General features: G+C 63.3%; 53 protein-coding genes and 3 pseudogenes (1 of these 56 cut by a window edge). 28 read left to right on the top strand and 28 right to left on the bottom strand.

Annotation, left to right across the window (positions count from 1 at the left end; translation table 11 throughout):
• The 3 genes in view from CKW40_RS15050 to CKW40_RS15040 are tightly spaced (at most 47 nt apart) and all read left to right on the top strand, a layout consistent with a single transcriptional unit that may run on beyond the window.
• On the top strand, positions 1-3,679 hold the 3' portion of the coding sequence (locus CKW40_RS15050) for a Pls/PosA family non-ribosomal peptide synthetase (protein ID WP_179297974.1). Its footprint begins 440 nt before the window's first position; only the last 3,679 of its 4,119 coding nucleotides appear in the window; its start codon lies beyond the left edge, outside the window; it ends in the stop codon at positions 3,677-3,679.
• A 38-nt stretch (positions 3,680-3,717) separates the two neighbouring features.
• Positions 3,718-4,197, top strand: a complete 480-nt coding sequence (locus CKW40_RS15045) for a GNAT family N-acetyltransferase (RefSeq protein WP_095200653.1) — start codon at positions 3,718-3,720, stop codon at positions 4,195-4,197.
• A gap of 47 nt (positions 4,198-4,244) precedes the next feature.
• Positions 4,245-4,853, top strand: a complete 609-nt coding sequence (locus CKW40_RS15040; RefSeq protein ID WP_439330981.1) for a 4'-phosphopantetheinyl transferase family protein — start codon at positions 4,245-4,247, stop codon at positions 4,851-4,853.
• A 9-nt stretch (positions 4,854-4,862) separates the two neighbouring features.
• Here the strand turns inward: CKW40_RS15040 and CKW40_RS15035 are convergent, their stop codons facing one another.
• The 4 genes and pseudogenes from CKW40_RS15035 to CKW40_RS15015 form a co-directional block, all read right to left on the bottom strand.
• On the bottom strand, positions 4,863-5,957 hold the full coding sequence (locus CKW40_RS15035) for a KamA family radical SAM protein (protein ID WP_095200652.1): 1,095 nt from the start codon (positions 5,955-5,957) through the stop codon (positions 4,863-4,865).
• Positions 5,958-6,249: 292 nt separating this feature from the next.
• On the bottom strand, positions 6,250-6,462 hold the full coding sequence (locus CKW40_RS15025; protein WP_095200651.1) for a tautomerase family protein: 213 nt from the start codon (positions 6,460-6,462) through the stop codon (positions 6,250-6,252).
• Positions 6,463-6,492: 30 nt separating this feature from the next.
• Positions 6,493-7,382, bottom strand: a pseudogene (locus tag CKW40_RS15020) (SDR family oxidoreductase).
• Between the two features lie 11 nt (positions 7,383-7,393).
• Positions 7,394-8,152, bottom strand: coding sequence for an SDR family oxidoreductase (locus tag CKW40_RS15015; protein WP_095200650.1), 759 nt, complete (start codon positions 8,150-8,152; stop codon positions 7,394-7,396).
• Positions 8,153-8,255: 103 nt separating this feature from the next.
• Between CKW40_RS15015 and CKW40_RS15010 the strand changes: the two genes are divergently transcribed.
• A complete protein-coding gene (locus CKW40_RS15010; protein ID WP_095200649.1) occupies positions 8,256-9,149 on the top strand; it encodes a LysR family transcriptional regulator in 894 nt (297 codons plus the stop codon).
• 326 nt (positions 9,150-9,475) lie between these two features.
• Entirely contained in the window at positions 9,476-10,435 is a 960-nt protein-coding gene (locus CKW40_RS15005; protein ID WP_095200648.1) for a DMT family transporter, read from the top strand.
• A 70-nt stretch (positions 10,436-10,505) separates the two neighbouring features.
• Here CKW40_RS15005 and CKW40_RS15000 read toward each other — a convergent pair.
• Positions 10,506-12,060: pseudogene (locus tag CKW40_RS15000) on the bottom strand (serine hydrolase).
• Positions 12,061-12,230: 170 nt separating this feature from the next.
• Between CKW40_RS15000 and CKW40_RS14995 the strand changes: the two are divergent.
• Positions 12,231-13,892, top strand: coding sequence for an acyl-CoA synthetase (locus CKW40_RS14995; RefSeq protein WP_095200647.1), 1,662 nt, complete (start codon positions 12,231-12,233; stop codon positions 13,890-13,892).
• Positions 13,893-13,941: 49 nt separating this feature from the next.
• On the opposite strand, the gene CKW40_RS14990 is transcribed toward CKW40_RS14995, so the two are convergent.
• From CKW40_RS14990 to CKW40_RS14980, 3 genes are all read right to left on the bottom strand, one after another.
• Entirely contained in the window at positions 13,942-14,925 is a 984-nt protein-coding gene (locus CKW40_RS14990) for a methyltransferase (protein ID WP_095200646.1), read from the bottom strand.
• A gap of 157 nt (positions 14,926-15,082) precedes the next feature.
• On the bottom strand, positions 15,083-15,844 hold the full coding sequence (locus CKW40_RS14985; protein ID WP_179297972.1) for a hypothetical protein: 762 nt from the start codon (positions 15,842-15,844) through the stop codon (positions 15,083-15,085).
• 40 nt (positions 15,845-15,884) lie between these two features.
• Complete coding sequence (locus CKW40_RS14980; RefSeq protein ID WP_143748298.1) at positions 15,885-16,928, bottom strand: hypothetical protein; 1,044 nt, start codon at positions 16,926-16,928, stop codon at positions 15,885-15,887.
• A gap of 309 nt (positions 16,929-17,237) precedes the next feature.
• Between CKW40_RS14980 and CKW40_RS14975 the strand changes: the two genes are divergently transcribed.
• On the top strand, positions 17,238-18,212 hold the full coding sequence (locus tag CKW40_RS14975; RefSeq protein ID WP_095200643.1) for a nucleoside hydrolase: 975 nt from the start codon (positions 17,238-17,240) through the stop codon (positions 18,210-18,212).
• Positions 18,213-18,235: 23 nt separating this feature from the next.
• Here the strand turns inward: CKW40_RS14975 and CKW40_RS14970 are convergent, their stop codons facing one another.
• Positions 18,236-18,877, bottom strand: a complete 642-nt coding sequence (locus tag CKW40_RS14970) for a TetR/AcrR family transcriptional regulator (RefSeq protein WP_095200642.1) — start codon at positions 18,875-18,877, stop codon at positions 18,236-18,238.
• Between the two features lie 72 nt (positions 18,878-18,949).
• On the opposite strand from CKW40_RS14970, the gene CKW40_RS14965 reads away from it, so the two are divergent.
• The 3 genes from CKW40_RS14965 to CKW40_RS14955 all read left to right on the top strand — a co-directional run bounded on the left by CKW40_RS14965 (position 18,950) and on the right by CKW40_RS14955 (position 21,391).
• Complete coding sequence (locus CKW40_RS14965; protein WP_095200641.1) at positions 18,950-19,411, top strand: ester cyclase; 462 nt, start codon at positions 18,950-18,952, stop codon at positions 19,409-19,411.
• Positions 19,408-19,746, top strand: a complete 339-nt coding sequence (locus CKW40_RS14960; RefSeq protein WP_095200640.1) for a DoxX family protein — start codon at positions 19,408-19,410, stop codon at positions 19,744-19,746. Before CKW40_RS14965 ends, CKW40_RS14960 begins: the two co-directional genes overlap by 4 nt.
• A gap of 199 nt (positions 19,747-19,945) precedes the next feature.
• Positions 19,946-21,391 (top strand): adenylate/guanylate cyclase domain-containing protein, encoded by a 1,446-nt coding sequence (locus tag CKW40_RS14955; protein WP_095200639.1) that lies wholly within the window; start codon positions 19,946-19,948, stop codon positions 21,389-21,391.
• A gap of 118 nt (positions 21,392-21,509) precedes the next feature.
• Here CKW40_RS14955 and CKW40_RS14950 read toward each other — a convergent pair whose 3' ends face one another.
• Positions 21,510-21,791 carry a hypothetical protein gene (locus tag CKW40_RS14950; protein WP_095200724.1) on the bottom strand — a complete coding sequence of 94 codons (282 nt, stop codon included), beginning with the start codon at positions 21,789-21,791 and terminating at the stop codon, positions 21,510-21,512.
• 339 nt (positions 21,792-22,130) lie between these two features.
• On the opposite strand from CKW40_RS14950, the gene CKW40_RS14945 reads away from it, so the two are divergent.
• Together CKW40_RS14945 and htpG are read left to right on the top strand one after the other, a co-directional pair.
• Positions 22,131-23,015 carry a hypothetical protein gene (locus CKW40_RS14945; protein ID WP_095200723.1) on the top strand — a complete coding sequence of 295 codons (885 nt, stop codon included), beginning with the start codon at positions 22,131-22,133 and terminating at the stop codon, positions 23,013-23,015.
• A gap of 375 nt (positions 23,016-23,390) precedes the next feature.
• Positions 23,391-25,277 carry a molecular chaperone HtpG gene (gene htpG / locus CKW40_RS14940; protein ID WP_095200638.1) on the top strand — a complete coding sequence of 629 codons (1,887 nt, stop codon included), beginning with the start codon at positions 23,391-23,393 and terminating at the stop codon, positions 25,275-25,277.
• A 21-nt stretch (positions 25,278-25,298) separates the two neighbouring features.
• Here htpG and CKW40_RS14935 read toward each other — a convergent pair whose 3' ends face one another.
• The 3 genes from CKW40_RS14935 to CKW40_RS14925 form a co-directional block, all read right to left on the bottom strand.
• Positions 25,299-26,279, bottom strand: a complete 981-nt coding sequence (locus CKW40_RS14935) for a GlxA family transcriptional regulator (RefSeq protein WP_095200637.1) — start codon at positions 26,277-26,279, stop codon at positions 25,299-25,301.
• A gap of 151 nt (positions 26,280-26,430) precedes the next feature.
• The gene (locus CKW40_RS14930) at positions 26,431-26,880 is read right to left on the bottom strand and encodes a hypothetical protein (RefSeq protein ID WP_143748297.1); all 450 of its coding nucleotides are present in this window, start codon (positions 26,878-26,880) and stop codon (positions 26,431-26,433) included.
• Positions 26,881-27,377: 497 nt separating this feature from the next.
• Positions 27,378-28,079 carry an alpha/beta hydrolase gene (locus CKW40_RS14925; RefSeq protein WP_095200635.1) on the bottom strand — a complete coding sequence of 234 codons (702 nt, stop codon included), beginning with the start codon at positions 28,077-28,079 and terminating at the stop codon, positions 27,378-27,380.
• 186 nt (positions 28,080-28,265) lie between these two features.
• Between CKW40_RS14925 and CKW40_RS14920 the strand changes: the two genes are divergently transcribed.
• The 5 genes from CKW40_RS14920 to CKW40_RS14895 all read left to right on the top strand — a co-directional run bounded on the left by CKW40_RS14920 (position 28,266) and on the right by CKW40_RS14895 (position 35,964).
• Entirely contained in the window at positions 28,266-29,816 is a 1,551-nt protein-coding gene (locus CKW40_RS14920; protein WP_095200634.1) for a winged helix-turn-helix domain-containing protein, read from the top strand.
• 41 nt (positions 29,817-29,857) lie between these two features.
• The gene (locus tag CKW40_RS14915; RefSeq protein ID WP_095200633.1) at positions 29,858-30,277 is read left to right on the top strand and encodes a hypothetical protein; all 420 of its coding nucleotides are present in this window, start codon (positions 29,858-29,860) and stop codon (positions 30,275-30,277) included.
• A gap of 279 nt (positions 30,278-30,556) precedes the next feature.
• Positions 30,557-33,190, top strand: a complete 2,634-nt coding sequence (locus tag CKW40_RS14910) for a bifunctional diguanylate cyclase/phosphodiesterase (protein ID WP_095200722.1) — start codon at positions 30,557-30,559, stop codon at positions 33,188-33,190.
• 265 nt (positions 33,191-33,455) lie between these two features.
• Positions 33,456-34,997, top strand: a complete 1,542-nt coding sequence (locus CKW40_RS14905; RefSeq protein WP_095200632.1) for an FAD-dependent monooxygenase — start codon at positions 33,456-33,458, stop codon at positions 34,995-34,997.
• A 319-nt stretch (positions 34,998-35,316) separates the two neighbouring features.
• A complete protein-coding gene (locus CKW40_RS14895) occupies positions 35,317-35,964 on the top strand; it encodes a glutathione S-transferase family protein (protein ID WP_095200631.1) in 648 nt (215 codons plus the stop codon).
• 50 nt (positions 35,965-36,014) lie between these two features.
• Here the strand turns inward: CKW40_RS14895 and CKW40_RS14890 are convergent, their stop codons facing one another.
• Positions 36,015-36,365 carry a hypothetical protein gene (locus CKW40_RS14890; protein WP_095200630.1) on the bottom strand — a complete coding sequence of 117 codons (351 nt, stop codon included), beginning with the start codon at positions 36,363-36,365 and terminating at the stop codon, positions 36,015-36,017.
• Positions 36,366-36,617: 252 nt separating this feature from the next.
• Between CKW40_RS14890 and CKW40_RS14885 the strand changes: the two genes are divergently transcribed.
• A complete protein-coding gene (locus tag CKW40_RS14885) occupies positions 36,618-37,058 on the top strand; it encodes a lipid-binding SYLF domain-containing protein (RefSeq protein WP_095200629.1) in 441 nt (146 codons plus the stop codon).
• Between the two features lie 73 nt (positions 37,059-37,131).
• On the opposite strand, the pseudogene CKW40_RS14880 reads toward CKW40_RS14885, so the two are convergent.
• From CKW40_RS14880 to CKW40_RS14875, 4 genes and pseudogenes are all read right to left on the bottom strand, one after another.
• Positions 37,132-37,395, bottom strand: a pseudogene (locus CKW40_RS14880) (ABC transporter ATP-binding protein); the annotation flags it as partial.
• Between the two features lie 24 nt (positions 37,396-37,419).
• Positions 37,420-38,040, bottom strand: a complete 621-nt coding sequence (locus CKW40_RS42925; protein ID WP_143748296.1) for a hypothetical protein — start codon at positions 38,038-38,040, stop codon at positions 37,420-37,422.
• A 23-nt stretch (positions 38,041-38,063) separates the two neighbouring features.
• The gene (locus CKW40_RS42920; RefSeq protein ID WP_143748295.1) at positions 38,064-39,089 is read right to left on the bottom strand and encodes a hypothetical protein; all 1,026 of its coding nucleotides are present in this window, start codon (positions 39,087-39,089) and stop codon (positions 38,064-38,066) included.
• A 546-nt stretch (positions 39,090-39,635) separates the two neighbouring features.
• A complete protein-coding gene (locus tag CKW40_RS14875) occupies positions 39,636-41,258 on the bottom strand; it encodes an ABC-F family ATP-binding cassette domain-containing protein (protein WP_027052319.1) in 1,623 nt (540 codons plus the stop codon).
• Positions 41,259-41,665: 407 nt separating this feature from the next.
• Between CKW40_RS14875 and CKW40_RS14870 the strand changes: the two genes are divergently transcribed.
• Positions 41,666-41,977 carry a hypothetical protein gene (locus CKW40_RS14870; protein WP_244571187.1) on the top strand — a complete coding sequence of 104 codons (312 nt, stop codon included), beginning with the start codon at positions 41,666-41,668 and terminating at the stop codon, positions 41,975-41,977.
• Positions 41,978-42,003: 26 nt separating this feature from the next.
• The gene (locus tag CKW40_RS14865; RefSeq protein WP_095200721.1) at positions 42,004-42,357 is read left to right on the top strand and encodes a hypothetical protein; all 354 of its coding nucleotides are present in this window, start codon (positions 42,004-42,006) and stop codon (positions 42,355-42,357) included.
• Between the two features lie 159 nt (positions 42,358-42,516).
• Here CKW40_RS14865 and CKW40_RS14860 read toward each other — a convergent pair whose 3' ends face one another.
• Entirely contained in the window at positions 42,517-43,146 is a 630-nt protein-coding gene (locus CKW40_RS14860; protein WP_095200720.1) for an NADPH-dependent F420 reductase, read from the bottom strand.
• 26 nt (positions 43,147-43,172) lie between these two features.
• Positions 43,173-43,871, bottom strand: coding sequence for an SDR family NAD(P)-dependent oxidoreductase (locus tag CKW40_RS14855; protein WP_095200627.1), 699 nt, complete (start codon positions 43,869-43,871; stop codon positions 43,173-43,175).
• 172 nt (positions 43,872-44,043) lie between these two features.
• On the opposite strand from CKW40_RS14855, the gene CKW40_RS14850 reads away from it, so the two are divergent.
• Positions 44,044-44,673: a glutathione S-transferase family protein gene (locus CKW40_RS14850; RefSeq protein ID WP_095200626.1), complete on the top strand. Its 630-nt coding sequence runs from the start codon at positions 44,044-44,046 to the stop codon at positions 44,671-44,673.
• Between the two features lie 89 nt (positions 44,674-44,762).
• Positions 44,763-45,251 (top strand): RrF2 family transcriptional regulator, encoded by a 489-nt coding sequence (locus tag CKW40_RS14845; RefSeq protein WP_095200625.1) that lies wholly within the window; start codon positions 44,763-44,765, stop codon positions 45,249-45,251.
• A 107-nt stretch (positions 45,252-45,358) separates the two neighbouring features.
• Here CKW40_RS14845 and CKW40_RS14840 read toward each other — a convergent pair whose 3' ends face one another.
• From CKW40_RS14840 to CKW40_RS14830, 3 genes are read right to left on the bottom strand one after another with little or no spacing between them, the layout of a single operon-like run.
• Entirely contained in the window at positions 45,359-45,787 is a 429-nt protein-coding gene (locus CKW40_RS14840) for a cupin domain-containing protein (protein WP_095200624.1), read from the bottom strand.
• A gap of 25 nt (positions 45,788-45,812) precedes the next feature.
• A complete protein-coding gene (locus CKW40_RS14835) occupies positions 45,813-46,568 on the bottom strand; it encodes an SDR family oxidoreductase (protein WP_095200623.1) in 756 nt (251 codons plus the stop codon).
• A gap of 55 nt (positions 46,569-46,623) precedes the next feature.
• Complete coding sequence (locus tag CKW40_RS14830; protein ID WP_095200622.1) at positions 46,624-47,103, bottom strand: carboxymuconolactone decarboxylase family protein; 480 nt, start codon at positions 47,101-47,103, stop codon at positions 46,624-46,626.
• A 127-nt stretch (positions 47,104-47,230) separates the two neighbouring features.
• Here CKW40_RS14830 and CKW40_RS14825 point away from each other — a divergent pair, with 127 nt between their 5' ends.
• On the top strand, positions 47,231-48,202 hold the full coding sequence (locus tag CKW40_RS14825) for a LysR family transcriptional regulator (protein WP_095200621.1): 972 nt from the start codon (positions 47,231-47,233) through the stop codon (positions 48,200-48,202).
• On the opposite strand, the gene CKW40_RS14820 is transcribed toward CKW40_RS14825, so the two are convergent.
• Entirely contained in the window at positions 48,181-48,780 is a 600-nt protein-coding gene (locus tag CKW40_RS14820; protein WP_095200620.1) for a YdeI/OmpD-associated family protein, read from the bottom strand. The two genes, CKW40_RS14825 and CKW40_RS14820, sit on opposite strands and share 22 nt — an antisense overlap.
• Positions 48,781-49,078: 298 nt before the next feature.
• On the opposite strand from CKW40_RS14820, the gene CKW40_RS14815 reads away from it, so the two are divergent.
• Complete coding sequence (locus CKW40_RS14815; protein ID WP_095200619.1) at positions 49,079-49,321, top strand: VOC family protein; 243 nt, start codon at positions 49,079-49,081, stop codon at positions 49,319-49,321.
• A gap of 94 nt (positions 49,322-49,415) precedes the next feature.
• Entirely contained in the window at positions 49,416-50,027 is a 612-nt protein-coding gene (locus tag CKW40_RS14810; RefSeq protein WP_095200618.1) for a hypothetical protein, read from the top strand.
• Positions 50,028-50,055: 28 nt separating this feature from the next.
• Here CKW40_RS14810 and CKW40_RS14805 read toward each other — a convergent pair whose 3' ends face one another.
• Positions 50,056-50,529 carry a cupin domain-containing protein gene (locus tag CKW40_RS14805; RefSeq protein WP_095200617.1) on the bottom strand — a complete coding sequence of 158 codons (474 nt, stop codon included), beginning with the start codon at positions 50,527-50,529 and terminating at the stop codon, positions 50,056-50,058.
• Positions 50,530-50,594: 65 nt separating this feature from the next.
• Between CKW40_RS14805 and CKW40_RS14800 the strand changes: the two genes are divergently transcribed.
• On the top strand, positions 50,595-51,050 hold the full coding sequence (locus tag CKW40_RS14800) for a MarR family winged helix-turn-helix transcriptional regulator (RefSeq protein ID WP_095200616.1): 456 nt from the start codon (positions 50,595-50,597) through the stop codon (positions 51,048-51,050).
• A gap of 127 nt (positions 51,051-51,177) precedes the next feature.
• Entirely contained in the window at positions 51,178-51,906 is a 729-nt protein-coding gene (locus tag CKW40_RS14795; protein ID WP_095200615.1) for an SDR family oxidoreductase, read from the top strand.
• Here the strand turns inward: CKW40_RS14795 and CKW40_RS14790 are convergent.
• Together CKW40_RS14790 and CKW40_RS14785 are read right to left on the bottom strand one after the other, a co-directional pair.
• Complete coding sequence (locus CKW40_RS14790) at positions 51,903-52,892, bottom strand: LysR family transcriptional regulator (protein WP_095200614.1); 990 nt, start codon at positions 52,890-52,892, stop codon at positions 51,903-51,905. The genes CKW40_RS14795 and CKW40_RS14790 overlap by 4 nt on opposite strands.
• Positions 52,893-52,912: 20 nt before the next feature.
• Positions 52,913-53,818: a S1C family serine protease gene (locus tag CKW40_RS14785; RefSeq protein ID WP_095200613.1), complete on the bottom strand. Its 906-nt coding sequence runs from the start codon at positions 53,816-53,818 to the stop codon at positions 52,913-52,915.
• Between the two features lie 321 nt (positions 53,819-54,139).
• Here CKW40_RS14785 and yghU point away from each other — a divergent pair, with 321 nt between their 5' ends.
• Positions 54,140-55,006 (top strand): glutathione-dependent disulfide-bond oxidoreductase, encoded by an 867-nt coding sequence (yghU, locus tag CKW40_RS14775; protein WP_095200611.1) that lies wholly within the window; start codon positions 54,140-54,142, stop codon positions 55,004-55,006.
• 97 nt (positions 55,007-55,103) lie between these two features.
• Here the strand turns inward: yghU and CKW40_RS14770 are convergent, their stop codons facing one another.
• Complete coding sequence (locus CKW40_RS14770) at positions 55,104-55,403, bottom strand: DUF1236 domain-containing protein (RefSeq protein ID WP_095200610.1); 300 nt, start codon at positions 55,401-55,403, stop codon at positions 55,104-55,106.
• Positions 55,404-55,822: the final 419 nt, after the last annotated feature.

Raw genomic sequence — 55,822 nt, 5'->3', positions numbered from 1 at the left:
GATCATCGAAGACGCCAGCGTCAGCCTGATCGTCACCATCGCCACCTATGCGTCGCGGGCCGACCAGTTGCCGGTTCCGCATGTGCTGATCGACAGCGCCGCCGCCGAGATCTCCAAACAGTCCGACGCGCCACTGAAGCCGCCCAAGGCACCGGCCCCCACTGCGGTCGAAGACATCTGCTACATCCTCTACACGTCGGGCACGACCGGCAGGCCGAAGGGCGTGGCCATCCGCCACCAGAGTTTCGTCAACTTCATCCGCGTCGCCGCCGCATCCTACGGCTACCGGCCGGGCGATCGTGTCTACCAGGGCATGACCATCGCCTTCGACTTTTCCTCCGAAGAGATCTGGGTGCCGTTCGTTGCCGGCGCGACCGTGGTGCCCGCACCCGGCCAGATGCCGCTCGTCGGCGAGGAACTGGCGGATTTCCTGCGTCTTCATGACATCACCTGCATGGCCTGCAGCCCGACGCTGCTGTCGTCGATGACATCTGATGTGCCCAGCCTGCGCACGCTGTTGGTCGGCGGTGAGGCCTGCCCGCACAATCTGGTGGTGCGCTGGTCGAAGCCGGGGCGGCAGATCCTCAACACCTATGGCCCGACAGAGGCGACCGTCACGGCAACGATGGGCGCGCTGACGCCGGACAAGCCCGTCACCATCGGTGCGCCGCTGCCCACCTATTCCATCGTCATTCTCGACGCTTCGCTGCCGGAGCTTGCCGAGCCTGGCGAACTGGGCGAGATCGGCATCGCCGGCATCGGGCTCGCGGTCGGTTATCTCAACAGGCAAGACCTGACCGAACAGAAATTCATTCCCGATTTCCTCGGCCTGCCGAACAACCCGTCGAAGCGCATCTACCGCACGGGCGACCTTGGCCGGATCAACGGCGATGGCGAAATCGAATATGCCGGACGCATCGACACCCAGGTGAAGATCCGCGGCTACCGCATCGAACTCGGCGAGATCGAGGCGGTGCTGCTCGACCAGCCTGACATCGCGCAGGCCGCAGTCACCACCTGGGAGATCGAGCCCGGCCGCGTCGAGCTCGTCGCCTACTACGCGCCCAAGGCCGGAGCGCCGGCGCTCTCGCGCGCCGACCTCGCCCAGACGATGAAGCGGCGCCTGCCGGATTACATGGTGCCCTCCTATCTGGAGGAACTGCCGGCGATCCCGATGACGGTGTCGAACAAGGTCGACCTTCGCCAGTTGCCGAAGCCGACAAGCACCAGGCTTTCGGCCGACCGCGCCATGGTGGCGCCCGGCAATGACGACGAGCGTTTCCTGGCCGACGCTCTGGCCGCGGTGCTGAAATTCGACGCGGTGTCGGTCGAGGACAATTTCTTCGACGACCTCGGCGCCAACTCGCTGCTGATGGCGCATTTCTGCGCCCGTGTGCGCACGCGCAAGGAATGGGCGACGACGTCCATGCGCGACATCTATCTCTATCCGACGGTTGCGCGCCTGGCCAAGCATCTGAGCGTGGCGGAAGAGATGACGACGGCCACCAATGAGCCTGTCCTCACCCGCCAGGCCTCGAATCTTGCCTATTGGAGCTGCGGCGCGGGCCAGCTTTCGTTCTATCTGCTCTACAGCTATGCCGCGCTCTGGGTCCTCGACCACGGTCTCGACTGGGTCTATGACGCGCTCGATGAACCGCTGCAGCTTTATCTCAGGTGCGTGGCGCTGTCGGCCGGCGTGTTCTTCGGCATGTCCGGCTTTGCCGTTGCCGCGAAATGGCTGCTCATCGGCCGCTGGAAGGCCGAGGCGTTCCCCATCTGGGGATGGCGCTACTATCGCTTCTGGGTCGTCAAGACGCTGATCCGCTCGGCGCCCGTCGTGCTGTTCCGCGGCAGCCCGCTCTACAGCATCTATCTGCAGCTGCTGGGCACCAAGCTCGGGCACAACGCCGTCATCGAATCCAAATCCGTACCCGTCTGCACGGATCTGATTTCGATCGGCGCCAACACCATCCTGCGCAAGGAATCGATGATCCTCGGCTATCGGGCCCAGGCCGGCTATATCCACACCGGACCGCTGAGCATCGGTCGCGATGCCTTCGTCGGCGTCGGCTCGACGCTCGACATCGACACCTCGATTGGCGACGGCGGCCAGCTTGGCCATTCGTCCTCGCTGCAACGCGGGCAAAGCATTCCCGATGGCGAGCATTGGCATGGATCGCCGGCCGTGCCGACCACGGCGGATTATTGCAAGGTGCGCACCGCGAACCCCTACGAGGTCCGGCGTTTCCTCTACGAGGCCGTTCAGCTGGTGCTGCTGTTTGCGGTCGTCACCCCGCTGCCGCTCCTGTTCCACAGCTATTGGGAATATGTCGGCGACGACTATCAGGAGACGATCGGTCTTGTCGCCATCGGCACCACGGTCACGCTTTTCGGCTATATCGCCGTGGCCTTTTTCGCCGCCACCGTCCTGCCGCGCGTTTTCAGCCTGATCCTGAAGCCTGGCCGCACCTACACACTCTACGGCTTCCGCTACTGGCTGCAGACCGTGTCCGAGTTCTCCAGCAATTCGCGTGTGCTGGGGCTGCTGTTCGGCGACAGCTCGGCGATCGTGCACTACATGCGCGCCATCGGCTGGAACCTCAACAAGGTGGTGCAGACCGGCTCCAATTTCGGCTCCAACCAGCAGCACGACAACCCGCTTCTGTGCGAGATCGGCACCGAAACCATGGTGTCGGACGGCCTGTACATGATCAATGTGCACAAATCCGCCTCGGCGTTCCGGCTGGAGCCCACCCGCATTGGCGAGCGCAACTATCTCGGCAACAACATCTACTATCCGCCGGATGGCCGCACGGGCGACAACGTCCTGCTCGGCACCAAGGTGATGATCCCCATCGACGGGCCGCTGCGCGAGAATGTCGGGCTGCTCGGTTCGCCTGCCTTTGAAATCCCGCGCATGGTCAACCGCGACAAGGAGCTTATCGCCGGCGTCGACGAGGCCGACCGGCGCCAGCGTATCCCATTCAAGAACCGCCACAATCTGGTGACGATCCTTCTGTTCATGGCGACCCAATGGGTCATGCTGTTCGCCACGCTGGCGATCTGGGACCGGGCGCTGAACTACTACACCGAATGGGCGGAGGTCGCTCTCTTCGTCGCCGTGCTCCTGACCTCGGCGATCACCATTCCGTTCTACATCTTCGTCGAGCGGGCAAGCCTTGGTTTCGGCCGGTTGAAGCCGCAAATGACGACGATCTACGACGTCGCCTTCTGGCGCCACGAACGCCACTGGAAGCTGGCGGATTCGCCGATCGTGCGCCTGTTTGCCGGCACGCCGTTCCGGCCGATGATCCTGCGCCTGCTGGGCGTCAAGGTCGGCAAGCGCGTCTATGACGGTGGAGCCAACCTCACCGAACGCTCGCTGGTGGAGATCGGCGATGACGCCACGCTCAACGAGGGCTGCGTCATCCAGGCCCATTCGCTGGAAGAAGGTGCGTTCAAGTCGGACTTCATCCGTATCGGTGACGGTTGTACGCTCGGGCCTTCCGCCTTTGTCCATTACGGCGTCGTCATGGGCAAAGGATCGGTGGTCGATACGGACTCCTTCGTGATGAAGGGCGAAGAGCTGGAGCCCAACTCGATCTGGCGCGGCAACCCGGCCAAGCTGCATCGGTTCGTCGAGCCGATCATGGAGGACAGCTCCAGCGCATCGGCTTGAGCTGACTGGCCATCCGGGCCGATATCATTGGAGGTCCCGTGACAGAGCGATCCGGAAGCAGCATTGAAATCCGGATCGCCCCGGTAACCCCGGCCAATCGAACCCTGGTCACCGCACTGCAACTGGCGCCTCAGCAGATGGATTTCGTCGCAAGCAATGCGGACTCGCTGCGCGAAGCCAGATCCGACAAGGACGCGCGACCGCGCGTCATCATGGCTGGGGATCAGCTCGTCGGGTTCCTGATGTACGAGGCGCCACGGGACGACGACGAGGCGCGCATCTACCGTTTCATGATCGACCGCGCCTGGCAGGGCAGAGGCTACGGCAAGGCCGCGTTGCGCGAGGTGCTGCGCGAAATCGGCGGGCTCGGTCACATCAGGCACGTTTCCATCTGCTACGAACCCGAAAATGAAGCGGCGCGCCAGCTCTATCGCCGTGCCGGCTTCGTCGAAGAAGGGCTCGATGAGGATGGCGAAATGATCGCCGACCTCGCCCTGCCGGCATCGACCAGCCGATGATGTCCCCCTCAAATCCTTCGCCTCCAGATTTGCCTGAGGAAACCTCCGTGGCGCGGGCGCTGGCCGCCATCGCCCCGAAGGGAATCCGCACCGGATGCCGGCTGATACGCGACGCGGACGAGGCCCATCTGCTGCCCGAAGAAGCGCGTTCGATCCCCGCGCGCCAGCCGGCCATGCGGCGCGCCAGTGGTGCCGCCCGCTGGATCGCGCACCGGCTGCTGGCCGATATCGGCATCAGCAACGTCGCCATCCCGCGCGCGCCGTCCGCTGCTCCGGTCTGGCCGGACGGGATAATTGGTTCGCTCGCCCATGACGACGACATGGCCGTGGCGGCGGTCGCGCAAATTGGCCACATCGTCTCCCTCGGTATCGACGTCGAGCCGGCACTGCCCCTGCCGGACGATATTTTCGCGCTCGTTGCGACCGCTGCGGACCGGATGGACACAGCCGACCAGCTTCTTGCCGGTCGCATCCTGTTTGCCGCCAAGGAAGCGGTCTACAAGGCCGTCTATCCGCTGGACCACCAGGTGCTGGGCTATGAGGATATCGCCGTCGACCTCGAGGCGGGCCGCGCGACGACAACGACAGGCCGCAGCGCCAGTCTCGTCTATTGCATTGCCCCGCGTGTGGTCGTGTTGGCATTTGTCGGGGAATAGCGCGCCGCCCTACTCGCTCACGATCTCCCGGTACGTCCTCACCGCGCCATCCAGCCCGCGTATCTGCCAGCTGTCCCCGTCGCGGCCCTCGATAGGACACGGCCCGAGCGGCACCTTGCCGCCGCCTTCCGGCAGGTCGAGCACATAGACGGGATTGCAGATGCCTGACAGGCGCGCCCTCAGCGCCTCCACCAGCGCCTGGCCCTGCGCAATCGTGGTGCGCCGGTGCGCCATGCCGCGCGCGAGGTCGCCATGATGCAGGTAGTAGGGTTTTACCCCCAGCCGGTACATCAGCTCGCGGCAGAGCTCTTCCAGCACCTCGACGCTGTCGTTGACGCCTTTCAGCAGGACGCTCTGGTTGAGCAGCACGAAGCCCGCTTGCCGCATGGTCCGGCAGGCTGTCTCGGTGGCATCGGTGATCTCCCGCGCGTGGTTGAAATGCGTGACCACGGTGACCATCAGCCGGCCCTGCAAGGCCTCGACCAGCCCGGATGTGATGCGCGACGGCAGCACGACGGGCACGCGCGTGTGGATGCGCAGGAGCCGGACATGCGGAATGGCCTCGATGCGCGCGCGGATTTCGGCAAGGGCCTTGTCGGGGAGCGACAGCGGGTCGCCGCCCGTCAGGATCACCTCGCGGATCTCGGGATGATCCGCAATATAGGCCAGCGCCGGCTCCAGCGCCTCGCGCGTATAGCCACGGCCGATCGAGGTCAGCGATTCCTTGCGGAAGCAGAACCGGCAATAGACCGCGCATTGATAGGTCGGGAACAACAGCACCCGGTCGGCATGGCGATGCGTCAGCCTGGGCACCGGGCTGAACTCATGGTCGGCGATCGGATCGCCAAGCTCGCCCTCGGTTTCCACCAATTCATCCGGTGACGGAATGACCTGCGCGCGGATCGGATCGGTCGGGTCGTTCCAGTCGATCAGGTCGAGATAGGCTTTTGGCGCGCGCACCTTGTGGAGCGCGGCGGCTTCCTGCGCGGCTTGGCGCTCGGCGGGAGACAGCGGCAGGGAAGCAAGGTCGCGCACATGGCGCACGCCATGGCGGACATCGTCCTGCCAGTCGGGGGCGCGGGTTGCATCTTTGAGGTCGGTCATATCAGGTCTCGGAGTGGTCGCGCGGACCTATCTGCCGGATGGGCGGCGCGGTCAACCACTGTCGCGATGCCAACCATGCCCGCCGAGCCCTACGGCGCCCCCCTCTGTCCTGCCGGACATCTCCCCCACGAGGGGGGAGATCGGATGCCGCGACGGCCTTCGCCAATCTCCAATGTTGCAAGAGAGAGTGCCGGCGCCAAAGCTGCCAATCTCCCGCCTCGTGGGGGAGATGTCCGGCAGGACAGAGGGGGGCGTCGTAGAACGCCGGCCTTTGCCGCCTCAGAGCGCGGCCCTACTCCTTGGCGCGATAGGCTTCCGGGACGACGAACACCTCGTCGGCGCGGCCATAGCCGCCGTCGGCGACTTCCTCGACCAGCACCATCGTGGTGGGGCGCGCGACCTCGCCGAAAAAGTCGACGAACATGGCTGTGGTCCGGTGGATGAGGTCTTCCTTCTGCGCCTTGGAGAGTGCGGCCTGCGGTACTTTTATGTTGGCGAACGGCATGATCGTTTCCTTTTCTGTTGAGTTTGGGTTTCAGGCTTTGGGATGGAGCAGGTCGGCAAGGCCGATCCGCTCCAGGAGTTGCGCGCGCACGCGGTCGGCAACGCCGTTGACGATTGCCGCACCGTCGTCGGAGGGATCGATGTGGACGCGAAGCGGGCGGCTTCCGTGCGGCATCGCCACGAGGTCGACGATTGCTGCCGCAACCTCGGCCGGATCGGCATCCGCCGGCTCCAGGGCCGCCAGCCCCTTCAGCGCCTGCTGGTCGGCACCGGCATAGGGTCCGGACCAGTAGGCACCGGCGCGCTCGGCATCGGCGGGTGCCGCCGCATGGTGGAAATGCTCCGTGCCCTTGGTGAAGGCGCCTGGCACGACGATCGTCGTCTCGATGCCGAAGCGGGCGAGTTCCAGCGCATAGCTCTGCGCCAGTGCGTCCATGCCGGCCTTGGCGGCGAAATAGGGCGCCAGGAAGGGCGGTGTGCCGCCACGTGTGCTGCTCGAACCGACCCAGATCATCTGGGCCCGGCCGATAGACCGCATATGCGGCAGGGCGGCGCGGTTGACGCGCTGCGTGCCGACGACGTTGACATCATAGAGCTGCGCCAGCTGTTCGGGCGAAAAGGCTTCCGCCGGCCCGAACCCCGTATGCCCGGCATTGTGGATCAGCACGTCGAGCTGGCCGGCCTCGGTACGATCTGCCGGATCGCCGCTTGCGCCGAGGCGTCGGAGGTGACGTCGAGCGCGATGGTCTTCAGCGCCACACCCTCGTCACGAGCGAACTTTTCCATCGCGGCTACCGCCGCGCCACGCGCCGAGGGGTCGCGCATCGAGGCATAGACCGTGTGGCCGGCTCTCGCGAGCGCCCGCGCCGTCATCGCGCCAAAACCGCTGGAGGCGCCGGTAATCAGGATTGTCTGTTGCATGGTCGTCTCCTTCAGATCACGCCGCCATTGGCGCGGATGATTTGTCCGTTGACCCAGCCGCTGTCCGGCCCGGCCAGGAACGAGACCACGCCGGCAATGTCATCGGGCTGGCCGAGCCGGCCGAGCGGGATCATCTTGGCCGTAGCCTCGATCTGCGCATCGCTCTTGCCGTCCGTGAACAGCGCCGTTTCGACCGGTCCGGGCGCCACCGCATTGACGGTGACGCGGCGCGCGCCAAGCTCCTTGGCGAGGATATGCGTCATCGCCTCGACACCCGCCTTGGTGGCGGCATAGACGCCGTAACCCGGCTGGTAGAGGCCGACGACGCTCGAGGAGAAATTGACGATGCGGCCGCCATCCCTTAGGCGTTTTGCACCTTCGCGCATGCCACGGAACACACCGCCGAGGTTGATAGCGATCTGATTGTCGAACGAAGCGTTGTCGGTCGCGGCGATCGGCGACAGCTTCATGATGCCGGCATTGCTGACGAGGATGTCGACGCCGCCGAAGGCCTTCTCGCCGGCATCGAACAGGGTGGCAATGCCTGTGGGATCGGCGATGTCGGCCTGCACGGCGATCGCCTTGCCGCCTTCGGCTTCGATCGCGCCGACGACCGCTTCGGCCTCGGCGCGGCCGCGTGCATAGTTGACGACGACGGCGATGCCGTCGCGGGCGAGCCGCTGTGCGATCGCCGCACCGATGCCCTTGGAGGCGCCGGTCACGATCGCGGTTCTGGTTGGATTACCCGTACTTGTCTGCTGGTTTGTCATGGAAGTCTCTCCGTGTTGTCAGTGACACGGATATAGGCCAAGCCAACTTCCGGATAATCAGCCTCCTCTTGACATCACTATTCGGAAACTGCGAACAAAGGCCATGGATCGCCTGGACACGATGCGGCTTTTCGTTCGCGTTCTCGAGCGGCGCAGCTTCACCGCTGCCGCCGCCGATCTCGGCCTGCCGCGCTCAACCGCGACGGAAGCCGTCCGCCGGCTCGAAGAACATCTCGGCGCGCGCCTGCTGGAGCGGACGACGCGGCAGGTGAATGCCACGCAGGACGGCGAGGCCTATTACCGGCGCTGCCTGTCGATCCTGGCCGAGATCGAGGATGCCGAGGCCGCCTTCCGCAACGCCGAGCCCTTCGGCCTGCTGCGCATCGACGCCAGCACGCTGCTCACCCGCACCTTCCTGTTGCCGCGCCTGCCCGAGTTTCTTGGCCGTTACCCCCGGATCGACCTGCAGATCGGCCAGAGCGACCGGCTGGTCGATCTCGTGCGCGAGGGCGTCGACTGCGTCATCCGCGTCGGCGAACCGCCCGACAGCGGCATGATCATGCGCCGGCTCGCTGTCATCCGCGAGATGACCTGCGCCAGCCCCGCCTATCTCTCTCGCCACGGTATACCCGCCTCCCCCGATGCGCTCGACGGCCATCAGGCGGTGGGCTTCGTCTCGTCGCGCACCGGCGAGGTGCTGCCCTTCGAATTCACCGTCAACGGCAAGACGCGCGAAGTCCGGCTGCCCGGCCGTGTCGCCGCCAACAATTCCGACACTGCCGCCGATCTGGCGCGGCTCGGCCTCGGCCTCATCCAGGCGCCACGCTACCGCTTCGAGAAGGACCTTGCTCAGGGCATGCTGGTCGAAGTGCTGGCCGACTACCCGCCCTCGCCGACACCGCTGTCGGCGCTCTATCCGCAGAACCGTCAGCTCTCGCCGCGCCTGCGCGTCTTCCTCGACTGGGCGGCGCGCATCTTTGCCGAGGCGAACCTGTAGGGATGCAGCCATCGGTGCCGCTGCCTATCATAGGCACCTCGCCGCCGTCGCCGACGAAACCGCAGGTATTGAAGCAAAATGGCAGTATTCTGCGCAGTCTAAGGTCTTGGGACAAGCGGATGGATGTCAGCACGGGCCATGGCTACCGTGAGTTGACCCGTTCCGGCCGTCGCATCCCCCACCTCACGGAAAGAACCTCCTCGCTCCATCGAAAGACACATGGCGGCTGAGCGCAGATTCCCCACCCTTTCAAAACGGATGCACGACCCAACGACGCAGGCTATGCTGCCCCATCGGGCCGACGTCATCCAAGGGGAGGACATGACATGCAGGCAGTGCCGATAGCGCATCAAGCCGCGCAACCCGTGGCCGGCCCCGTATCCTCCCTGGCCGGCTATCCGGCTGCCGTCCTGTGCTGGCTGCTTTCGGCCGGTGTCTATATCGCGGCCAAATGGGTGGCGCCTGAAATGCCTCCCTGGGGCCTCTGCTTCTGGCGGCTGACGCTTGCCTGCGCCATCCTGCTGCCGATTGTGCACCGTCATCATGACGCGATGATCGGGCTTTTGCGAACCCGCGCCGTGGAGGTCGTCGCCGTGGGAGCGATCGGCCTCACCCTATGCCAGGGTATGATCTACCATGGCCTCAACGACACCGACGCCACCACGGCCGGTATCATCATGGCGCTGTCGCCTGTCATGACGATGGTGCTCGCCCGTCTCGTGCTTGGCGAACCGCTCGGACTGTGGAAGTCGCTTGGCGCGCTGGTCGCGCTCGCCGGGATGATTTTCATCGTCGCCCACGGGAACCTGACGGCGCTGCTCCAACTCAAATTCAACGCCGGCGAGCTCTGGATCGTCGGCAGCGCGTTCTGCTGGGGCCTGTACACCGTGCTTTTGCGCCGTGCCAAATTCGGCATCGAACTCCTGCCGATGGTCGTCCTGCTGCTCGGCGCCGGTGCGCTGGTCGCTTTGCCTTTCCATTTGTGGGAATTGTTCAACGACGAACGCTCCGCCATGAACGTCCACAGCATTCTCGCGCTCGCCTATCTGGCAGGTCCGGGCGGCGCCTTGATGTACTATCTCTACAACAAAAGCGTGGAAACGCTCGGTGCGAGCCGGGCGAGCATGCTGCTCTACCTGCAGACGGTGTTCGTCGCCATACTCGCCTATCTGCTGCTCGGCGAGGGCTTGCACGATTACGATCTGGTCGGTGCGGCCTTCATTGTCGTCGGCATCGTACTCGCCACCGTGATCAAACCCAGGCCAGCTCAACCACGCGTAGCGTAGAAATCTTGCGAGTGACGGCGGAGCCGTTAGCGATTGCGTGCCGACCTCGTTTGTTGCCCCTATCAGCCCCCTAGTCGTCCACGCGCCGCAGCGTGCCGAGATGATTGTCGTCGAGGAAGCCTATGGTCATCGCCGACGCCTTGCCGTCGGGGCCGACGACGAAGCTCACGCCGGTTGGCCTGTCCGGCGTCTCGGCATCGGGGAAGGTCAGGAACAGATCGCCGTCGTAATGCGTCAGGGAATAGGACCGGGCACCGGCCGGCCCGACCTTGAGCACAAGGCTGTTTCCCGCACTCGCCACGACCGCGTCGCCGATGAAGTCGTTGGCGTAGCGGCCGGCATAGGCACTGGTCGGCCGGGCCGGCCTTGCCGGAGACGGCGGCGCGGCATAGGTGGCCTTGCCCGCCTCGACCACCGGACCGAACATGCCGTTGTAGATGCCGTCCCACGCCTTGATCCAGTCCTTCTCGACTGACCCTTCGAAAACGAGATCGGCAAAACTGTCGGACAGCCCCTCCGGCACGCCTGTCGGAAAGGCGTTGGCGAGGATGACGATGCCAAGCTTCTCCTGCGGGAAGATCGTCACCAGCGTACGCGCGCCGACGCTGAAGGCACCTGCATGGCCCCAGCTCAGGCCATGGCGGCCGAATTCGACATTCCAGCCGAGGCCGTAGAACGATGCGCCGCCCGAGACAGGGTTCTTGCCCCGCGTCATCAGCGGCACATGCGTCTGGTCCAGCGCATCGGCGGCAATCACCGTCTTGCCGGCATAGACGCCATTGCCGATGATGAGGCGCACCCATTGCGAGAGATCGCGTGCGGTGGAACTGACGCCGCCCGCGGGCGCCTGCGCATCCGGATCACGCTTGATCTTCGCGGCCCAGGCGCCATCGACCATAACATGCAGGGCTGCGCGGTCGGCGTGCTTGACGAAATCGGCGAGACGCGAACTGGTCGAGGCCATGCCGAGCGGACGATAGAGCTTTTCCTCGGCGACCTCCTCCCAAGGCTTGCCTGTCGGCATGGCGGCCGCGATGGCGCCCTCGGTCAGTCCGAAGTTGCTGTAGGAGTAGCCGGCGCGAAAGCTCGACGATGGCAGCACGAACCGCAGGCGATGCAGGATCTCGGCGCGGTCGTAACCTATGTCCTCGAGGTCGTCTCCGGCGGTGCCGGGCAGTCCGCTGCGGTGCGAAAACAGGTCGCGGACGGTGAGTTGGCTGGTCGGATAGGGATCGGCCAGCCGGAAAGCCGGATCGAGGTCGGCGATCTTCGAATCCCAGGACACGATCCCGTCGCTGACCAGCGCCGCCACGACGGTCGCGGAGACCGGCTTGGAAAGCGATGCGATCTGGAACACCGTGTCGGCGTCGACGGCCTCAGGCTTGCCGGCTTCGCGATGGCCGAAACCTTCAGGAAGATCACCTCATCGTCGTGCACCACCGCGATGGCGAGACCGGGCACGCCACCGTCGGAGACGGCGGCTTGCGCCAGCGCTTCCAGCTTCGGCAGGGCAACAGCGATGCGCTCCGGCGTGACGGGGCGGCCGATGCGGCATGAGGCCAAAGCACCATCACGGCGATGACGGCCCAAATTCTCAAATGACAGAGATTCCGATCAAGCCGCATGCTCGCGCCTCCCCTCCCCGCATTCACCCGGCAATAGTACAGCCTGGCGCCGGCCAGGCCAATGCTGGCTCACCTCTCGACTTTCGCCGCAATCGACCCGCGTTGCGTTTTCGGGCAATCTCCCGTCGGCGCATCATGGGGAGATGATGCGCCGCTGAGGGAGGATAGCCATGACCAGGACGCCAGCAGCCAGCCTGCCGCGCTATGAGGACGCCGTTGCGGCCTTTCGTATCGAAGATGAGATCGCCAGGCTCGACGGCGACCCGGCGACCGGCATCAACGCCTATGTCGAATGCTGCGGCCGCCACACCGGTGCGAACCGGCTGGCGCTGCGGGCGATCTCAGCCGGCGGCGAACTCCGGCTGTTCAGCTTCGACGACCTCGCGGACATGTCCGGCCGCGTCGCCAACCTGCTCAAGAATCTGGGCGTCGGCCCAGGCGATGTCGTGGCCGGCATGCTGCCGCGCATTCCCGAACTGGTGGCGCTGATCCTCGGCACTTGGCGCATCGGCGCCGTCTACCAGCCGCTGTTCACCGCCTTTGGCCCGAAGGCGATCGAACACCGCCTGGGCTACAGCGGCGCCAAACTGGTGGTGACCAATCCGGCCAATTGCGGCAAGCTGGACGAGATCGAGAAATGCCCGCCGGTCGCCACCATTCTTGGCGCCGGCGATGCCTTGCCCCAGGGCGCCATCGACTTCCGTGCCGCCCTCGCCGCCGCCTCCCCCGATTGCGAACCGGTAATGCGCAGGGGTGACGACCTGTTCATGATGATGTCGACATCAGGAACATCGGGGCTGCCCAAGGGCGTACCGGTACCACTCAGCGCGCTTCTGGCCTTCGGCGCCTATATGCGCGACGCCATCGGGCTGCGCCCCGACGACGTCTTCTGGAACATCGCCGATCCCGGCTGGGCCTACGGCCTCTATTACGCCATATCAGGCCCGTTGCTGCTCGGCATCGCCACCACCTTCAACGAGGGCGCCTTCACCGCTGGGAGTACCTATGAAATCATCGAGCGGCTGGGCGTCACCAGCCTTGCCGGTTCGCCCACCGCCTTCCGCCTGCTGCTCGCCGAAGGACCCGAGGCCGCCGCCCGCGTGAAAGGCCGGCTGCGCGTGGTGAGCAGCGCCGGCGAGCCGCTCAACCCGGAAGTGATCCGCTGGTTCGACGCGCATCTTAGCGCGCCGATCCACGATCATTACGGCCAGACCGAGAACGGTATGATGGTCAACAACCACCATGGCCTCGCGCATTCCGTCCGCGCGGGCTCCGCCGGCTTCGCCATGCCGGGCTACCGTATGGTGGTGCTGGACGATGAAGGCCGGGAACTCGGCCCCAACCAGCCCGGCATCCTCGCCGTCGACATCGCCAACTCGCCGCTGCGTTGGTTCGATGGCTACCATCAGGCGGATACCCCGGCGATCGCGGGCGGCTACTACCGCACCGGCGACACGGTGGAATACGAGCCTGATGGATCGGTCTCCTTCATCGGCCGCGCCGACGACGTCATCACCTCGTCGGGTTACCGCATCGGCCCCTTCGACGTCGAAAGCGCGCTCATCGAACATCCCGCCGTCAACGAGGCGGCCGTGGTCGGCGTGCCCGACCCGCAGCGCACCGAAATCGTCAAGGCCTTCGTCATCCTGTCGCCCGCCTTCAAGGGCAGCCCGGAGCTTGCCGAGGAGCTGGCGCAACACGTCCGCAAGCGGCTCTCGGCGCACGCCTATCCGCGCGAGCTCGACTTCGTGACGGAATTGCCGAAAACGCCGAGCGGCAAGATCCAGCGGTTTCTGCTGCGGAAGGCGGAGGGGGAGAAGCGGAAGGGCTGAGAAGGCCCCGCCCGCAATCAGACCGCGAACTCCATACCCATCTGATCTTTTAGCCAAGGCGCCCACGAAACAAGGTGCAGCCGTCCGTGAGGCGCGACCTGGAGATATCGCGCAATCCAGCCTCGGTCATCCACGCCCGATACTGGCCTTCCGTGTAGGATTCGCCGTGGCGATAAAGGTTCAAGAAGGTGAGGTTGAGAAAGACCCCCTCGGGCGGGCCGAGGCGATCGTCATCGACGACACCCCACCCCGCAATTGCGATCTCGCCGCCTGGTGTGAGGCAGCGCGCCGCGTTCAGGATCGAACGGCGGGCCTGGTCCGGCGGAAGGACCTGGACGACGGCCTTCAGGATCGCCAGATCGTGCCGACCGATCGATGGCGCGACCGTTATGTCGCCTTCTTCGACAGTCACGTCGTCGGCACCATATTCGGCCAGGATAGCTGGCGCGACCGCTGCGACCGTCGGGAGTTCCATCAGCGTCGCCACAATCTGTGGCCGTTGCTCGCGAAGTCCGACGAGAATGGTCCCCGCCCCGCCGCCTATGTCGATCACCGAACCGATCGCCGTGAGGTCGATCTCGCGGGCCAGATGCCGGCCGAAAATCACCCCGCCCGGTGCGAGCATGCGGCTGAAAGCTGCCGCGGACTCAGGCCCCGCCTCGGAAAAGTCGTGCAGCGCAGCCGGCCGGTTCTGCCGCAGCGACTCCGCGGTCAAAAGGTCGGCTCCCCAGAGCTCGCGCAGCAGCGCATGATCGCCGCCGCAATAGGTCGGCTTGGACGCATCGAGGAAGGCCGACGCTTCGGCTCCGTTGCGAAATTGACCATCCGTGACTTCGAGGAGACCGATACTGGCGAGCGCGTAGAGCAGCCGCGACAGACGATCGGGCTCGACTTTGAGCGCGGCCCCAAGGCTGTCGGCAGTCGCGGCATCGTCACCGAGCCGGGTGAAGACGCCAAGGTCCAACCCGGCTCGAAGCGCCAAAGCGGAGGGTACCGCTGCGATCAGTCTGTCGATCCGGTCAGAATCCACCATGTCACGTCCCCTGCGCGGTCCAGATCGACTTCGAAGCAGCTCACATGAGATTAGAACCTCCGTTCTCCGGAAAGTGAAGACAGAACCATTATCTATCGCCGCCTCGACCAACTCGAGCGAGTTGACGCAGCACCGCCTGCCCTCTTGCAGGTTGGTTCTAGATTACCGCAGTGACCCTGCCTGCCTTATCGAGGCGACAGCCGACTTGCGCTTGCCGGACTTCGATGCCGCCTCGTCTCGCATAGTCTATTCGCACCTTGATCGGCGCTGTCAGTGCACCTCCACGTCGATGCAAGACACCTGCGCTGACCGCGCGGACACGGACGGCGCCGAGCGGCTTGGCGGCGGACGTGATCGCCGCGCGGCAGGCTTGTACGACCGCGGCCGGCGTACCGGGTTTCGCTGTCAGCGCTTCCAGGGCTCCAAAGGGATATCCCCTGGTGAGGTCGCCCTGGCCGTCTTTGGAAGGCCTGAGGACAGGTGGCAGGACGATCGATTGCCTAGTGGTCTTGGTAAAGGCTGTGGCTGTCGTGGCAGAGGTGGTGGTTGTCGTGGTAGAGCCAGTGCCTGTCGCGGCAGCGGCCTGACCACCGGGAGCGGTTGCCGATCCGTTTTCGGCGGACGAAGCGGCGCCCAGGCCGACACCGGTCGAAAGGCCTCCGCCTGAGGTGCCAACGTTGCCGCTGGCACTGACGCCTGCGCTGACCGACCCGTTGCCTGCGCCGACCGAGGCACCGACGTTTGCCCCGCCAACGCCGCCGACGCTTGCGCCCACCCCTACGGATGCGCCTTGCGAACCGGCGCTCAAGCCAGCACTGACCCCGAGACCGCCGACCTTACCGCCTGAACCTGCATCGAGCGCCGAGGCAGGCCCGGTTGCGATACCGATCGTCAGCGCGGCTGCGAAGTATTTTTTCACCGTCATCCTCCCTGCGCCATGCATTTCGCTCACCTGTATTTCACGGCGAAAGTGGTCGGCTTGGCAGCAATGCGGGAGGAAGAGCGATGGTTGCCAGCATGACAGGTTGCGGTGACTTTGAGCCCTTCACCTTGCGTTTTTTCGGCAGGCCCGGTTTATGGGCCGCGACCGAACGCGACGGTGAACTTGCGAGCGCACTCTTGGAGGTACCTGCCTTGGGCGCGCGCAGCACCGCCGCGGTCCGACGCTTGTCCTTGACGCTGTCGATTTCCTCGCGCGCGGCACTGAGGCTGCGGGCCAGGCCGTTGGCCCTTTCACGCTCCTGGTCCAGCGCCGCACTCAAGTTTGTCGAGCTCTGCTTCAAGGCGTCGCGTTCCTTGCGGGCGCTGTCGAGGTCACGCATGGCTGAATCCGCTCGCTGACGTTCCAGCTCGAGTGCTTCTCTGGCCTGGTTTGAAGCGGCCTCGGCCACTTGCCGATCCTTCGCGGCCAGATTTGCGGCTGTCTTGAGGGCGTCGATCGTTTGGCGAGCCGTGGCGAGTTCCTGTTCCAGGAGTTCAACCTTGTGGCGCTCCGGATCAGGCGCCTGCGCCGCGGTAGCCTGAGGGGCATCCGTGGAGAGTGGCGCTTCAGGCATTGCGCCTTTCTTGCTGTCCCAGAGACTGGCTTCCGCCCGGAAATTTTCGATGGCACGCTGTGCTGTCTCCAGATTGAGTGTGAGGGCTTCGTCCGTTTGCTGCTGCTCTCTCAGGACCTGAGCTTGCCTCGCCAGCTCGGCTCGTGCCGCGGCCAATTCGCGGCGCAAGGCCGCCTCATTCTCGCCAGTCGGCGTTTGCGCCATATCAGTGTTGTCCAAAACCTTGGCCGACGAACGGCCGTTGACTGCGGCAGTCGTGGACGCATCGGGCGCCTGCTGGCTATTTGCCGGAGACGCCAACAGCAGAACGAGGATTGGAAAAACGAGGGACAGCATGGCGTTGCAGCCCATGCCACGTATCCCGTCAAGTACAATCGAAGGCCGTCGTTTGATAAAGGTGAAGTCACGGCATGGATATTTTGTCGTAGTACCCTGCAAATGATCCATCACTTAACCTCATCTGGCGCGACCCTCACCGCGATCGTATTCTCCACTTAGTTCGAGCCACGGCGCTGGATGCCGCGTCACCCGGACGCTATCTTCTATTTCCTCGGCTGTTGTCATTCGAACGAACGAAAACTTTTCCCCTGCGCAATGCCGGGAGACGGCTCTGTTCGGATCAGCGGCGCCGAGCATGCTCCGGCGGCGCGCGACCAGACTTACGCAGGCTGGATCGGTCGAGCACCAGAGCCTTGACGACGCGGACGCGCCAGCCTCTTGTGCCAACAGGTTCGGCCGACAAGGGAGGTGCCCACCATGGAAAAGATCATCCTGGACTGCGACCCTGGGCACGACGACGCCATCGCCATATTGCTCGCGGCCGGAAACCCGAACATCGACCTCCTCGGTATCACCACGGTTTCGGGCAACCACAATGTCGAGAACACCACACGCAATGCACTGTCCGTATGCACCGCCTATGGCATCAAGGTGCCGGTGGCAAAGGGCTCCCCCGGCCCGCTCATCATCGACCAGGTGCTGGCCGTCGAGATCCACGGCGATACCGGGCTCGACGGCCCGGTGCTGCCGCCCGCCTCGTTCGAGCTCGACAAGCGGCACGCCGTCGACTTCATCATCGACACCGTCATGGCGCATGAGCCGAAGACGGTCACGCTGGTGCCGGTCGGTCCCTACACCAACATCGCGCTCGCCGTGCGCAAGGACCCGCGCATCGTCGAGCGGGTGAAGAAGGTCGTCGCGATGGGAGGCGCCTATACGCGCGGCAACATCACGCCGGCGGCAGAGTTCAACATCTATGGTGACCCGGAGGCCGCCGACGTGGTGTTCCGCGCCAATTGGGACGTTACCATGGTGGGGCTCGACCTCACCCACCAGGCGCTGGCCACCCCCGACCTGCAGGACCGGGTGCGCGCCATCGGCGGCCCGATGGCCAAATTCATCCTCGATATCTGGGCGTTCATCGCGACCACGCATGGCGGCCTGCTGCAGATCGAATATCCGGCCATCCATGACGCATGCTGCGTCGCAGCCATGATCGACCCGACTGTCTTCACCACCGAGAAGGCCGACATCCGCGTCGAGATCGCCGGCCGCTGGACCAAGGGCATGACGGTCTGCAATTTCGCAGAGATGGGCGGCATGCACCATTTCGGCGGCACGGCGAGCGAGCAGACCGACTTCCGCCACACCGTGGCGATGAAGCTCGACCATGCGAAGTTCTGTGGCCTGATCGTGGACGCGCTCGAACGGCTGACCACCCAGAAGGCGTGACAATCAAATGGTGGTGGCGGCGTTCAAGAAGGGCTGAGGCGGCTGAGCCCGTAAGCAATGGCATCTTCGATTTGGTGTTCAAACGCCTCGGCGTCTCCCTCTTCGACTATGCCCATGATCGCGCGCTGATAGGCATCCCCTAGTGCCAGCGCCACGATCCCGCCGGCGATTGTCAGTGACCCGCTGGAAGGGACCGCGCCAGGCTCGAGCAACCCCGCTATGCGCTGCCGAATAACGCGCATGCCGGACAGGTCAAACGCCGTCGACAGAGCGGGAAAGCGCCATCCGTCGGCGACGATCAAGCGATAGAGCGCCAGCGCGTCCGGCTCAAGAAGGGCCGTAATGAAGGCGTGCAGCTCTTCAGCAAGCCGGTCCGCCCTGGGCTTGTTGATATCGGGAGGCGCGGCGTTCTCGATCTCCTCGCGCATGTACTCACACATCGCGGTGACCAATCCCTCAAACAGCGCCTCCTTGCTTGGGAAGTGACGATAGAGGGTCATTTTCGCGATCCCCCCTTCCGCCGCGACCCGGTCCAGCGTCGTTCCGCCGAGGCCATCCCGCAGCAAAATGGGACGCGCCGCACGCAGGATCGAGGCCCTCGTCTCGGCCATCCGCAGCCTGCGCGGATCGTCGTCCCGCCACTTTCTGGAGCTTCCTTCTTGCATACGATACGATTCCGTCTTATATGATTTTATACGATACGATTGTGTATCGCCTTATAATCCATAGAGGTCAACATGCGCAACCCCGTCGATCTAGCTCACTTGTTCGCCGACATCATGAACAGCCACAACGCTGAACGCTTCGCCGAACTGGTTTCTGAAGACTACGTCAACCACAACCCCGGCGTCCGACCCGGCCTGGCCGGCGTCGTTGAGTTCATGGGCCACTGGTTCGAAACCCTCTCCGACACCCACGTCGTCGTCGAGGACGCCTTTGCCGTCGGCGACCGCGTCGTCGGCCGTTACACCTACACGGCCCGCCACACCGGACCGTTCATTGGTGTTCCGGCATCGGGCGCCGAAATTGCCATGCGCTCGATCGATATCTGGCGCGTCGAAGGCGATCGGTTCGTCGAGCATTGGGACGAGCTCAATCTGCAGGAGGTTCTACACCAGATGGGCGCCTACCCCACGGGTGCCAACCCCACGGGTGCCAACCCCACGGGTGCCAACCCGACGCAAGGAGCTCCGCGATGAGCATCGCCCTGGTTTTGAACGGGATCGTTGCGCTGGCGTTCGCCGGCGCAGGTCTGGCCAACCTCATCAATGCCGGCAACGCCGAAGCGGACTTCCAACGCTGGGGCTACCCCAAAGGGTGGCGTTTGTTGACGGCGGGTCTGGAGGTCGCGGGGGCGGCGGCCTTGCTGTTTCCATCCACGCGAATGATCGCGCTGGTCGGTCTCACGCTTTTTATCCTCGCCGCGCTGGGCACGCTGATCAAGGCACGCGAGGGCTTCAAGCACCTCGCCCCGGCGATCGGCTTTACTTTCATGATCGTGGCGGACGCAGCCGTGCTGCAGGTCTGGGCCTAGGATGCAATCCTCAATGTCGCGGCCATTGAGCTCATGCAACGGTGGCAGCGAGAACTGCCACCGTTTCGGCGCGTCTGCTCCAGTGCGCGGCGTGCTGTTCTGAGCCTCCTGGACAGACCGCGTACAACAGGGAATTCAGTCCATTCGCATCGCGCCGGTTTTTTAGTAGGCTGTCGTGAGGCAAGGTCGAGGATCCGGCGTGACGGAAGTCAACGATCGTCTTCTTGAAAGCAAGATGACCAAGGTGGAGCAGGCGCGAGCCTGGAGCCCACGCGTCATCTCGAAATTCGAGACGCTGATCAAGAGCGCTGACGACCACCAGCTCTATCGCGTTAATCCGCGGTCCTTTGCTCGCGATCGCGCAATCGCCGAGGCTGAAGCAATCGACCTCTTCCTTCATGCCGCCCGCTGTGGCTTGTTCGACATGAGCTGGGATGTGCTGTGTCCCCAGTCCGGGATGGTGCTCGATAGTTTCGGCGCCTTGCGCACGTTGAAGACCCACTACGTCTGTGGCCTGTGCGACGTATCGGGCGACACCGACCTCGACGACTTCATCGAGGTCACCTTCTCGGTATCGCCGAAGTTACGGCGCTTGCCGTACCACGACCCCGAGACGCTCCCTGTCGAGGATTTTCACTGGAAGCTCCACTTCGGACATGATGGGCGGCTGCCGGGCCAAGACGTTCGCTTTCTTGACATTCTGCGTGGCTTCGTTCGGGGCATGACGTTTCTGCCGCCCGGCACCACCACAGTGCTCCGTGCCGACCTGGGACCAGGTGCCCTTTCGGGCGTCAACGTGCAGACGCAGGCCGCATTCGCCGTGCCAATATCAGGCGATCCGGTGTTGGCGCCGACACTTCTGAAGATCGATTATGACGGCAAACGCTTCTTGCCGGCGTTGCCCACGGTGCCACCTGGTCCTATTGTCATCGAGGTCGCGAATAGGGGGACGGTGCGAGGTTCGTTGCTTGTCATCAACTGGCCGCCCGAACTTGTCGCGCTGACCACCAAGCCGGCGCTCGATTTCGACCCTTATGTCTCCGGTGGAGCGTTGCTTGCGCGGCAAACCTTCCGCCAGCTGTTCCGGTCCGAACGCGTCGACGAGAAGGAGGGGCTCGGCATCCGGCAGATCACCTTCCTGTTCACGGACCTCAAGGGTTCGACCGCCCTGTATGAGCGCCTGGGTGACCTCAACGCCTATGCTTTGGTCCGCGAGCATTTCGCTTTGGTCAACGTGGCGGTTCAGCAGCACTCCGGAGCGGTGGTCAAGACGATTGGGGACGCGGTGATGGCTGTATTCTCGCAGCCGTCGGATGCGATTTCGGCTGCACTCCACATCTTTGAAGAAATCGATCGCTTCAACGGCGACCATGACGGGCCGGGGATCATCCTCAAGATCGGCGCCCACTGTGGACCGTCGATCGCCGTGACGCTCAACGACAACCTCGATTATTTCGGCCAGACCGTGAATGTCGCCGCGCGCGTGCAGTCCTTGGCAGAAGCCGGACAGGTCTGCATTTCCGAGGCGCTCTATTCCGCGCCCGGGGTTCGCGAAATGCTTGCCGGCCATCGTGTCGTGGCTTTTGACGCGCCTCTTCGAGGTGTGGAGGGTGACGCTACTGTCTATCGAATTGTGCGGGGATAGACACGATTGTGTGCCCACACCCTTTCGCACGGCTCTGTGGACGACGACCGCCTTGCGGCGAACCGCAGCCATTGGCAAAACGGTCAATTAGAACTCGCGTGAGGCCAGTTGGCCGAGATCAGTGCGCCACGCCATCGGATGCGTGCAGCTGCATCCATGCCAAGCCGAGACGCCCGTCGAACTGCGAGGCAAAATGCTCCGCGACCACATCCTCCAGGCCGTCATCGACCAGCGCCTCGATGCTTCGCCGCATCAGGGCGAGTTGCATCTGCCTGGCGTGTTCCCGGTCGGCCTCCCGCATGATGGCCGTAACGTGGTAGGCGACCACGGGCTGGCCGAGGCACGACATGAGCGCGTTGGCCTCGGCTGTTACAGCAGTAACCGCATCTTCGATCTTCATTCGGCGATCCTCATCAAGAATGATGCTGACGCCTCCCCGCAAGGCGACGGTGGTCCATCGCTCTTTTTAAAATTCAAGCTGCCGCGCGCTCCCGAAAGCCGCGCGCTAGTCTAAAAATTACTGTCTTCTCCGGGTCCCTCGATCAGCCTCGTTTGGCCAAAAACAGTATCCGTCAAATTTGAGTCAAAGGCGACCGGATAGTTAACTGATGGTTAATGGCGGCGCTTGCTATCCCTCGCCGATCAGGATGTTTCGCCTCGACGTTTCCTGCCGCGCAATAGCCGCAAAGCTGCCCGATGGCTGCCTTGCCTGTTGATCGCCACGAAGAAAGGTTCTGTCATGCGGTTGGTCTGGACGGTCATGTTTGCACTTGCGAGCAGTGCGGCTTTCGCCGCCGCACCCGAGGACGATTATATCGCCGCGCGCGACAAAGCGATTGCGGCAATCGCGGCGATGGACAGCGCCAACACCCCAGTGGAAACGCTCGATGCGGCCAATGAAAAGGCCCGCGCCGACCTCGAAAAGCGCCTCAGCGCCCTGCTTGGCCCCTTCACGGTCAAGGATTTTCCGGCGGCCGGCACGATCAATCTCGAAAGCCTCAGTTCCTCAGATGTCGGCTTCGGCATGCTGGACGGCCTGCGCCACGGCACCGAGGATGGCCCCAGCATCGTGGCCTCGACACGCGGACTGGTCGAGCGCTGGCTCAAGTCGCGCGCCGCCGAGACCGACGCCGATCTCAAACTGCCGACCAGCTTCGACGCGGCGCTGAAGCTCGATGCCTTCTACACCCAGGCCATCGGCAGCGACGCCGCCTTCACCGGCACGCTCGATTTTGCGCTGAAGAAGCCTGACGGCGCCGACATGGTGATCGCACGGCTCGGCGGCTGGGCGCAGGATGTCGGGCCGAACTACGACCAGGAGGTCGTCGTCACGGTCGTCAAGGACAACAGCGTCCTGATCGCAGAAGCGCCCGCGGCACCGCCCATCCCCAAGATCGCGGCCTGCGACGCCGTGTGGACCGCCGCCGACGCCGCCGCCCAGAAACTGGCCAAGCAAGCCACCGACGACAGCGACGAGAACACATCCGACGCCGCCAACGCCGCTTGGACCAAAGGCGACAACGACTTCCGCGCCTGCCTGGGCAAGAGCCTGCCGGCGGATGCGGCTTTCCCGGCGCTGCTTGCGCAGGCACAGGCGCTGGCCGATCACATGGCGGGGAAGTAGGCGCGGCGCCAACGCTGCCAATCTCCCCCCTCGTGGGGGAGATGGCCGGCAGGCCAGAGGGGGGCGCTGGCCCGCCGACATCTCATGGCGTTGGATTACTTTCGCCTTTGGAAGGAACGCTCATCGCTGAGCCCTGCGAATAGGTGAAGTCGGCGGGACAGCGCCCCCCTCTGCCCTGCCGGGCATCTCCCCCACGAGGGGGGGAGATCGATAGTTTCGCCGCCGGCGCCCTCTTGTTGCCCTCGCATCTCACCACCATATCGTCGGCGCGCTCGCCCGACCGACAGGGTTGCCAGAGCCGCCAACAATGGTTGAAAGGAAGTCCCGAACGCGCAACGGCGCGGCGGGCGGATGAACAGCGTGGGAAAAATCGGAATGACGACAGACACCAAAGCGACGGAAACCAGGCCATTCGAGGCCGATGTCTCGCGGCTGCTGCACATGATGGTGCATTCGGTCTATTCCGATAAGGACGTCTTCCTGCGCGAGCTGATCTCCAACGCCGCGGACGCTTGCGAGAAGCTGCGCTTCGAGGCCGTCAGCCGTCCGGAACTGCTGGGTGACGACCCCAAGCCGCGCATCTCGATTTCAGCCGATCCTGACAACAAGCAGATCACCGTCGAGGACAACGGCATCGGCATGAGCCGCGACGACATGGCCGAGGCGCTGGGCACGATCGCACGCTCGGGCACGCGCGCCTTCATCGAGCGCGTCGGCTCAGGCACGGAGGACACGCAGCTGATCGGCCAGTTCGGCGTCGGCTTCTACTCCGCCTTCATGGTGGCGGACCGCGTCGACGTCATCAGCCGCCTGGCCGGCAGCGATGAGGCCTGGCGCTGGTCGTCCGACGGCAAGGGTTCCTACGAGGTCGCCCCCGCCCCGCTCGAAGCCGCACCGAAGCGCGGCACCCGCGTCGTGCTGCATCTGATGGACGACGCCGTCTCCTACACTGGCTCCTACCGGCTCGAGCAGTTGGCCAAGTCGCAGTCGGGCCATGTACCGGTGCCGATTACGCTGGTGGAAAAACCCGGCGCCGAGGCACGCGACATCGCCGATGGCACGGCACTCTGGGTCCGGCCGAAGAGCGAGATCAAGCCCGAGGAATACACCGATTTCTACCGCAGCGTCGCCGGCCAGTATGACGAGCCGGCCGCCACCATCCATTTCCGTGCCGAGGGCCGGCAGGAATACTCGGTGCTCGCCTTCGTGCCCGGCTCGCGTCCGTTCGATCTCTTCGATCAGGACCGCAAGGGCCGCATGAAGCTCTATGTGCGCCGTGTCTTCATCACCGACGATGCCGACCTTGTGCCGCGCTATCTGCGTTTCGTGCGCGGCCTGGTCGATTCCGCCGACCTGCCGCTCAACGTCTCGCGCGAAATGATCCAGGAAAGCCCGTTGCTGGCCTCCATCCGCAAGGGCCTGACCAACCGCGTGCTCGGCGACCTCGCCAAGCTGGCCGAGAACGAGGCCGAGGCCTATGCCAAGATCTGGGAGAATTTCGGCGTCGTCCTCAAGGAAGGGCTCTACGAGGATTACGAACGGCGCGAGCAATTGCTGAAGCTCGCCCGCTTCCACTCGACCACATCAGGAGAAGGCTGGCGCGGCCTCGCCGACTATGTCGGCGCGATGAAGGAAGGCCAGAAGGCGATCTTCTTCATGGCTGGCGACGACCGCGCCCGGCTCGAAGCCTCGCCGCAGCTCGAAGGTTTTAAAGCGCGCGGCATCGAAGTGCTGCTGCTCACCGATCCAGTCGACAGTTTTTGGGTGACGATGGCGCCGGACTTCGACGGCAAGCCGTTCAAGTCGGTGACGCAGGGCGTGGCCGAGCTTTCCGACATCCCGCTGCGTGACGACGCCAACAAGCCGGACGCGGCGGCAACGCCGGAGGTCGACGGCTTCCTCGCCTTCGTCAAGTCAGCGCTTGGCGACGCCGTCTCGGATGTGAAGGCGTCCGACCGCCTGACCGAAAGCGCGGTCTGCCTGGTCGCACCCGAACATGGCCCCGACCGGCAGTTCGAGCGGCTGATGAACGCCGCCGGCCGTCTCGACAAGGCGGCAAAGCCGATCCTCGAAATCAACCCAAGGCATGAGCGCGTGCTGGCGCTGGCCAGCCTCGGCGACGACGAGCAGGCCTTCAAGGACGACGCGGCCCATCTGCTCTATGATGAGGCTCGTGTCCTCGACGGCGACAAGCCGGCGGACGCCAGGGCATTTTCGGCGCGTCTGGCCCGGCTGATAGAGCGTGGCATTTCGAAGGGCTGAGGCAGCGCTTCGTTCTCGCCTTCAGTGTCCCGCCGCGCCGTTAGGCATGCGGTTGGGATGCCTGAGATGGGTTGGCGTGATGCCGGTCTGCTGGCGGAACACGCGGCTGAAATGGCCGGCATTGGTGAAGCCGCAGCGATAGGCGATATCGCCGATCTGCAGGTCGCTGCCTTCGAGCAGTGACTTGGCATGATGGACCCTGAGCGCCAGATAGGCCGCCATCGGGCCGATGCCGAGCTCGGTGCCGAAAAGCCGCTCGAGCTGGCGCCGCGAGCAGTTCAGCCGGCTGGCGATCTCGCTAACCGGCAGCGTCTCCTGGAGGTTGCTCTCCATCAAAAGCAAGGCGCGCTTCACGGCGCGGCTCGACGCCGCTGGAAACAGGTCGCCGACGGGTTGCACGTCGCGGCTGCTTCTTATGCGGTCGAGCACCAGGATCTTGGCCGCCTTTTCCGCAGCTTTCTGGCCGATGAACTGTGACACGAAATAGCCGGCGAGGTCGGCCGCCCCCGTGCCGCCAGCGCAGGTCGAGCGGCCCCGGTCGACGGAAAACAGGCTGTCGGCATGGGCGTTGACATCGGGGAACTGGTTGCGGAAATCCTTGATGTGGAACCAGCTGACGGCGGCGCTATAGCCGTCGAGCAGGCCGTAGCGCGCCAGCACGAAGCTTCCGGTGCAGAGCGCCGTCAGTGGCACCCCCTTCTCGGCGGCGCGCAACAGGAAGGCTTCCTTGTCGGAACTCAGGCTGCGGTTGGTGTCGAGCAGGCCGCCGACCACCACGACATTGTCGAAATCCTCCGGATTGCCGATCCCCTTGGTCGGCAGCAATTCGACGCCGCAGCTTGCCCGGATCGGCAGGCCGCGTTCGCCGACAATCTCCCAGTCGAACTCGATCCTGCGGCTGCGGTCGCCCTCATCGCCCGCCAGCCGCAGCGTGTCGATGAACAGCGACAGCGGCGACAGCGTGAAGTCGCGCACCAGGAGAAACGCAAACCGTCTGGCCATCGTGTCCGGAACCGCCTGTCTCAAGCTTATTCAGCCAGCACATTATCCCGGAACACCGGACGATGTGTTTGCCAAAAGCGGCATCGGACTTCTTGCTTGTTGCCGGCCACGCAGTCCATAGCGCCTTCCCTCGACACGTGCCGTAACGGCTTTAAGGGTCATAGGATCGCCCTCCGGCTCGGACCACGTGCAATTCCAGCGGTCGAGGCGCCGATGGGACAAAGAGAGGTTTGGTCAGCGCCTCGGGAATTTCAATTTCGCAACGATCTGACCCGTCGTTGTAGACCAGCGCTCCTTGCGAAATCCGTAGCGCAATATTCGAACCACGCTGGGGTTCATTGGACCACCTATCCAGGGCCGCTATGCTGTCCGGCACGGCAAACCTTTGAAACAGTTGGATCTCGGGAATGAGGAATTTTGGTCGCAGCATTGCTGACCAAATTCTATAAGGGAGGAACGTGATCGAAAAATCACTCTTGCTTTCCAGGTCGTCGATATCGGCCATCACTCGCTGAAGTCCGCCCATGCAACTCAGGAGCATGCGATGGAAATTTGGTGGCCAAGGTGAGAACAGAAGATGGCCGGGCAGTTTGTAGCTCATATTGCCACTTTTTGTTCGCCTCCACGGCCAAGGGCAATCTTGGTCCGAGTCAGTCGGTCGAACGAGAAGCACACCCTTGGTCTCGCGGATTACCGGCCAGAAATTTCTCGCGGGTGAACGGCGAATTGCTTCGTGAAGCTGTGCAATAGCCTGAGCGACGGGGACAGCTTTGGCCAACGCATCGATGGCTGTGGATACATTCGGCCTTTGCTGGCGTATGTATTCCTCCGCCAAGGGCCGATTTAGACTCCTCAAATATCCGCGATAAGTCCGCATATGCTCATTGTGGCCATCATCCTCGCGCTTAGTCACTGATCAAATCCATTTGCCCAACCCGCAACCTATTACTCTATCTATTATCCACTCAACTTCGTAGCCAAATATGGATACCAGTTTCATTTCCTAAAGCTAAACTGAAGAGTGTCTCCGGGTCAAAACAGCAAATGCCCGGACGCACCAACGTCCGGGCTGTCCTTCAAAGCAGAGGCAGGCTCGCTTCACTTCTTGCCGACGCTCGTCGCCGCCTGTTCGATGATCTTGGCGACAGCCGAGGGATCGGAGACATAGACCGCGTGGCTGCCGGGCACTTCGACCGTTGTCGCGCCGGCCCGGGTCGCCATCTGGCGCTGTGCCGGCGGCGGGATCATATGATCGTCGGTGGCGACGAGATACCAGCTCGGCTTCACTCTCCAGGCCGGATTGGTGACCTTACCTTCGAGCGCCGGAATGCCCCACGGAACCTGCGAGTCCGCCATGAAGGCAGCGAGCGAGGGACGCACATCGGCGGCGAAGGCAGCGGCGAACTTGGCCTTGTCGAGCATCAGGAAGCCGTCGACGGGCGGCAGGATCGGCGGCACGGAAGCGCCGGGAGGCGGGTTGGCGATCAGGGTCGAGACCGACTCGCCGGCATCCGCCGCGAAGGCCGCGATATAGACGACGGCAGCCACCTTGGGATCGGTGCCGGCTTCCGACACCACGACACCGCCATAGGAGTGGCCGACCAGGATGACATCGCCCTTCGCCTCTGCGATGGCGCGCTTGGTCACCGCGACATCGTCGGCGAGCGAGGTGGTCGGGTTCTGGACGATGGTGACGTCGTAGCCGTCCTTCTTGAGCTGGTGGTAGACGCCTTCCCAGCCGGAGCCATCGACGAAGCCGCCATGCACGAGGACGACGGAATTTGCTGCATTGTTCGACATTTGAGTTCTCCTTTTCAAAGTGTTGTTTGCGTTGGTTGCAGGAGGACTATGCCGCAGGGCCGCCGCGCTCGCTTTGAGGCGCCCTTCAGGACCGCTTGATTTTCCCTTGAGATGGCTTTGATTTTGCGGCCTCGACACGGCTAAGGTGCTGGAGTCGCAATCTTCCACGGGCCTGGAGCCAGCAATTTGCCGTATCTTTTCGAGGATTTCGCCCTGGACGGCGACCGGCGCGAACTGCGTCGCGGCAATGACCTGATTTCCGTCGAGCCGCAGGTGTTCGACCTCCTGCAATATCTGATCCGCAACCGCGAACGGGTGGTCAGCAAGGACGATCTGGTCGATGCGGTCTGGCAGGGACGCATCGTCTCGGACGCCACGCTCGCCAGCCGCGTCAACGCCGCACGCAGCGCCCTGCAGGACAATGGCGAGCAGCAGCGCCTCGTCCGCACCTTCCCGCGCGGGGGCTTTCGCTTCGTCGGCACGGTGCGCGAGGAGGCCGGCGCCGAGGCGATCGCAACGGTCGAGCAGGCGAAGCCCGGCCTCGGTATTCCCGCCCGCCCCTCCATCGCCGTGCTGCCCTTCGTGAACCTGAGCGGCGATGCGGATCAGGACTATTTCGCCGACGGCATGGTCGAGGACATCATCACCGGCTTGTCGCGCATCAGCTGGCTGTTCGTGATCGCGCGCAATTCCTCCTTCACCTACAAGGGCCGCGCGGTGGATGTGAAGCAGGTCGGGCGCGAACTCGGGGTGCGCTATGTGCTGGAAGGCAGCGTGCGCAAGGTTGGCAGCCGTGTGCGCATCACCGGCCAGTTGATCGACGCCGAGGACGGCAGCCACCTTTGGGCCGAACGCTACGACCGCGAGCTGACCGACGTGTTCGCGCTGCAGGACGAGATCACCATCAGTGTCGTCGCGGCCATAGAGCCCAATCTGCGCCGGGCCGAGATCGAGCGCGTCAAGCGCAAGCGGCCCGACAGTCTCGACGCCTACGATCTTTTCCTGCGCGCGCTGCCCGACGTCTACACCTTCATGCCGCAGGGCGCCGCCAAGGGCCTGCCGCTGCTCGACCAGGCGCTGGCCATCGAACCGAGCTATGCACTCGTCCACGGCTTTGCCGCCTGGGCGCATCAAACCCTTTTCATCCGCGGCGGCATGCTGGCGGAGCACCGCGAGAAGGCGTCCCGCCATGCCCATGCGGCGATCGAGCACGGCTCGGGCGACGCCATGGCGCTGGCGCTGGCCGGCTTCACCATCGGCCTGGTCGAGCATGACCGCAGGCTGGCCGACGAAGCGTTTTCGCAAGCGCTGGCGCTCAGCGCCTCCTGCGCCTTCGTCTATACGTTCGGCTGCGTGCCGGTGGCCTATGGCGGCGACGCGACCCGCGCCATCGACTGGGGCGAGCAGGCGTTGCGGCTGAACCCGCTGGACGCCATGAACTGCGTGCCGCAAGGCATGATCGGCTTCGGCAATTTTCTCGCCGGCCGGCACGAGCAGGCCATAGCTGCCGGCCGGCGGGCGGTGGAGATGAACCCCGGCTTCAGCATCCTGCACGGATGGCTGGCCGCTCCGCTGGCCAGGCTCGGCCGGCTCGACGAGGCCAAGGCTTCGGCCGCTCGGATGTTGGCGCTCGACCCGCATTTCAGCATTGGCCGGTGGTCTGCGGCGGTGGGGCTGGCGCCTGAGATTATTGGCGACGTCACCGACGCGATGCGGATGGCGGGATTGCCGGCGTAACGCTGCACGCTCATGTGGCTTGGGGTATCCGGAGGATCGGCATGGGTCTCGATGTGGCAGTTTTCAAAAGTGCTTCGACCCTGGAGCGGGAATTCCCCGGCTATCGCTTTCAGCGCGAACCGACAACGGGCGAATGCGAGGTGATCCATCCCGAGGGCGTGAATCTCACCTGGGACGATGTCATGGCGCGCGACTGGCGTGTCGGAAACATCGCCCACATCGCCGCGCTTCGGGAGCTGATTGCCGGCCATCTCGGCGAAGGGTCGGCCTTGGAACGGATTGTCCTCTATTCCGGCAGCCATACCGGAGACGCCATCGAGGAACCGAGCTTCGGCGAACTCGAACGCGACTTGAAGCTCATCGAACCCAGCACCGACGCATGGGTTCGGGAATTTGCGGATGGACTAGCGGAATTGATCGGCATCGCACGGCGCGAGAAAAACCCGATCGTGTTTGTGTGAACCGACGATCTGGATCTGCGGTACCGCTTTCTATTCCGGGCTGCTTTGCCCCAGGCGCGGCTCCGTCCCGGCCAGCAGCCGCCGGATGTTGGCACGATGGCGCGCGGTCACCTAAAGCGCCGGCGACGCCGGTCGTTTAAGCACTACTCCGCTCGGCAAGTTGAAATGCCCCGCATAAGCTAATGCTGAAACTTCCTGCCAGCCTGGAAGGGTAAATTTAAGCGTTTGCTACTAGGCTGGATCGATGAGCTATTGTTCAGGAATGGTATCCGGGTCGAATTGACCACAACAAGATTCAGTCTTGGCCGCGCGAGCCGGGCCATTTTTTCTTCCGCCAACTTGCCGGCGGCGATTGCTTTCGTCGTGCTGCTCGTCTGCTCCGTCGTTGCCGACCAGCAGAACAGAAGGGTCTCTGATCAACTGGCGCGCGCCGACGTACTGGCCAAGGTCAACATCATTCGCGCCAAACTCGAAGGCAACGTAGCCGGCAATCTTCAGCTTGTTCAGGGGTTGGTTTCGGCCATCGATACCGAACCCTATATGGGCCAGCAAAGATTTGCCTCGCTTGCCCGCAATCTGTTCGAACAGAAATCGCAATTGCGCAACATTGCCGGCGCGCCCGACCTCGTCATCTCGTTGATGTATCCGATGCAGGGCAACGAGAAGGCGATCGGGCTCGATTACCGCAAGAACGAAGCGCAGCGAACGGCAGCGCTCCGGGCGCGCGACCAGCGGGTGCTGGTGTTTGCCGGCCCGGTCGACCTTGCCCAGGGCGGGCGCGGCTTCATCGGCCGCATTCCGGTTTATGTTCCCACCGCGGGCGGCGGCGACCGCTTCTGGGGCATCGTCTCGGCGGTTGTCGATGTCGACCGGCTCTACGCGGCGAGCGGGCTGACCGACCCGGATCTCGACATCGATGTCGCGCTCACAGGCAAGGATGCGCTGGGCGGCGGCGGCGAACGCTTTTTCGGCGGCGACCAGGTCATCGCCGGAAATCCCGTATCGGCCGATGTGCTGCTACCATCGGGCTCCTGGCAGATTTCGGCCATTCCCAAGGGCGGCTGGCCGGCGGCTCCGAAGAACGAGTGGACCTTGCGGTCGCTCATGTTGCTCGCCGGAGCGCTGGTGGTGCTGCCGATCATGGTGGCCGGTCGGCTATTCGGAGAAAGGCAGAAAAACTACGCCGAGCTGAGGCGCCTGTCCGGGCGCCTGGAGCTGGCGCTTGAAGCCTCCGGTATCGGCGTCTGGGAACACGACCTCACCACCAACGAAATGGTGTGGGATGACCGCGTCAACGAGATCTACGGCAAGTCAGCCGACGGCAAGCCGCGCGGCTATGATGACTGGGCGCAGGCGATTCATCCTGAAGATCTCGGGCGGGCAAGGCAGGACTTTGATTCGGCCTCGGCCAGAAAAGGCCCCTACTCCTCACAATACCGGCTCCTTCGCCCTGACGGCACCGTCCGCCATGTGCGCACGCGCGCAACCTACTTCCAGGACATCGGCGGCACACCCAAGTTGATCGGCGCCGAATGGGACGTGAGCAGCGACGTGCTGCTCAACGAAAACCTCATTCGCGAGCGCCAGTTGACGGAATCGAAGAACGCCGAACTCAATCTCGCCAAGGCACATATCGAGTATGCGGCGCTGCACGATTCGCTGACCGGCCTTCCCAACCGCCGCTATCTCGACGAGCTGCTGGCCGAAAACGGCGAACCGGACCGGCGCACGGCACTGCTGCACCTGGATCTCGACCGCTTCAAGCAGATCAACGACACGCTCGGCCACGCCGCGGGCGATGCCATGCTGATGCATGCCTCCAAGGTTATCAAGGCCAATGCGGGCCGTGACGATTTCGTTGCGCGCATCGGCGGCGACGAGTTCGTCGTGGTGAGCCGTGGGCTTGACGACGACCAGCTCTCGGCGCTTGCCGGCCGCATCATCGAGGAGATGCGCCAGCCGGTCGATTATCGCGGCCATCCATGCCGTTTCGGGGTCAGCATCGGCATTGCCGCCAACACCGGCGTTGACGCGAAGCAGTTGCTGGTCAACGCCGATCTCGCGCTTTACCGGGCGAAGAGCCGTGGCCGCAACCGCCACGAATTCTTCAACGAGGAATTGCAGGACGAGATCGTGCGGACCAAGCAGATCGCCGACGAGATTCTCGGCGGGCTGGAGCGGCACGAATTCGTCGCCTACTATCAGCCGCAGTTCGACGCGAGCACGCTTGAAATCGTCGGCGTCGAGGCGTTGTCGCGCTGGAGGCATCCGCGAAGGGGCATCCTGGCCCCCGACGCCTACCTCAAGGTGGCCGAAGAACTCAACGTCGTGGCGCTGATCGACCGCATCGTCCTCAAACACGCGCTGGAGAATTTCGAGCGCTGGTCGCGCAGTCATCTCAACATCCCGCGCGTGTCGGTCAACGTCTCTGCCAGGCGGCTGGAGGACAAGGACCTGATCGAGGGCCTGCGCAAGCTCGCCATCAAGGCGGGAACCGTGTCGTTCGAGCTGGTGGAGTCCATCTTCCTCGATGAAAACGACGATCTGGTCACCTGGAATATCGACCACATCAAGGAGCTCGGCATAGACATCGAGATCGATGATTTCGGCACCGGCCACGCCTCGATCGTCTCGCTGCTCAAGCTGCGGCCGCGTCGCCTCAAGATCGACCGCCAACTGATCACACCCATTACCGGTTCAATGGCGCAACGGCACCTTGTGGCGTCGATCATCGAGATCGGCAAATCGCTCGGCATCGAAGTGGTCGCCGAGGGCGTCGAGACGATGGAGCACGCGCGTATCCTCAAGGAACTTGGCTGCGATATCTTGCAAGGTTACCTTTTTGGCCGGCCCATGGAGGCCAAGGCCTTCAAGGCCTTCGCCCAGTCGCGCAAATGGCTGGCCGCGGGGTAGTTGGCCCCTAGTCGATAGCGTTGCCCTTTGCCACTGCCATGCCTGTTGCAGACCAATCGCCGCATCGCTATATAGCCGCTGTCGGAAAAGGCAGAGTTGGTTTGGTAAGCCCAACTCCTCTCGGTAACGAGAGCTCTGGTCTTTGGCTTCGTGCACGAGATCCCCACGACGAACATCGGACGCTGTTTGAGCGCCCAATCGTTCGTCCGTGTGGCTCTCAACTCGAGGAACGCTCCGGTCGAACACATCGACCAAGGAGTAGTTCATGCACAACCCGATCCCCTATGATGTCGTAATTGCCGGTGCCGGTCCTGTCGGCCTGTTTCTCGCCTGCGAGCTGCGTCTGGCACGCCTCTCCGTGCTGGTGCTGGAGCAGGCCCAGAGCCCCAACTCGCCGCTGAAGCGGCTGCCCTTCGGCATGCGCGGCCTCTCGGCACCCACCATCGAAGCCTTCCACCGGCGCGGCCTGCTGGACGCCATTGCACCGCCGCCCGCGAAGGATGGCTCGGGCGCCAATACATTGGCCGCCGCGCACTGGATGCAGCAGCCGCGCCGCCCGGGCGGCCATTTCGCCGGCATCCAGTTCTACCTGGACGCCGTCGACAGCTCGCAATGGCCCTATCGCCTGCCGGGCCCGGCGGGCACCAGCATGGCGGTCGAGATGGAGCAGTTGGAAACCATGCTCGCCACCCGCGCGACCGCGATGGGTGTCGAGATCAGGCGTGGCCTCGCCGTCGACGGCTTCGACCAGTCGGACGAAGGCGTGACCATCCGCGCCGGTGGCGAGACTTTTCACGCACGCTGGCTCGTCGGTTGCGATGGCGGCCGCAGCACGGTTCGCAAGCTTGGCGGCTTTGCCTTCACCGGCACCGATGCCGAGTTCACCGGCTATTCCGTCGAAGTCGAGTTGGCCGATCCCGACACGCTGAGCCCCGGCCGCCACTACACGCCGACGGGCATGTATACCTACTCCCGGCCCGGCACCATCGCGATGGTCGAGTTCGACGGCGCCGCTTTCCACCGGACAGAGCCGATCACGCTGGAGCATGTGCAGGCGGTGTTCCGCCGCGTGTCCGGCACCGACGTCACCCTGACGGCGCTGCGCCTCGCCACGACCTGGACCGATCGCGCCTACCAGGCGAGCACCTACCGCAACAAGCGGGTGCTGCTTGCCGGCGATGCCGCGCACATCCATTCGCCACTGGGCGGCCAGGGGCTCAACCTCGGGATTGGCGATGCGATGAACCTCGGCTGGAAGCTTGCCGCCACTATCCGAGGCGACGCGCCAGCCGGCCTGCTAGACAGCTATTTCGATGAACGGCATCCGGTGGGCGCGCAAATCCTCGACTGGTCGCGCGCCCAGGTCGCGCTGATGCGGCCAAGCCGCAGTTCGCGCGCGCTCGAAGCCATCATCCGCGATCTCATCACCACAGGCGACGGCGCGACCTATTTCGCCGAGCGCGTCTGGGGCGTTTCGCTGCGCCACGATCTCGGCGGCAGCCACCCACTGGTCGGCCGCAGCGCCCCCGATTTCGAATTGGCCGACGGGGTGAGGCTCGGCGAACGCCTGAGGAACGGGCAAGGCCTGCTCCTGGACTTCGATGCCCACCCTGCCCTGCAAGCGCTGGCAAGCCGCTGGAACGAGCGGATCAGCTATGTCGCCGGCGACGCCAGGGAGCGGCTGGGCCTCAGCGCCGTGCTCGTGCGCCCGGATGGCTTCGTCACCTGGGCTGCTGATGGCGAGCCTGATCTTGAGGAAGCTGCCCGGGCTGCGTCGCGGTGGTTTGGCGAGGCGGCGACGCTGTGATCTCCCCCCTCGCGGGGGAGATGGCCGGCAGGCCAGAGGGGGGCGCCAAGGAATGCCAACCTTTCTTTGCCGAGCATTCCGTCCGCACTTGGCCACCCGACGAATAGGCGTGAGGGCACTGCAAATTGATTGGAGACAGGCTGGCGGGACAGCGCCCCCCTCTGCCCTGCCGGACATCTCCCCCACGAGGGGGGAGATCGGCAGCTTCGGCGCGCCGCTCCCTACCCCCATGGCCAAAACGAGATAGCTTGTCGGAAGTCACGCCTGCCGTTCGTCCTCTGGATGCAAAGCACACCCCACCAACCACCCGGAGCCTCCCATGATCCCCACCATCACAGCCTTTGAACGCTCGCCCGATGGCGGCAAGGGACTGGCGCGCGATACGCGCGTTCGCTGGGCGCTCGAAGAAGTCGGGCAGCCCTATGAGGTTCGGCTTGTTTCCTTTGCCGGGATGAAGGCGCCTGGCCATCTGGCCATCCATCCCTTCGGCCAGATCCCCACCTATGAGGAAGGATCTCTGTGCCTGTTCGAGACCGGCTCGATCGTCTTTCATCTTGCCGAGCAGCATGCGGGCCTGCTGCCCAGGGATCGCGACGCACGCGCGCGTGCGATCACCTGGATGTTTGCCGCATTGAACACCGTCGAGCCGCCGATCCTCGACTTGACGACGGCAAGAATATTCGAAGCCGACAAGTCCTGGAGCGAGGAGCGGCTGCCGCTGGTGAAAGACCGTGTTCGGGCAGTGCTGGACAAGCTCTCGGCCTATCTGGGCGCCGCAGAATGGCTCGATGGTGCATTCAGCGCGGGCGATCTGTTGATGGTATCGGTGCTGCTGCGACTACGCATGTCAGGCATTCTGGACGAATATCAGAACCTGGCTGCCTATGTAGCTCGGGGCGAAGCCCGGCCCGCTTATGCCAGGGCTTTTGCCGCCCAATTTGCGATCAACGCCCCATCGGCCAGCTGACACGCCAAAGTTCGGCACGTCCAGCTTGACCGCTTACCCAGGCGAGACGGCTACGGATATTTCGCCTTTGCGCTTGCAGGGTTCAGATCGCCCTGCAGCTCCTTCGGCAAAGGCAGGCTCGAGCATTGCAGGTGCACGTCGCGGGCGTAAAGTTTTCGCTGCTTCTGCTCGTGCTCCTTGGTTGCCGCGATGATCCCTAACCCATACGGACCAAGTGCCGCGAATTCCCAGCCCGGGTGCTGTTTTTCGCGAACCGCATAGTCGGCAGCCGCCGCCCGGGCCTGCTGGCATTGCGGCGACGCCCATTTCGGGTCCTGCGGCGAAAGCGACGCGCCGTAGTCGACCGGCGAGGTCGCGCATCCCGCCACCGTCGCGGCCAATGCGGACATTGCAATGCGCATCGCAATTCTCATCTCTGAAGCCCTTCCCGGTTTCCGCAGACCTGGCCGGCGTCTCCGCCATGCCAATCACGTATCCGCGATGTCCCGCCCCTGCGCTTGCCATAGGCCTTGCTTCATGTCGATCTTCCCGCAACCAGATTCGGGCCGCGTGCCTGGAACCAAATGACAGGCGAGACTGTTCAGTTGTAACTTTGACACAGCGCTGACGCGCCCGACCGGTCGGGCAAGCAGCGATTTTGAGGAGTTCTTAATATGAAGATTTCGTCCAGGTTTCGGTCCGTAGCGGTAGCCGCCATCGCCACTGCGGGCATCGGCTTTGCCAGCGCCGCGCATGCCGACAGCGGCACGATCCGCTTTGCCGTCTACAAGGCGGCGTTCTTCGTCGGCGGCTCCGGCGGCGAAGGCACGTTCACCTTCCACGGCAAAAGCTATCCCATCTCGATCGGCGGCGTCTCGGGCGGCCTCGCCTTCGGCGTTTCCAAGACCTATTTCCACGGCACCGTACGCCACATCAGGCGCGCCCGCGATGTGACCGGGGTCTACGGTGCGGCAGGCGGCGGCGGCACGCTCGGCAAAGGCGCCCAGGTGATCGTCATGACCAATGACAAGGGCGCCCAGCTCGAACTCACCGGCAAGCAGGTCGGGCTGCAGGTCAACGCCGATCTCAGCGGCATGGCCATCTCGATAAGGTAAGGGCGGTCATTCCGCCCCTTTCACACGCAAGCTGGTCCCAAGGGCGGCGTCGATTTGACTGCCGCCCTTTTCCTTAACTTCGCAGACCCGGCGCTTCCTGCCCGGTGCGCTCGACATATTCCGTATAGCCGCCGCCATAGGTGTGGATGCCCTCGGGCGTCAGCTCCAGCACGCGGTTCGACAGTGCTGCCAGAAAATGCCGGTCGTGCGAGACGAACAGCATGGTGCCCTCATATTGCGACAGCGCCTCGATCAGCATCTGCTTGGTGGCGATGTCGAGGTGGTTGGTCGGCTCGTCCAGCACCAGAAGGTTGGGCGGGTCGAACAGCATCAGCGCCCGGCCTATATTTTCAGGGCATCTTCATCTAAATGGCTGTCCGAGACGGGCCCGGTCAAACAGGTGGGAGTTCAGAAAAAGCATGTAAAAAATCCCATCAAGTCGTACACCGATTCCTAAAACCGGTTCGTTGCTGTCGACCTCAACCCCGCCGATCGATACTTTATTGTCTTTATCAAAAACCTTGCAAAATGCGTTGTCCTCATTGAACCCACCAAAACTAGGCCCTCCATTTCGGTATTGTGAAATGCAGCTTCCAAAATCGGAAAGACGAAATGATATTACGTTATTAAAACCAGGCGATGCAGAAGAGTCTACATGGCGAAATGGGCTAACAAGCGCATACATTAATTTGTCTTTGTTTGGAGAGCTGATAGAGAGATCATCGAATTTTCCCGACAATATCTCATTGACCGCGTCAAAAAACTCGGGCACTTCCATTTTATCAATGGATGCGCCGCCGACGCTAAAAGAACACTTCTTGTCGGAAGAGGATTCGGAAATAGAGACCGATGACGACGCATCAATGCCTAGTTTTGCCTCCTTGTCGACCGCCGAGCAACTGTAGGTTGTCGTACCGGCATTCGAGGCCTGAACCATCGAGATTGACATTAAAGCCAAAGATAACGCTGCTTTTCCGATCACGACTTGTCTCCCTAGTTTACGCGTCATTTCGCAAATTCAGCCACTTGAGCTTGACTACAACCACATAGGAAGTAGGTGCTACCGCCCTTCTCCACTGAGGTCGGCCCTCCTTGTCCTGTTGGTACGATCTCAATATGAAAATCTGAGTCGTCTTCCCCACTTCCAATCTTAATACAGCCTGGAAACGCGCCGCCAAGCTCCCTGAGCGCTTCTACAGGATCGTAGCCAACGTAGGAGAAGTATCCACATGACACAATTTTTTTTACATCATTATCATATTTCCTAATAGAAATATACCTTCTCTTCGATATAAATTGAGAAACTCTTCTATCATAGCATAAGAGCCCGCCAGCAGGGCAATCAATCGTAGCGTCTCTGGTCATCGCACTGATCGTGTCATTCCAATAAGAATACACCGATGTTCCGCTATTTATATCATAGTAATACATCTCTGGTCCATAGTAAAAATTAAGAAGTAACCATGCAACTAACAATACAAAAAATGAAGCGATCCAATATTTTATTCGAATTATCCAGATAGCCATCAACCAACCGGCCGGCTGATCAGGATCGACAGATCCTGGTTCAATAATCCCATCTAATAAGAATGGCACCCAGAACCTATTGCAGAAATCGGCATCAAGGAAATAACCATGGCCGGCCTTGTTGTGGTACCGATCTCTCACACCAGGGCGCCTGAAGCCAAATGTACCAGCCGAACCATATCCGGTAGTCACACTCTCGGCGACTGCGGGCCAAGGATCTCTTGTTCCAACCTCGTTGAGCAATGGTGGATGAAAACGATTCTGTATTTGCTCAAACGGAAAATCATAACGAACTACGCTTCCGCAAAAAATTATTCGATGAAATGGGATTGAAAATTGATCACGTAATATATTGGAAATTATAAATGTACCGAAACTGTGAGCTATAATTGACACATCAGCATCAGGATGAAGCAATCTAGCGTGAAGTATCTGAATTAATACAGCGTTCTTTGCCTTGTTTCGGAAATAGGAGATCGGCAGTAGAAACTCGATGATATTCATCCGACCGTAGCTAGCAAGCTCGACCACAAGCCCCGATTGCTCCAAAGTGTTTTGAACTACGGATTGCCATCGTGCGATGTCCCTGATTCCGTGGACCAGTATGACGAGATGTTCCCTTGGCATAACCGCGACCTCTCATTCGCCTTTCTAGCACTAAAGGGACCAAGTCAGAAGTCGGTACGTTCAAAAAGTCGGCGCACTGGGAGATGTGGCCACGTAAATGAAGTAAGGATCAAGATAAGGATTTAATAAAGCCCGATTGCCACGGCTCTGCGAGGATATGGTGTTGTAGCGCGGCTGCGTAGCGGATCTTAAATGCGCTCCAAATGCCGGCTCTTTCGCGTATTTAAACGGCGTCCATGTACAAGGCCGCAAAAGCGTCGAATGGCGCGTAAACGTCGTTCTCCGCCCATGAGCGTAGGGTAACCTATGTTGAACAAAGGCATCTTGTCAGAGAAAGCGCCTGTTCATGAGCTTCTCCGGCCCAGCTGGGTAAAGCTTGAGATAGAAACAAGCATTATCCAGATCGACAATCCTGAAGTCTCCTTAGCTCCGCAAGCCCGGCGCTTCCTGCCCCGTGCGCTCGACATATTCCGTATAGCCGCCGCCATAGGTGTGGATGCCTTCCGGCGTCAACTCCAGCACGCGGTTCGACAGCGCGGCGAGAAAATGCCGATCGTGCGAGACGAACAGCATGGTGCCTTCGTACTGAGACAGCGCCTCGATCAGCATCTGCTTGGTGGCGATGTCGAGGTGGTTGGTCGGCTCGTCCAGCACCAGAAGGTTGGGCGGGTCGAACAGCATCAGCGCCATCACCAGCCGCGCCTTCTCGCCGCCTGACAGCACCCGGCACTTCTTCTCGATCTCGTCGCCGGAAAAGCCGAAGCAGCCGGCGAGTGCGCGAAGCGGCGCCTGGCCGGCCTGCGGGAAATTGTCTTCCAGCGTCTGGAACACGGTGCGCTCGCCTTCGAGCAGCTCCATGGCGTGCTGGGCGAAATAGCCCATCTTCACGCTCGGCCCCCGCGCCACCGTGCCGGTGTCGGGATCGGAAGCGCCTGCCACCAGCTTCAGAAGCGTCGACTTGCCGGCGCCGTTGACGCCCATGATGCACCAGCGCTCGCGGCGGCGGACCTGGAAGTCGAGCCCCTCATAGATGCTGCGGCTGCCATAGGCCTTGTGGACATTCTTCAAGGTGACGACATCCTCGCCACAGCGCGGCGCCGGCTGGAACTCGAAATTGACGATCTGGCGACGCTTCGGTGGCTCGACGCGGTCGATCTTGTCGAGCTTCTTCACCCGGCTCTGCACCTGGGCTGCATGCGAAGCACGCGCCTTGAAGCGCTCGATGAAGGCGATCTCCTTGGCCAGCATCGCTTGCTGGCGCTCGAACTGCGCCTGCTGCTGCTTGTCGGCGATCGCCCGCTGCTGCTGGTAGAACTCGTAGTTTCCCGAGTAGGCGGTGAGCGAACCCGCATCGATCTCGACGATCTTGTTGACGATGCGGTTCATGAACTCGCGGTCGTGTGAGGTCATCAAGAGCGCGCCATCATAGCCCTTCAAAAACTGCTCCAGCCAGATCAGGCTTTCGAGATCGAGATGGTTGGACGGTTCGTCGAGCAGCATGACGTCGGGCCGCATCAGAAGGATGCGCGCCAGCGCCACACGCATCTTCCACCCGCCGGACAGCTTGCCGACGTCGCCGTCCATCATCTCCTGGGAAAAGCCGAGACCATCCAGCACCTCGCGGGCGCGGCCGTCCAGCGCATAGCCGTCGAGCTCCTCGAAGCGATGCTGCGCCTCGCCATATTTCTCGATGATCTCGTCCATCCGATCGGCCTGGTCGGGATCGGCCATCGCCGCCTCCAGTTCCGCCATCTCGGCCGCCACGTCGCTCACCGGCCCGGCGCCGTTCATCACTTCGGCCACCGCACTATGGCCCGCCATGTCACCGACATCCTGGCTGAAATAGCCGATAGTGACGCCGCGATCGACCTGCACCTGGCCCTCGTCGGGCTGCTCCTGGCTGGTGATCATGCGAAACAAGGTCGTCTTGCCGGCGCCGTTCGGCCCGACAAGGCCGACCTTCTCGCCCTTCTGCAGGGAAGCCGACGCCTCGATGAAGACAAGCTGACGGCCGTTCTGCTTGCTGATGCTTTCAAGTCTGATCATGCGGTTTCCGGGGAATTGAAACTTGGAGGATTTTCCCCGGGCCATACGCGATGGCGAGCGCCAGAGGAAGAGGCGCAAGCGCCGCAGACAGCCGATCTCCCCCCTCGTGGGGGAGATGGCCGGCAGGCCAGAGGGGGGCGCTGGCCCGCCGGCCTCTCAGTCCATCTATATGGCACAAGCGTTCGCACCCCGTCCCAATACCTGCGAGGTTGGCGATCCTTCGCGCCCCCCTCTGCCCTGCCGGGCATCTCCCCCACGAGGGGGGAGATTGGCAGCTTCACCCCCAGACACACTCCAGAAACAAGATTCAACATCCCGGAAAAACTGGCGAAAAGATCGTCTGCGATAACCATCCTCGCAGCGACCGGACAGCGGTCGCCACACAACGCAAAGGGATGGTCCCGACAATGCAACGACGTTCAACCGGATGGATGGCTGCCCTCGCAGGCACTTCGCTTGCCATGCTTGCGGTCGCGCAGCCGGGTGCGCAGGCGGCGGTTACCCGGAGCGAATATTGCAGCCGGCTCGGTCTTCAACTCGACGGAGCCATCCAGACCAAAGCCAAACCCGGTGCCAGTGCGAGCCAGATCGCCGAGGCAACGGCACTGCAGGACAAGGCGAACCGGTTCTGTGCCGAGCGTAAGCAGGCGCAAGGCATCCGGACCTATGCCAACGCCCTGAAACTTCTCGGCGTGACACCGGTCGACCTCGACCAGTGACAGCAACCGTCAAAGGAAAGCCTATCATGAACAAGCCCCTCCTCTCCGCGCTCGGCCTGGCCATCGCTCTCGGTCTGGCAATGCCGGTTGTCGGCACCGCCAATGCGGCGGCCACGACCACAACCACGACAGCTCCGGCGACGACTACCGCTCCGGCGACGACGACCGCCCCCGCGACCGCTCCGGCGGCTCCCGCTGCCGTGGACGCGGCGAAGACGCCGGTCAAGGCGGCCGCACACAAGCGTCACCGGCACCACAAGAAGCACCACAGGCATGTGCGCAAGCACGCTCACCGGCACGCGGGCAAGAAGCACGGCCACCGGCACGTCGCCAAGAAGCACCACCACAAGCGTACCCACAAGCACGCCAAGGCTGCTTAAGCTGTTCTGACTTCTCTCTGACTTCCTCCCGGGAAAAGGCCGCCATTCGCTAAAAAGCGAGGGCGGCTTTTTCTTGTGTGCAAATGGCGAGACTGCCTAGCTGAAAGTGCGCGAAAACAGGCGCATACAGCAATTCCACGATTCAGATCGTGAACCGCCTCAAGCCTCGCCGAGCGCCGCCCGAACCTGCGGTCCGCTCATTCCGCTGTCGAAGACGGCCGTGCCGGGATCGAAGCGCCGGCCCTGCGACAGCGGTCCGACCACGACCGGATCGAAGCCGGCATCGCTCACCAGCCGCACCGCCAGGGCAACGGCCTCTTCGTCATCGCCGGCAAGCGGAATGCCGATCCTGTCACCGGCACGATGCGCCTGCGACTGCAGCGTCGTCCACATCACCGTGCTGAAAGCGCGAACCAGTTTTGCGCGCGGCAACAGCGGCGCGACGGCGAAAGCCACGCCATCCTTGCGGGCAAGTGCGGCGTCGCCGAAGGCGCCGTCGCGCGGCGGGTCGGGCACCGTGGCGTCGAGCAGCGCCTTGTCGCCGAGTGCGGCCGCGATCTCGGCCGCGACATCTGGCCAGGCCCGAAACGGGATGGCGGCCAGCACGACATCCGCGCCGGCAACGGCATCGAGGACCAGGCCGGCCGTGGCCTTGCCGCCAAGTCCGGAGAGCATCGAGCGCAACCGTTCGGGATGCCTGACACCGAAACTCACCTCATGTCCGGCCTGCGCCCACAGCCGTCCGACCGTGCCGCCGATCATGCCGGCGCCCAGAATGCCTATTCTCATCGTCGCCTCCTGCTTAACAACCACGCTCACCACGGCAGCCTTTTGCCGTCGCGAAAGAAGCCGCCGGTCGGGCCGTCATCCGGCAAGGTCGCGGCCCAGACGATGCCGGCCGCCCCTTGCTCCACCGGGCGTCCGCCCGGTCCGCCCATGTCGGTGGCGACCCAGCCGGGGCAGATGGCGTTGACCAGCACGCCGGAGCCGCGCAGTTCCGCCGCCAGCACGCAGGTCAGCGCATTGAGCGTCGCCTTCGACGTCGAATAGGCCGGCGCCCCTGCCCCCATCGAGGCCAGCGAACCGCCTTCGGACGAGACATTGACCAGCCGGCCATGACCGCCCGCCTTGAGCAGCGGCGCAAAAGCCGCCGCTACGCGCCAGGCGCCGAAGACATTGGTCTCGAACGCCTCGCGGATCACGGTCCAGTCCGGCTGCAGGACGCGCGAGCCGCTGTCGTAGTGGATGGCGGCATTGTTGATCAGCACGTCGAGCCGGCCGAACCGCCGCTCGACCTCAGCGGCGGCTTGCGCTGCTGCGTCGGGTACTGCGACATCGAACGCAATCGCCTCGACATGGCCATCGAGCCCTTTCGCCGCCGCCTCGCCCTTGGCGAGGTCGCGCACGCCGAGCAGCACGGTGAAGCCGAGTTTCGCCAACTGGCGGCCGGTCTCCAGCCCGATGCCGCGATTGGCGCCGGTGATGAGGGCGACTTTGCTTGGGTGGGTGGTCATGTGGGGATACCTCTGTGTGTCGTCTCAGGGAAAGATGGCACGGGCGGAATTGATTTATTAGTTGGTCGAGATCGCAGTCATTGCGCGATGCAGTGCATGAATTAACTGCGCAGGAATCGGGTGTCGGCAGACGTCGCACTATGCGATCGTTCGTCCGTCACGAGGACCCGCCATGCTCACGCTTCACGATTATCTGCCATCGCAAAATGGCTGGAAAGTCCGGGTTCTGCTCGGCCTGCTGAAGATTCCTTACGAGACCCGCATCGTCTCGATTTTCGAAGGCGAGAGCCATACCGATGCGTTCCACAAACTCAACCCGACCGGCGCCGTTCCCGTGCTTCAGCTCGAGGACGGCAGTGCCATCGCCGAATCCAATGCGATCCTCACCTACCTCGCCGAAGGCACGCCGCTCCTGCCGGCGGATCGCTACCGCCGCGCCAAAATCATGCAATGGCTGTTCTTCGAACAGTACAATGTCGAACCCGTCATCGGCTCGCTGCGTTTCTGGACCTTGACCGGACGGCTCGAGCGCAACCAGGCCATGGTTGCCGGCAAGCGCGAGGCCGGAGCCCGCACGCTCGCTGCCCTGAACCGCAGCCTTGGCGAGACGCCATTCCTTACCGGAAACGACCTCACCATCGCCGACATCGCCATCTATGCATACAGCCACCGCGCCGGGGATTGTGGCTTTTCTCCAACGGACTACCCGGCATTCCTCGCCTGGACCGGCCGCGTGCGCGACACCATCGGCGAGGGCTATCCCGTCCACCCCTACAGCATCGACCCGCATTCCGGCGGCTGAGGCTCTGCTTCCAGTCCTGTCTGTTTACACCACGGCAGAATAGGGATATTTCATATCCTTAATAGAGTTCGGTCGGCCGGAATCCGTGGATGATCCTGAAAAGCCAAGTCGAATGGGCGCTGCATTGCTGCGCCATTCTTGCCGGCCTGCCCGAGGGGCGTTATCTCTCCACAAAGGCGCTTGCCGAATTCCACGGCCTTCCCAAGGAATATCTTTCCAAGGCGTTGCAAAGCCTGTCGCAGGCGGGTCTGGTCGATACGACATTGGGTCCGTCAGGCGGGTATCGATTGGCGCGGCCACCGGCCGAGCTGACTTTCCTCGACATCGTAGAGGCGGTGGAGGGCAAGGCGCGGACGTTTGTGTGCAACAATATCCGCGAGAACAATCCGTGTCGTCCCCAGGGCTATTGCGAAAGCGGGCCCTGCCCGGTGGCGCGCATCATGTGGGAAGCCGATGAGGCCTGGCGTGAAAAATTGCGCGCCGTCAGGCTTTCCGACCTCACTGAAGCGCTGGCCCTCGACATTCCGGCGGACCTTTGGAAAAGCAGCTTCGAATGGGTGCTGGAGCGCGCCGGATGACCCTGACGGGTCGCGACGGGCGACGGGCCTCTCGTCGCGGATAGAACCCGGCGTGATCCGGGTTCACAGGCAGGGCCGGGCGCCAGCAAGGCGTCCGGCCTTTGCCCCTACTTCTTGACCGGATAGGTCAGTTCTTTCTGAGCGGTATCGACCACGAAGACGGCCAGAAGCTTTGCAGGCTTCGTCTTGCTGCCGTTCGCGCTCACACTGTGGCGATCGCCCGGCATCTCCGAAAAGCTCTCGCCGGCCTTGTAGACCTTGACCGGGCCATCATTGACCTGGCTGCGGATGGAGCCTTCCAGAACCGTCGCGTAGATGAAGGCGGAGCTTGGATGCGTATGTGCCGGCGAAGTGCCGCCGGGGCCATACTCGACCAGAATACCCCTGATGCTCTTGCCCGGAACATTCGGCAGTTCATGCTCATAGACAAGGGTGACCTTGGCCGCCTTCTTGCCGGCGTCATGGGCCTCTGTGGCTCCGGCCGTACCTGCCAGTGCTGCCGTCACGACGAGGGCGACGGCGATTGACTTGATCATTTGAAAACTCCTTTTGTGTTGAGCGCTATGCCTTCCGCGCCGAGGTGGCGAACCATTGTTCGAAGGTGATCCGGCCAAGGCGGGGATTGTTGTCGGAGACAAGCGACGTGTCGTTCAGCCGCGCGCCGAAGTAGAGTGCCTCCGGATCGGCCACGACCTCGCGGGGATCGCCGACAGCCTTGAGGTAGCGGGCGACGAGCTCGCTCATCCGCACACGCTCAGGACCGGAAATCTCGATCATGCCGTTGATCGGCGTGGCGAGCGCGACCCCGGCCATCGCATCGGCGACGTCGTCGGATGCAATGGGCTGCACATAGGCCGGCGACAGATGCACGGCCTCGCCAACCGTCCCCGATTTGGCGATGCCGGCCAGGAATTCCATGAACTGCGTGGAATGAACGATGGTGTAGGGGATGCCGGAGGCCTTGATCAGATTCTCCTGGGCGAGCTTGGCGCGGAAATAGCCGCAATCCTGCAGGCGTTCGGTGCCGACAACCGAGAGTGCGATATGGTGCTTGACGCCGGCGACCTTGCCCGCGGCGAGCAGGTTGCGGCCCGATGTCTCGAAGAAGTCCATCGCCGCCTTGTCCTCGAACGAGGGGGAGTTGGCGAGGTCGATGACGACCTCCGCGCCTCGGAGCGCCTCCTGCAGGCCTTCGCCAGTGATGGTGTTGACGCCGGTATTCGGCGCGGCCGCAATCACCTCGTTGCCCTGCCTGCGGAGGCGTTCGGTGGTCTTGGAACCGATGAGACCGGTGCCCCCGATGATGACGATTTTCATAACAGTCTCCGTTTGCGGTCGCGCCGCATCGATTGATGGGTTGTTCAGCGAAGGGTTAGTTCAGGCCGGCCTTGTCGAGGCCGTAGAGCTTGTCCGCGGAGCCCGGCACGGTCCTGAAGGCGACGTTGACGCGGTTCCAGGCGTTGATGGCCATGACCGAGAAGGTGAGGTCGGAGATTTCCTTTTCCGAAAGCAGCCCGCGCACGCGCTCGTAGAGCTCGTCCGGGATACCACCTTCGGGGAGTTTGGTGACGGCTTCGGTCCAGGCAAGAGCGGCACGTTCACGGGGAATGAAAAGGGTCGATTCCCGCCAGACGGCGACATGATGGAGCCGCAGCTCGCTCTCGCCGTGGATCTTGGCTTCCTTGACATGCATGTCCAGGCAGAAGGCGCAGCCATTGATCTGCGATGCCCGGATGTGGACCAGATCGCGGATCTTTTCTTCAATGGCGCCGCGTGTCTCGGCCATGCTGAGATCGATGAGCTTCTTGAACAATTCAGGCGATTGCTGCGCGGCGTTGAGGCGCTGTGTCATGGCTTTCCCTTTTTTGAGGATATTTCATGTCCTTAAGGACATTTAATATCCATAATATCTGGACAGTAAAGCGCCACCCGCCTAGGATGCGGACATAAGGCTTATGTCGAAAAGTATGAGGGCGAGGATGGATGTCGTATCGGCGTTGCGAACGTTCCTGCGCGTGGCGCAGACAAAGTCCTTCTCTGCCGCCGCGGTCGACCTCAGACTGACGCAGCCGGCCGTGTCCCGGCAGGTCTCCGCGCTGGAGGCGCATCTCAAGACCCGCCTTCTGCATCGCACCACGACCGCGCTTGCCCTGACGGCGGAGGGCGAACAGATGTTGCCGATGGCGCTGCGTGTCATCGACGCCGTCGAAGCGCTCAGCGAGGCCGGCTGCACTGAAGCGGCGGCCGTATCCGGAAAAGTGAGGCTCAGCCTGCCGACGCCTCTCGGCTTCTTCGTCAGCGACCGCCTGACAACGCTGCTGGAGCGCCATCCGGACCTGCAAGTCGAGCTGCTCCTTCGCGACCAGCCGTCGGACCTGGTCGCCAACGCAATCGATCTCGAGGTGCGCCTCGGGCCGGTCGGCGACAGCAGCCTGATGTGCCGCCGGATCGGCTGGACAACCGCCTTTCTCGTGGCCTCGCCAGCCTATCTCGAGGGACGCGACACACCGCGAGTGCCGCAAGACATCAGGGATCACTCCTGCATTTGTTACAGCCGTGGCGGCGACGGCCGGTCATGGTCGTTCTCCAGTGGAGCGGATGAAGTTGCCCTGCGCATCGAGCCCCGCCTTGTCGCCAACAATTCAATGGCCGTCCATCGCGCGGCATTGGCGGGAGCCGGGCTTGCGGTGCTCTCCCATATCCTGGCCGGGCCGGACATCGAAGCAGGCAGGCTGGTCAGGCTGATGCCGGATTTTCCGCCGACGCGCCTGCCGATCAACGTCGTCTACCCCTCGCGCCGAAATATACCGCTGCGTGTGACAACGGTGCTCGACTTTCTTGTCCAGGCCGTCCGCAGCGACATTTTGATGGCGTCGTCAGTCCCTTCGCAGACAACGCCTGAACCATCGACGCCAGCGTCCGAAGGATCCTACTTCTTACCCTGCGGATAGATCGTCTCGCCGCGTTTCAGCATCGCGACAAAAGTCTCGATCTTCTTCTTGCGGCCGGCCTCGGTCTTCATGTTGTGGGTGCGGAAGGCGAGCGAGAAGCGGTTTTGCGCGCTGAGCTTTTCCAGCATCGCCTTGGCCGCCGGTTCGGCATCGATGGCTGCCTGCAGATCGTCGGGGATTTTCATCTCCTTACCGCTGCCATAGGCGCGCGCCCAGCGCCCGTCGGCCTTGGCGGCTTCGACCTGCTTCAGCCCATGCCCGGTCATGCGGCCCTCCTCCACCAGCCGCGCGACATTGTCGATGTTGATCTTGCTCCAGATGCTCTTCTTGCCGCGCGGCGTGTAGCGCTGGAGAAAACTGGTCTCGTCCAGCCCCTTGCGCACCGCGTCGATCCAGCCGAAACACAGCACGACGTCGATGGCCTCCTTCGGCGTGATCGACTTCAGCCCCGACCCGACCTTGTGCACCTTGATCCACACCTCGGTTTCCGTGGCGTGGTGCTGGCCGAGCCAGGCATAAAAACTCACCGGGTCGGGGAATTCCCGAACCTTGTCGGGATCGACCTTGACCGGCGCCATCAGCGGGCCTGGCGGTTCTGTATTGTTGTCGCTGGCGTCAGTGTCATCTTGCCTCCGTCATCCCGCGATTCCCGGCATCATGGCATGGTCCACTGTCAGTTTTCGTCAGCAGCGGAACACGCTGCCGCGAAGCAACGGAACACACTATCCATCGCCGCGTTGCCGCAAGAGTGCAACAGCCCGATGGAGGGTCCCGATGGCAATAGAGACCATTTTCGCCCATGTCAGTTGCTCCAACCTCGAGGCCAGCATCGACTGGTACTAAAAGCTCTTCGGTAAGCCGCCGCTGCGCCGGCCCATGCCGGGGCTGGCCGAGTGGCAGTTCACCGACAGCGCCGAGGTGCAGCTCTTCGAGGACAAGGACAAGGCCGGCACTTCGACCCTGACGCTCGGCGTGCTGCCGCTGGCGCCCGAAAGGCAGAGGTTGGTGAATGCCGGCCTTCAACCCGGCCCGATCGAAGAAGCCGACCATTTCTGGATCATGCGCATGCGCGATCCCGACGGGAACCTGGTGGTGTTTGCGAGTGCTGAGCGCGACTAACGCTCCCTTCTCTCCCTGCGGCGGGAAGGAGAAGCGCTGGCGCCTCCCCGCGCTCTGCTGTACCACAGCGAGTGCCGCACTCGGGGAACACGCTATGAAGTCTCTGCTCCTCGCCTTTGCCCTCGCGCTCCCCACAACCGCCCTCGCCGAACCGGTCGAAACCCGCAAGATCATCACCGCGCTGACCGGCGACTTCAATGGCGACAGTGCTCCCGACCTTGCCATGGTGGTCGAGACCGGGCCGACCGATCCGATGGACATCCATTTCTTCCTCAGGGACAAGGAACACAATTACCTCAAGCCCGTCGAAATCGTGCGCGAGCAGATCGGTGGCGATTGGAACGGCTACGACCGGCCGGGCTACGAGAACTCCGACGCCGAGCCGGAGCTGACGATGCTGCCCAACGGCTCGATCAAATTCTATCTGCCGGCGCCGGAGATCGGCAGCGAGCGCACCAACCAGACGCTGACCATCGCCTACCGCAACGGCGCCTTCATCGTTGCCGGCTTCGCCTACGATTCCGATGATTATCTGCAGGAGAATGCCGCCAGCGCCTGTGACTACAATGTGCTGACCGGCAAGGGCACCAGCTCGAAGCAGCAGCCGGACGGCAGCACCAAGCACAAGACCGTGTCGGCTGAAGGCCACACCATCGCATTCCGGGACTGGAACTCGGGCGACGCCTTCACCGCTTGCCAGGAATGAGGCGCGCGCCCTGCCCCTCTGGCGGTCTTCAGGCGGGTGGTGGCATTGCCGGCGTCAGCCCGTGGCGGCGCATGATCTCCATCATCTTGGCCTTGTCCGGCGGCCCGCCGGCAGCGGCGTTGAGCAAGCCGAATGCCTCACGAAAATAGTCCGGACCGATCGCCGCCGGCGTGATGACGCACAGCGCCTTGGCATCCCTGGTGCCATTGTTGTCGAAGCGGTGGACGGCACCGCGCGGGATGCACAGCGCCTCCCCCGGCCCAATCTCGATCGGCTTGCCGTCCACGGTCCAGGTCAAAACCCCATCGATGCCGTAGATCGTTTCCTCGTAATGATCATGGCTGTGCGCCGGCGCGGGCAGGCGCTGGGCGCCCGGCACCATCAGTTCGAAAGCGGCGACGCTGCCGTTCGAATTTTCGCCCGATACCAGGAAGCGGACCGACAGCCCCTTGGTGCCGATGGTCTCATTGGCTGGGTTGACCTGAAGATCCATGGCTGACATTGCGCAAACCCCTCCGGTAAATTACATTTACTAGCTATCAGTAAACTCAATTTACCGGATCGTCAATGGCCACCTCCACCGAAGTTCTCCAGACCAAGACCGAGGATCTTTTGATCGGCGCCCTGCTGCGCGTGCCGGCGCAGGCCATCCAGCGCCGGCTGATCAAGGAGCTCAACGCCGCCGGTTTCGACGAATTGCGCCTGCCGCACATGGCCGTGCTGCAGTTTCCCGGCCCGGACGGCGCGCGCCCCGGCACCATCGCCGAGCGTGCCGGCATGAGCAAACAGGCGATCAACCAGTTGCTCAGCAGCCTCGAAGGCTATGGCTATATCGTCCGCTCCGACGGCGAAGGCAGCGCGCGTGTGGTGCACTCCACCGAACGCGGCCACGCCGCCTTCTGGAAGATGGTCGACATATTGCGCGACATCGAGGAGGAGTGGCGCAGCGAGCTCGGGCCGGAGCGCTTCGACCAGCTGAAAGCGTTGCTGTTCGTCGTCTGGGACAGCCCGCTGGTGCGCTGAACGAAACGGCGCTTATGCGCGCACACCATCGGCATCTCCGATAGCACCATCGGTTTCTTCCGTTTCCTCCGGGCACGCCGACCTGCCAATCCCCTGCCCTTGTCCAATCCAGCAAAGGCAGAGCGATATGAACCTTTCAAACCAGAAAATCCTGATCGTCGGCGGCGGCTCCGGCATGGGCCTAGCGCTGGCCAGGCGCTGCGTCGAGGCGGGTGCCGAAATCGTCATCGCCGGGCGCGGCGAGCAGCGGCTACAACAGGCGCGCGAGGCGCTCGGCAATCCCGCCGGCCTGGAGGTCGCCGTCGTCGACATCGCTCGGGAAGACCAGGTCGCGGACCTGTTCGCACACATCGGTGGGCTCAACCACATCGTCAGCACGGCGGCCGACATAGAAGGCGCCTACAGGCTGTTGCCGGAGCTTGACCTCAAGGCGGCGCAGCGCATGGTCGACAGCAAGCTCTTCGGCCCGCTGCTGCTCGCCAAGCACGGCGCGCCACGGCTTACACCTTCAGGCTCGATGAGCTTCGTCTCCGGCATCGCCGCCTACCGGCCGGCCGCGCGCGGCTCGGTCGTCGCCGCGGTCAATGCCGCGCTCGAAGGGCTGGCGCGGGCGCTTGCCGTCGAACTCGCGCCGATCCGCGTCAACGCCGTCTCGCCCGGCTGGGTCGACACCACGATCTGGGCGCAGGTTGCCGGTGACCGCAAGGCCGAGATGCTGGCCGCGATGGCCGAGCGGTTGCCGGTCGGCAGGGTCGGCCAGCCCGCAGACATCGCCGACGCTCTCTTCTTCCTGATCGGCAATGGTTTTACGACCGGCACGACGCTGCATGTGGAAGGTGGACACCGGCTGGTTTAGCCGGCGACGTTCTTTTCCAGGGAATTGTTTGGAAACAAGGCCTTGGAGCCGTCAGCCGAATCAAGACCTGAGCCCGCCTCCAGGCGTTCCGGCGCCAGCGTGTCGCGCGCGGCGGCGAGCAATCGCCGGAGCGCCGGCGGCTGGATGCGCCGGCGCCGCCAGACCATCGTCAGCGGTGCCGGCCGCATTCGACCGGGCCACGGCAATTCCATGAGCTCGCCACGCGCCAGCGCGTCGCTGACGGCAAGGCGTGGAACGAGGCCGAGCCCGGCACCCGCCGCCACCAGCCGGGCAATGGCGCCGATGCTGCCGACTTCGGCGGCAAGTCTTGGCGCCGCCATGCCCGCCTCGTCAAAAGCAGTGTCGAACATGTGCCGGTAGATGCATCCAGGCTCCGTCACCACAAAGCGCAGCGCGGCAAGTCCTGTCAGGTCGAGCGGCGCGCTGCCTTGCCCCGGCGCCGCGACCAGCACCAGCGGTTCGGCCCCTATCGTGCGCCTGGCCAGGCGGTCATCGGTCGCGCCCTTCTCAGCATCGCGACGCTCGAAGCAGAAGGCGACATCGATATCGCCGTCCTCCAGCAGGCGCCGCAGCGTGCCGCTGTCGCTCACCTTCATTCGCACGGTGATATCAGGATGCCGGATCTGGAATCCCGGCAGCCAGGGTGCCAGCCGGGCCGAGGCGATCGTCTCCAGCGCGCCGATGGTCAGCGTTCCGCTTGTTTGTCCCACCGCCGCCAGCACGGCCGCACGTCCCTCGCCATCGAGCCGCAGCAACTCTTCGGCGATCGGCTTCAGCGCCAGCCCCGCCGGCGTCAGCTCCAGGCCGGACTTCGAGCGTGTGAATAGGGCAGCACCAAGCTCAGCCTCCAGCGCCTGGATCTGGTCGCTGACACTCGATTGCGCGAGGTGAACCACCTCCGCGGCACGCGTGATATTGCGGCTGCGCGCCACCGCGAGAAAGGTTTTGAGCAGTCTTGGATGCATCGCCAGCGAATTCGTCCGGTCTACTGCAGCTGCGGCTTCTTCAAGAAACTGCCGCGGTCGGCGGATTTGACGCGCAGCCAGGTCTCGCGGCCGTCGCGCACCACCCGCATCGGGATCTCGGCGCCGGCCGAGCCGCTGTCCCACAGCTTGCGATAGAAATCGGCGAGCCCGTCGACCGCGCCGTCGCGGACCTCTGAGATGACGTCGCCCTGGCGCAGGCCGGCTTTTGCCGCCGGACCGCCCTCGGTGACGCTCATCACCACCACCTTGCCGTCGCTTTCGGCCGAGAGCGCGCCGAGCCACGGACGTGGCGGCTTGGCCACCTGGCCACGCGTCAAGAGATCGTCGAGGATCGGCGGCAACAGATCGATCGGCACCACCATGTTGATATCGGCGACCTCGCCGGCGCGGCTCATCTGCAGGCGCAGCGAACCGATGCCGAGCAGCGCGCCATCGGCGCTAAACAGCGGCGCACCCCCCCAGGACGGATGCGCCGGCGCGATGAAGATCGCCTCGTCGAGCAGATACTCCCAATAGCCGGCGAATTCCTGCTTGGTGACGATCTTGGCCTCGACCGCCCGGCCGACGCCGTCGGCAAGCACCACCGCGTCGCCGATCCGGGCCTTGCCGGCATCGCCCAGCGCCACGGCCGGCAAGCCGGTCGGCGCCAGCGCCTGGACCAGGCCGAAGCCCGATTCCTGGTCATAGGCCAGCGCATGCGCTGGGATGACGCGGCCGTCATGCGCGGTCAGCCAGACCTCCTCGGCCTCGGTGATGAGATAGCCAATGGTCAGCACCAGCCCGTCATTGCGGATGACGACGCCGCTGCCTTCCCTGAGCGTGCCCAGCGCGCCGGCGGTGAAGGCATCCTCGGGAACGGTGGCGCGTACGGCGACGACGGAGCGCGGATTGGGATTGATGGCCATGATTTTGTCCTGCGATGCGAATGCTTGGCGGCTTCTCCTATAGGTATGCCTTGGAGGGGATGGTGCAAGGGTGAGAAACGGTGGCCGCAGGCCACGAAAAGCCAATTGCTTGGCCTTTCGAGTTTCGAACGCCCGGAGCTTGCGAAGGGCCGGGGCGCGGCAGGGCAGATCTTCCTTCTCCCCTTGTGGGAGAAGGAAAGAAGCGCGCTCACCAGCGCACCCATAAAACAATAGTTCAACGCAAGTTGAACTTCCGCCGCCGCAGCCCTAGCTGTAGATGGTTCCGTTCAATCCCGCCCCTCCCTTCCCACGAGGCCCGACATGACAGACTACACCCCGCCGAAAGTATGGACCTGGAACAAGGCAAATGGCGGCACCTTTGCCAGCATCAACCGGCCGATCGCCGGGCCGACGCATGACAAGGAATTGCCCGTCGGCAAACACCCGCTGCAGCTTTATTCGCTGGCGACGCCAAACGGCGTCAAGGTGACGGTGATGCTGGAGGAGCTTCTGGCGCGCGGCCACAAGGGCGCCGAATACGACGCCTGGCTCATCAGGATCAACGATGGTGACCAGTTCGGCAGCGGCTTTGTCGAGGTTAATCCCAACTCCAAGATCCCGGCTCTGATGGACCGCAGCGGTGCGACGCCGGTGCGCATCTTCGAATCCGGCTCGATCTTGGTCTATCTCGCCGAAAAATTCGGCGAATTCCTGCCCACCGAACAGCCTGCGCGCGCGGAAGTCCTGTCCTGGTTGTTCTGGCAGATGGGCTCGGCGCCGTATCTGGGGGGCGGCTTCGGCCATTTCTATGCCTATGCGCCGCAGAAATTCGAATACGCCATCGACCGCTTCGCCATGGAAACCAAGCGGCAGCTTGATGTGCTCGACCGCCGGCTGGCCGAGAGCGAATATCTCGGCGGCAAGGATTACACGATCGCCGACATGGCGGTGTGGCCCTGGTATGGCGGGCTGGCGCTCGGCCGCATGTACAATGATTCCGCCGACTTCCTGTCCGTCCAGGAGTACAAGCACGTCCAGCGCTGGGCGAAGGCGATCGATGAGCGGCCCGCGGTCAAGCGCGGCCGCATGGTCAACCGCGCCTTCGGCGAGCCGGCCATGCAGCTGCACGAGCGCCACGACGCCAGCGACTTCGACACGAGCACGCAGGACAAATTGGCCGCCGAATAAGAGGCGGCAAAGCCAACCTCACAAGAAAGCCCGCCACGACCCGTGGCGGGCTTTTCTCGACGCCATACTGGCGTCACACTCACTGCCACACCATGGATCAGTGCAGCACTTCGACGATCTGACGGGTCTCGGGGTCGACCAGGACGGTCTGGTCGTTGATCACGGCGACGCGGTACTTGACGTTGGGCACTTCGCGCAGTTCGACCTTGTCAGGCACCGGCGAGCCGAGCTTGAGCTCGAGGCCGAGCAGATTGACCGACGCCAGCGGCTGCTTCTTGACGTATTCGCGAACCACCGTCTCCTGCTCCGGCTGAACGACGATTGTGTCCGCCATGGCCGCACCAATGCCGCCCATCAGAACGATCGCAGCTGCCGCACTCGAAAGATAATGTTTCATAGTAACCTCCATTATTGGGTATCAAACTGCCACCCAGGAGGAAAACTCAGCCAGCGCCGTGAAGTTCCATCGCGATTTTCGGAATAAATTCGGCACGCCGACAAATTCCGATTTTTGTATATTCGCTCAAGAAGGGTATCACTCAAGCTATGCTTAAAAAATACGTGATGAATTTCGACACTTAGAGCTAATATTAAATACATCTGTGCCCGAAGACGCGCCTGGGCGCTTCTTCGGGAAAACACGATCCGTCGATTGCCTTAGCGATACCTAACGTGGAGCGCGCGCTGTCGTTCCCGAATGCGTCGTCCAGCACCGCGAAAAAGGCCCGCTCTGCCGGGAGTAGAGCGAGCCTTTAAACGGTGCCGGCGGAGGTGGCAGCCTCACCGGTCACATCCGGGAAACGCCGTTGCCGGCAT

The sequence above is a fragment of the Mesorhizobium carmichaelinearum genome, assembly GCF_900199455.1.
In the GTDB taxonomy this organism is placed as follows: domain Bacteria; phylum Pseudomonadota; class Alphaproteobacteria; order Rhizobiales; family Rhizobiaceae; genus Mesorhizobium; species Mesorhizobium carmichaelinearum.
The sequence above is the reverse complement of the archived record's forward strand: the minus strand, read 5'-3'. Positions and strand labels throughout refer to the sequence as shown.

Bases quoted from the DNA above. Each gene is read 5' to 3' on its own strand.
- CKW40_RS15035 (WP_095200652.1), bottom strand. From the start codon at position 5,957: ATGACCGACCTCAAAGATGCAACCCGCGCCCCCGACTGGCAGGACGAT.
- CKW40_RS15025 (WP_095200651.1), bottom strand. From the start codon at position 6,462: ATGCCGTTCGCCAACATAAAAGTACCGCAGGCCGCACTCTCCAAGGCG.
- CKW40_RS15015 (WP_095200650.1), bottom strand. From the start codon at position 8,152: ATGACAAACCAGCAGACAAGTACGGGTAATCCAACCAGAACCGCGATC.
- CKW40_RS15010 (WP_095200649.1), top strand. From the start codon at position 8,256: ATGGATCGCCTGGACACGATGCGGCTTTTCGTTCGCGTTCTCGAGCGG.
- CKW40_RS15005 (WP_095200648.1), top strand. From the start codon at position 9,476: ATGCAGGCAGTGCCGATAGCGCATCAAGCCGCGCAACCCGTGGCCGGC.
- CKW40_RS14995 (WP_095200647.1), top strand. From the start codon at position 12,231: ATGACCAGGACGCCAGCAGCCAGCCTGCCGCGCTATGAGGACGCCGTT.
- CKW40_RS14990 (WP_095200646.1), bottom strand. From the start codon at position 14,925: ATGGTGGATTCTGACCGGATCGACAGACTGATCGCAGCGGTACCCTCC.
- CKW40_RS14980 (WP_143748298.1), bottom strand. From the start codon at position 16,928: ATGGATCATTTGCAGGGTACTACGACAAAATATCCATGCCGTGACTTC.
- CKW40_RS14975 (WP_095200643.1), top strand. From the start codon at position 17,238: ATGGAAAAGATCATCCTGGACTGCGACCCTGGGCACGACGACGCCATC.
- CKW40_RS14970 (WP_095200642.1), bottom strand. From the start codon at position 18,877: ATGCAAGAAGGAAGCTCCAGAAAGTGGCGGGACGACGATCCGCGCAGG.
- CKW40_RS14965 (WP_095200641.1), top strand. From the start codon at position 18,950: ATGCGCAACCCCGTCGATCTAGCTCACTTGTTCGCCGACATCATGAAC.
- CKW40_RS14960 (WP_095200640.1), top strand. From the start codon at position 19,408: ATGAGCATCGCCCTGGTTTTGAACGGGATCGTTGCGCTGGCGTTCGCC.
- CKW40_RS14950 (WP_095200724.1), bottom strand. From the start codon at position 21,791: ATGAAGATCGAAGATGCGGTTACTGCTGTAACAGCCGAGGCCAACGCG.
- CKW40_RS14945 (WP_095200723.1), top strand. From the start codon at position 22,131: ATGCGGTTGGTCTGGACGGTCATGTTTGCACTTGCGAGCAGTGCGGCT.
- htpG (WP_095200638.1), top strand. From the start codon at position 23,391: ATGACGACAGACACCAAAGCGACGGAAACCAGGCCATTCGAGGCCGAT.
- CKW40_RS14935 (WP_095200637.1), bottom strand. From the start codon at position 26,279: ATGGCCAGACGGTTTGCGTTTCTCCTGGTGCGCGACTTCACGCTGTCG.
- CKW40_RS14930 (WP_143748297.1), bottom strand. From the start codon at position 26,880: ATGAGCTACAAACTGCCCGGCCATCTTCTGTTCTCACCTTGGCCACCA.
- CKW40_RS14925 (WP_095200635.1), bottom strand. From the start codon at position 28,079: ATGTCGAACAATGCAGCAAATTCCGTCGTCCTCGTGCATGGCGGCTTC.
- CKW40_RS14915 (WP_095200633.1), top strand. From the start codon at position 29,858: ATGGGTCTCGATGTGGCAGTTTTCAAAAGTGCTTCGACCCTGGAGCGG.
- CKW40_RS14905 (WP_095200632.1), top strand. From the start codon at position 33,456: ATGCACAACCCGATCCCCTATGATGTCGTAATTGCCGGTGCCGGTCCT.
- CKW40_RS14895 (WP_095200631.1), top strand. From the start codon at position 35,317: ATGATCCCCACCATCACAGCCTTTGAACGCTCGCCCGATGGCGGCAAG.
- CKW40_RS14890 (WP_095200630.1), bottom strand. From the start codon at position 36,365: ATGCGCATTGCAATGTCCGCATTGGCCGCGACGGTGGCGGGATGCGCG.
- CKW40_RS14885 (WP_095200629.1), top strand. From the start codon at position 36,618: ATGAAGATTTCGTCCAGGTTTCGGTCCGTAGCGGTAGCCGCCATCGCC.
- CKW40_RS42920 (WP_143748295.1), bottom strand. From the start codon at position 39,089: ATGAATATCATCGAGTTTCTACTGCCGATCTCCTATTTCCGAAACAAG.
- CKW40_RS14875 (WP_027052319.1), bottom strand. From the start codon at position 41,258: ATGATCAGACTTGAAAGCATCAGCAAGCAGAACGGCCGTCAGCTTGTC.
- CKW40_RS14870 (WP_244571187.1), top strand. From the start codon at position 41,666: ATGCAACGACGTTCAACCGGATGGATGGCTGCCCTCGCAGGCACTTCG.
- CKW40_RS14865 (WP_095200721.1), top strand. From the start codon at position 42,004: ATGAACAAGCCCCTCCTCTCCGCGCTCGGCCTGGCCATCGCTCTCGGT.
- CKW40_RS14860 (WP_095200720.1), bottom strand. From the start codon at position 43,146: ATGAGAATAGGCATTCTGGGCGCCGGCATGATCGGCGGCACGGTCGGA.
- CKW40_RS14855 (WP_095200627.1), bottom strand. From the start codon at position 43,871: ATGACCACCCACCCAAGCAAAGTCGCCCTCATCACCGGCGCCAATCGC.
- CKW40_RS14850 (WP_095200626.1), top strand. From the start codon at position 44,044: ATGCTCACGCTTCACGATTATCTGCCATCGCAAAATGGCTGGAAAGTC.
- CKW40_RS14845 (WP_095200625.1), top strand. From the start codon at position 44,763: ATGATCCTGAAAAGCCAAGTCGAATGGGCGCTGCATTGCTGCGCCATT.
- CKW40_RS14840 (WP_095200624.1), bottom strand. From the start codon at position 45,787: ATGATCAAGTCAATCGCCGTCGCCCTCGTCGTGACGGCAGCACTGGCA.
- CKW40_RS14835 (WP_095200623.1), bottom strand. From the start codon at position 46,568: ATGAAAATCGTCATCATCGGGGGCACCGGTCTCATCGGTTCCAAGACC.
- CKW40_RS14830 (WP_095200622.1), bottom strand. From the start codon at position 47,103: ATGACACAGCGCCTCAACGCCGCGCAGCAATCGCCTGAATTGTTCAAG.
- CKW40_RS14825 (WP_095200621.1), top strand. From the start codon at position 47,231: ATGGATGTCGTATCGGCGTTGCGAACGTTCCTGCGCGTGGCGCAGACA.
- CKW40_RS14820 (WP_095200620.1), bottom strand. From the start codon at position 48,780: ATGGCGCCGGTCAAGGTCGATCCCGACAAGGTTCGGGAATTCCCCGAC.
- CKW40_RS14815 (WP_095200619.1), top strand. From the start codon at position 49,079: ATGCCGGGGCTGGCCGAGTGGCAGTTCACCGACAGCGCCGAGGTGCAG.
- CKW40_RS14810 (WP_095200618.1), top strand. From the start codon at position 49,416: ATGAAGTCTCTGCTCCTCGCCTTTGCCCTCGCGCTCCCCACAACCGCC.
- CKW40_RS14805 (WP_095200617.1), bottom strand. From the start codon at position 50,529: ATGTCAGCCATGGATCTTCAGGTCAACCCAGCCAATGAGACCATCGGC.
- CKW40_RS14800 (WP_095200616.1), top strand. From the start codon at position 50,595: ATGGCCACCTCCACCGAAGTTCTCCAGACCAAGACCGAGGATCTTTTG.
- CKW40_RS14795 (WP_095200615.1), top strand. From the start codon at position 51,178: ATGAACCTTTCAAACCAGAAAATCCTGATCGTCGGCGGCGGCTCCGGC.
- CKW40_RS14790 (WP_095200614.1), bottom strand. From the start codon at position 52,892: ATGCATCCAAGACTGCTCAAAACCTTTCTCGCGGTGGCGCGCAGCCGC.
- CKW40_RS14785 (WP_095200613.1), bottom strand. From the start codon at position 53,818: ATGGCCATCAATCCCAATCCGCGCTCCGTCGTCGCCGTACGCGCCACC.
- yghU (WP_095200611.1), top strand. From the start codon at position 54,140: ATGACAGACTACACCCCGCCGAAAGTATGGACCTGGAACAAGGCAAAT.
- CKW40_RS14770 (WP_095200610.1), bottom strand. From the start codon at position 55,403: ATGAAACATTATCTTTCGAGTGCGGCAGCTGCGATCGTTCTGATGGGC.